General features: G+C 60.1%; 48 protein-coding genes and 1 tRNA gene (1 of these 49 cut by a window edge). 26 read left to right on the forward strand and 23 right to left on the reverse strand.

Annotated elements, in window-relative coordinates:
• The 20 genes from RWL87_RS03505 to RWL87_RS03600 all read left to right on the forward strand — a co-directional run.
• Positions 1 to 1,123: the 3' portion of a GTPase Era gene (locus RWL87_RS03505; protein ID WP_313968932.1), read on the forward strand. 35 nt of this gene lie to the left of the window's left edge; 1,123 of the gene's 1,158 nt are visible here — the last part of the coding sequence; its start codon lies off the left edge, out of view; the stop codon is at positions 1,121 to 1,123.
• Between the two features lie 200 nt (positions 1,124 to 1,323).
• Positions 1,324 to 2,754: an LCP family protein gene (locus RWL87_RS03510; protein ID WP_313968933.1), complete on the forward strand. Its 1,431-nt coding sequence runs from the start codon at positions 1,324 to 1,326 to the stop codon at positions 2,752 to 2,754.
• Between the two features lie 417 nt (positions 2,755 to 3,171).
• Positions 3,172 to 4,920: a 2-isopropylmalate synthase gene (gene leuA, locus RWL87_RS03515; protein WP_313968983.1), complete on the forward strand. Its 1,749-nt coding sequence runs from the start codon at positions 3,172 to 3,174 to the stop codon at positions 4,918 to 4,920.
• A 195-nt stretch (positions 4,921 to 5,115) separates the two neighbouring features.
• Positions 5,116 to 6,018 carry a hypothetical protein gene (locus RWL87_RS03520; protein WP_313968934.1) on the forward strand — a complete coding sequence of 301 codons (903 nt, stop codon included), beginning with the start codon at positions 5,116 to 5,118 and terminating at the stop codon, positions 6,016 to 6,018.
• 176 nt (positions 6,019 to 6,194) lie between these two features.
• Positions 6,195 to 7,043, forward strand: coding sequence for an undecaprenyl-diphosphate phosphatase (locus RWL87_RS03525; RefSeq protein WP_294631019.1), 849 nt, complete (start codon positions 6,195 to 6,197; stop codon positions 7,041 to 7,043).
• Positions 7,044 to 7,201: 158 nt separating this feature from the next.
• Entirely contained in the window at positions 7,202 to 8,518 is a 1,317-nt protein-coding gene (gene mshC, locus RWL87_RS03530) for a cysteine--1-D-myo-inosityl 2-amino-2-deoxy-alpha-D-glucopyranoside ligase (RefSeq protein WP_313968935.1), read from the forward strand.
• Entirely contained in the window at positions 8,519 to 8,641 is a 123-nt protein-coding gene (locus RWL87_RS03535; RefSeq protein ID WP_313968936.1) for a hypothetical protein, read from the forward strand. It begins immediately after the preceding gene.
• A gap of 239 nt (positions 8,642 to 8,880) precedes the next feature.
• Complete coding sequence (locus RWL87_RS03540; RefSeq protein ID WP_313968937.1) at positions 8,881 to 9,954, forward strand: tRNA (adenine-N1)-methyltransferase; 1,074 nt, start codon at positions 8,881 to 8,883, stop codon at positions 9,952 to 9,954.
• A 141-nt stretch (positions 9,955 to 10,095) separates the two neighbouring features.
• The gene (gene arc, locus RWL87_RS03545) at positions 10,096 to 11,922 is read left to right on the forward strand and encodes a proteasome ATPase (RefSeq protein WP_005508671.1); all 1,827 of its coding nucleotides are present in this window, start codon (positions 10,096 to 10,098) and stop codon (positions 11,920 to 11,922) included.
• Positions 11,923 to 12,062: 140 nt separating this feature from the next.
• Positions 12,063 to 13,874, forward strand: coding sequence for a depupylase/deamidase Dop (dop, locus tag RWL87_RS03550; RefSeq protein ID WP_313968938.1), 1,812 nt, complete (start codon positions 12,063 to 12,065; stop codon positions 13,872 to 13,874).
• A gap of 242 nt (positions 13,875 to 14,116) precedes the next feature.
• On the forward strand, positions 14,117 to 14,311 hold the full coding sequence (locus RWL87_RS03555; protein ID WP_070830818.1) for a ubiquitin-like protein Pup: 195 nt from the start codon (positions 14,117 to 14,119) through the stop codon (positions 14,309 to 14,311).
• A gap of 26 nt (positions 14,312 to 14,337) precedes the next feature.
• A complete protein-coding gene (gene pafA, locus RWL87_RS03560; RefSeq protein WP_313968939.1) occupies positions 14,338 to 15,810 on the forward strand; it encodes a Pup--protein ligase in 1,473 nt (490 codons plus the stop codon).
• A gap of 229 nt (positions 15,811 to 16,039) precedes the next feature.
• Entirely contained in the window at positions 16,040 to 17,101 is a 1,062-nt protein-coding gene (locus tag RWL87_RS03565) for an FKBP-type peptidyl-prolyl cis-trans isomerase (protein WP_313968940.1), read from the forward strand.
• A gap of 114 nt (positions 17,102 to 17,215) precedes the next feature.
• A complete protein-coding gene (locus RWL87_RS03570; RefSeq protein ID WP_005508667.1) occupies positions 17,216 to 17,611 on the forward strand; it encodes an FKBP-type peptidyl-prolyl cis-trans isomerase in 396 nt (131 codons plus the stop codon).
• Positions 17,612 to 17,769: 158 nt separating this feature from the next.
• Positions 17,770 to 20,022: a WYL domain-containing protein gene (locus RWL87_RS03575; RefSeq protein WP_313968941.1), complete on the forward strand. Its 2,253-nt coding sequence runs from the start codon at positions 17,770 to 17,772 to the stop codon at positions 20,020 to 20,022.
• Between the two features lie 437 nt (positions 20,023 to 20,459).
• Positions 20,460 to 20,705 carry a Sec-independent protein translocase subunit TatA gene (tatA, locus tag RWL87_RS03580; protein WP_005506024.1) on the forward strand — a complete coding sequence of 82 codons (246 nt, stop codon included), beginning with the start codon at positions 20,460 to 20,462 and terminating at the stop codon, positions 20,703 to 20,705.
• Between the two features lie 133 nt (positions 20,706 to 20,838).
• Positions 20,839 to 21,720, forward strand: a complete 882-nt coding sequence (gene tatC / locus RWL87_RS03585) for a twin-arginine translocase subunit TatC (RefSeq protein ID WP_313968942.1) — start codon at positions 20,839 to 20,841, stop codon at positions 21,718 to 21,720.
• Positions 21,721 to 22,004: 284 nt separating this feature from the next.
• Entirely contained in the window at positions 22,005 to 25,061 is a 3,057-nt protein-coding gene (locus tag RWL87_RS03590; protein ID WP_313968943.1) for a DEAD/DEAH box helicase, read from the forward strand.
• A gap of 211 nt (positions 25,062 to 25,272) precedes the next feature.
• Positions 25,273 to 26,451, forward strand: a complete 1,179-nt coding sequence (locus tag RWL87_RS03595) for an amidohydrolase (RefSeq protein WP_313968944.1) — start codon at positions 25,273 to 25,275, stop codon at positions 26,449 to 26,451.
• A 134-nt stretch (positions 26,452 to 26,585) separates the two neighbouring features.
• Entirely contained in the window at positions 26,586 to 27,320 is a 735-nt protein-coding gene (locus RWL87_RS03600; protein WP_313968945.1) for a polyprenol monophosphomannose synthase, read from the forward strand.
• A 193-nt stretch (positions 27,321 to 27,513) separates the two neighbouring features.
• Here RWL87_RS03600 and RWL87_RS03605 read toward each other — a convergent pair whose 3' ends face one another.
• From RWL87_RS03605 to RWL87_RS03630, 6 genes are all read right to left on the reverse strand, one after another.
• Positions 27,514 to 27,852 (reverse strand): RNA polymerase-binding protein RbpA, encoded by a 339-nt coding sequence (locus RWL87_RS03605; RefSeq protein WP_005506034.1) that lies wholly within the window; start codon positions 27,850 to 27,852, stop codon positions 27,514 to 27,516.
• A gap of 189 nt (positions 27,853 to 28,041) precedes the next feature.
• Entirely contained in the window at positions 28,042 to 29,037 is a 996-nt protein-coding gene (locus RWL87_RS03610) for an SPFH domain-containing protein (protein WP_313968946.1), read from the reverse strand.
• Positions 29,038 to 29,117: 80 nt separating this feature from the next.
• A complete protein-coding gene (locus RWL87_RS03615; RefSeq protein ID WP_313968947.1) occupies positions 29,118 to 29,567 on the reverse strand; it encodes an NfeD family protein in 450 nt (149 codons plus the stop codon).
• 533 nt (positions 29,568 to 30,100) lie between these two features.
• Positions 30,101 to 31,174 carry an anthranilate phosphoribosyltransferase gene (gene trpD / locus RWL87_RS03620; RefSeq protein ID WP_313968948.1) on the reverse strand — a complete coding sequence of 358 codons (1,074 nt, stop codon included), beginning with the start codon at positions 31,172 to 31,174 and terminating at the stop codon, positions 30,101 to 30,103.
• 113 nt (positions 31,175 to 31,287) lie between these two features.
• Positions 31,288 to 31,641: an iron-sulfur cluster assembly accessory protein gene (locus RWL87_RS03625; RefSeq protein ID WP_070738423.1), complete on the reverse strand. Its 354-nt coding sequence runs from the start codon at positions 31,639 to 31,641 to the stop codon at positions 31,288 to 31,290.
• A 301-nt stretch (positions 31,642 to 31,942) separates the two neighbouring features.
• Positions 31,943 to 33,337 (reverse strand): M20/M25/M40 family metallo-hydrolase, encoded by a 1,395-nt coding sequence (locus RWL87_RS03630; protein ID WP_313968949.1) that lies wholly within the window; start codon positions 33,335 to 33,337, stop codon positions 31,943 to 31,945.
• A gap of 115 nt (positions 33,338 to 33,452) precedes the next feature.
• On the opposite strand from RWL87_RS03630, the gene RWL87_RS03635 reads away from it, so the two are divergent.
• The gene (locus RWL87_RS03635; RefSeq protein ID WP_294644656.1) at positions 33,453 to 34,082 is read left to right on the forward strand and encodes a DUF3043 domain-containing protein; all 630 of its coding nucleotides are present in this window, start codon (positions 33,453 to 33,455) and stop codon (positions 34,080 to 34,082) included.
• Between the two features lie 235 nt (positions 34,083 to 34,317).
• Here RWL87_RS03635 and RWL87_RS03640 read toward each other — a convergent pair whose 3' ends face one another.
• The 10 genes from RWL87_RS03640 to RWL87_RS03685 form a co-directional block, all read right to left on the reverse strand.
• The gene (locus tag RWL87_RS03640) at positions 34,318 to 34,971 is read right to left on the reverse strand and encodes a DUF6318 family protein (protein ID WP_313968950.1); all 654 of its coding nucleotides are present in this window, start codon (positions 34,969 to 34,971) and stop codon (positions 34,318 to 34,320) included.
• A gap of 2 nt (positions 34,972 to 34,973) precedes the next feature.
• Positions 34,974 to 35,666 carry a DUF6318 family protein gene (locus RWL87_RS03645; protein WP_313968951.1) on the reverse strand — a complete coding sequence of 231 codons (693 nt, stop codon included), beginning with the start codon at positions 35,664 to 35,666 and terminating at the stop codon, positions 34,974 to 34,976.
• A 29-nt stretch (positions 35,667 to 35,695) separates the two neighbouring features.
• The gene (locus RWL87_RS03650; RefSeq protein ID WP_313968952.1) at positions 35,696 to 36,409 is read right to left on the reverse strand and encodes a DUF6318 family protein; all 714 of its coding nucleotides are present in this window, start codon (positions 36,407 to 36,409) and stop codon (positions 35,696 to 35,698) included.
• Positions 36,410 to 36,411: 2 nt separating this feature from the next.
• The gene (locus RWL87_RS03655) at positions 36,412 to 37,134 is read right to left on the reverse strand and encodes a DUF6318 family protein (RefSeq protein ID WP_313968953.1); all 723 of its coding nucleotides are present in this window, start codon (positions 37,132 to 37,134) and stop codon (positions 36,412 to 36,414) included.
• Positions 37,135 to 37,563: 429 nt separating this feature from the next.
• On the reverse strand, positions 37,564 to 38,652 hold the full coding sequence (locus tag RWL87_RS03660; protein ID WP_313968954.1) for a quinone-dependent dihydroorotate dehydrogenase: 1,089 nt from the start codon (positions 38,650 to 38,652) through the stop codon (positions 37,564 to 37,566).
• A 43-nt stretch (positions 38,653 to 38,695) separates the two neighbouring features.
• Complete coding sequence (locus tag RWL87_RS03665; protein ID WP_049349629.1) at positions 38,696 to 39,487, reverse strand: isoprenyl transferase; 792 nt, start codon at positions 39,485 to 39,487, stop codon at positions 38,696 to 38,698.
• Positions 39,488 to 39,662: 175 nt separating this feature from the next.
• Positions 39,663 to 40,526: a DNA repair protein RecO gene (gene recO, locus RWL87_RS03670; protein ID WP_313968955.1), complete on the reverse strand. Its 864-nt coding sequence runs from the start codon at positions 40,524 to 40,526 to the stop codon at positions 39,663 to 39,665.
• Between the two features lie 182 nt (positions 40,527 to 40,708).
• Positions 40,709 to 40,984, reverse strand: coding sequence for a hypothetical protein (locus RWL87_RS03675; RefSeq protein ID WP_313968956.1), 276 nt, complete (start codon positions 40,982 to 40,984; stop codon positions 40,709 to 40,711).
• A 270-nt stretch (positions 40,985 to 41,254) separates the two neighbouring features.
• A complete protein-coding gene (locus RWL87_RS03680; RefSeq protein WP_294628501.1) occupies positions 41,255 to 42,214 on the reverse strand; it encodes an L-lactate dehydrogenase in 960 nt (319 codons plus the stop codon).
• A 276-nt stretch (positions 42,215 to 42,490) separates the two neighbouring features.
• Positions 42,491 to 44,083, reverse strand: coding sequence for an amidohydrolase (locus tag RWL87_RS03685; protein WP_313968957.1), 1,593 nt, complete (start codon positions 44,081 to 44,083; stop codon positions 42,491 to 42,493).
• Positions 44,084 to 44,422: 339 nt separating this feature from the next.
• Here RWL87_RS03685 and RWL87_RS03690 point away from each other — a divergent pair, with 339 nt between their 5' ends.
• Entirely contained in the window at positions 44,423 to 45,508 is a 1,086-nt protein-coding gene (locus RWL87_RS03690) for a 2,3-butanediol dehydrogenase (RefSeq protein WP_313968958.1), read from the forward strand.
• A 168-nt stretch (positions 45,509 to 45,676) separates the two neighbouring features.
• Here the strand turns inward: RWL87_RS03690 and RWL87_RS03695 are convergent.
• Positions 45,677 to 45,762, reverse strand: a tRNA-Leu gene (locus tag RWL87_RS03695).
• A gap of 219 nt (positions 45,763 to 45,981) precedes the next feature.
• Between RWL87_RS03695 and pepN the strand changes: the two genes are divergently transcribed.
• Positions 45,982 to 48,654, forward strand: coding sequence for an aminopeptidase N (gene pepN, locus RWL87_RS03700; protein WP_313968959.1), 2,673 nt, complete (start codon positions 45,982 to 45,984; stop codon positions 48,652 to 48,654).
• Positions 48,655 to 49,026: 372 nt separating this feature from the next.
• Positions 49,027 to 50,286, forward strand: coding sequence for a hypothetical protein (locus tag RWL87_RS03705; RefSeq protein ID WP_313968960.1), 1,260 nt, complete (start codon positions 49,027 to 49,029; stop codon positions 50,284 to 50,286).
• A gap of 222 nt (positions 50,287 to 50,508) precedes the next feature.
• Here RWL87_RS03705 and RWL87_RS03710 read toward each other — a convergent pair whose 3' ends face one another.
• The 6 genes from RWL87_RS03710 to RWL87_RS03735 form a co-directional block, all read right to left on the reverse strand.
• Positions 50,509 to 51,696: an LCP family protein gene (locus RWL87_RS03710; RefSeq protein WP_313968961.1), complete on the reverse strand. Its 1,188-nt coding sequence runs from the start codon at positions 51,694 to 51,696 to the stop codon at positions 50,509 to 50,511.
• Positions 51,697 to 52,023: 327 nt separating this feature from the next.
• Positions 52,024 to 52,278, reverse strand: a complete 255-nt coding sequence (locus RWL87_RS03715) for a type B 50S ribosomal protein L31 (protein ID WP_005506069.1) — start codon at positions 52,276 to 52,278, stop codon at positions 52,024 to 52,026.
• Positions 52,279 to 52,530: 252 nt separating this feature from the next.
• A complete protein-coding gene (locus RWL87_RS03720; protein WP_070629680.1) occupies positions 52,531 to 53,409 on the reverse strand; it encodes an RNA methyltransferase in 879 nt (292 codons plus the stop codon).
• The gene (locus RWL87_RS03725) at positions 53,406 to 54,194 is read right to left on the reverse strand and encodes an ABC transporter ATP-binding protein (protein ID WP_049327170.1); all 789 of its coding nucleotides are present in this window, start codon (positions 54,192 to 54,194) and stop codon (positions 53,406 to 53,408) included. The genes RWL87_RS03720 and RWL87_RS03725 overlap by 4 nt, the downstream gene beginning before the upstream one ends.
• A gap of 227 nt (positions 54,195 to 54,421) precedes the next feature.
• Positions 54,422 to 55,165 (reverse strand): SDR family oxidoreductase, encoded by a 744-nt coding sequence (locus RWL87_RS03730; RefSeq protein WP_049356976.1) that lies wholly within the window; start codon positions 55,163 to 55,165, stop codon positions 54,422 to 54,424.
• Positions 55,166 to 55,238: 73 nt separating this feature from the next.
• Positions 55,239 to 55,955, reverse strand: coding sequence for a beta-ketoacyl-ACP reductase (locus RWL87_RS03735; RefSeq protein WP_005509097.1), 717 nt, complete (start codon positions 55,953 to 55,955; stop codon positions 55,239 to 55,241).
• A 286-nt stretch (positions 55,956 to 56,241) separates the two neighbouring features.
• Between RWL87_RS03735 and RWL87_RS03740 the strand changes: the two genes are divergently transcribed.
• Together RWL87_RS03740 and RWL87_RS03745 are read left to right on the forward strand one after the other, a co-directional pair.
• Positions 56,242 to 56,469, forward strand: coding sequence for a hypothetical protein (locus tag RWL87_RS03740; protein ID WP_049354629.1), 228 nt, complete (start codon positions 56,242 to 56,244; stop codon positions 56,467 to 56,469).
• Positions 56,470 to 56,655: 186 nt separating this feature from the next.
• Entirely contained in the window at positions 56,656 to 57,384 is a 729-nt protein-coding gene (locus tag RWL87_RS03745; protein WP_049354628.1) for a metal-dependent hydrolase, read from the forward strand.
• The last annotated feature ends 287 nt before the right edge of the window (positions 57,385 to 57,671 follow it).

Consider the following 57,671-nt stretch of genomic DNA (forward strand, 5'->3'; position numbering starts at 1 on the left):
TCTGGACTTGAGCACCCCGTTGCCGACTTACCCGAAGGATTTCCGTTCGGGTTTTGCGTCGCTGGTGGGCCGCCCGAATGCGGGTAAGTCCACTCTGACGAACGCTATGGTTGGCCAGAAGGTGGCTATCACCTCGAACCGTCCGCAGACGACCCGCCACACGATCCGCGGTATTGTGCACAAGGACGAGTACCAGCTGATTCTGGTGGACACCCCCGGTATTCACCGCCCCCGCACTCTGCTGGGTGAGCGTCTGAACGACCTGGTGGCAAGCACCCTTTCGCAGGTGGATGTGCTGGGCTTCTGCATTCCGGCGAATGAGAAGATTGGCCCGGGTGACCGCTACATTGCGTCGCAGCTGGTGGCGTCGAGCAATAAGCCGGTCGTCGCGATTGTGACGAAGGCTGACACCGTGAGCTCTGAGGAGTTGCGTGAGCAGCTGCTGGCTGTTGAGGCACTCGGCGAGGAGGTCATGAGCGCTGAGCGCGCGGCTCGTGCTAAGCGTGCCGCGCATCGTGCGAAGCAGAAGGGTAAGGGCCCCAAGGGTAAGGGCGGCAAGAATGATACTGTGCCTTTCGCGAAGGGTTCGGGCCCTGCGGCTAAGCGCCGTGCGGGTGAGGTTTCTGAGCCGATGCCGGTTGACGGTAAGGGCGGCTGGGCTGCGATTATCCCGGTGTCTGCTGTGAAGCATTTCCAGGTGGATGCGGTCGCTGACCTGCTGGCGCAGTACACTCCGCTGTCGCCGCCGCTGTACCCGGAGGGTGAGCTGACCGATGAGCCGGAGGCAACCCTCATTGCGGAGCTGGTGCGTGAGGCTGCTCTGGAGGGTGCGCGTGAGGAGCTGCCCCACTCGATTGCTGTGACGGTTGAGGAGATGGAGTTCCGTGAGGGCCGCCCGGCGGATAATCCGCTGCTGGATGTGCACGTGAACCTGTTTGTGGAGCGTGAGTCGCAGAAGTACATCATTATCGGTAAGGGTGGCTCGAATCTGCGCAAGATTGGTACGAAGGCTCGTGAGCAGATTGAGGCGATGCTGGGTACCCGCATTTACCTGAATATTCATGTGAAGGTTGCGAAGGAATGGCAGTCTGACGCGCGTGCGTTGAACCGCCTGGGATTCTAGTAGCTTTCCTGAGCGCATCGCCCTGAGAGGCAACCCTGAGCGGTTGCCCTTGGGGGCGGTCGCGCATCCCTAGTTTTCACCCGGTGGCTTGCACTAATGTGTGCTTGCCTCCGGGTGAAACTTTTCACTCTCATTCGGCGCTCATAGGGAAGAGTGTTACTCTGAGAAAGCACTTGCTCACCGGCAGAAAGAGAAAAGGTATGCCCCAGGCACCTCGTTTACGAAGCACTGGTCGTCATATGCGCACGACGGTGCTGACTTCAAACCGCAATAAGTGGATTGCTCTGCTTACCGCGTGCATGCTCGTCATTGTTGTTGGCTTTGGTGGCGTGTTGGCTCTGCGTATGCGCAATAATTTGCATACTCAGGAGCTGAACATCAGCAATTACAAGGATGGCCTGGAGAACGGCGCCTTGGACATTCTCGTGATTGGTTCCGATACCCGTAAGGGTAATAACGGCGCGTACGGTAATGAGGATGACCGCAATTCTGAGGCTCGCGCGGACGTGATGATGCTTCTGCAGATCAGCAAGGACCGCAAGAACGTGAGCGTTCTGTCGTTCCCGCGTGACTTGATGGTTGATGTGCCGCAGTGTACTGACCCTGAGAGCGGCACCGTGTACCCGGCTGAGGAGAACGTTCAGATTAACGAGTCTCTGTCTCGCGGCGGTGCCGGTTGTACTGTGGCGACCATTAGCAAGCTGACCGGCGTGAATATTGACCACTTTATGCTGGTGGACTTTAACGCTGTGAAGGAGCTGTCGAAGGTTGTTGGCGGCGTTCAGGTTTGTGTGGACGCTCCGATTGATGACGAATACAGCGGTCTGAAGCTTCCTGCGGGTACTTCCACTGTTGAGGGTGAGCAGGCTCTTGCATTCTTGCGTAGCCGCCACGGCTTCTCGGATGGCTCCGATATTGGTCGTATTCAGGCTCAGCAGGGCTTCTTGTCTTCGCTGCTGCGTAAGGTGAAGAGCGAGGGTACTCTATCGAATCCGGGCCGTCTGATTAATATTGCTGAGGCGATTACTCAGAACGTGACCGTGGATAAGAACCTGGGTAATATCAGCACTCTGGTGGGTGTTGGTGCGACTCTCGGTGGCGTGGACCTGTCGAATGTTGTGTTTGCGACGGTGCCGACTGAGCCGTGGAGCCAGGATGAGAACCGCCTGCAGGTTTCTGCGGATGCTGCGAATGTGTTCCAGCGTCTGCGTGACGATAAGTCGCTGAAGGAGGAGAAGGCTCCGGCTACTTCTGCCGCTCCGGTTCAGCTGGATCATACGGTTCCGGTGAACGTGTACAACGCGACCGGCCTGGATGGTCGCTCGGCTACGATCGCTTCGGTGATTGAGGGCCTGGGCTACACGAATGTTACTCCGGGTACTTCCGCTAACCCGACGAACTTCACCACTGTGTTCTACTCGTCCGGTTACGAGGCTGAGGCGAAGGAGATCGCCGCGAAGCTGAACGTGACCCGCGTGGTGGCGACCGAAGAGGTTCAGGGCGTGTCGGTAACGATCGGTACTGACTTCCCGTCCGGTGAGGCGATGGAGAAGCAGGAGGCTGCGATTGCGGGTAACGCGACCGGTCAGACTGCTGATCAGAATAAGTGCCAGACTGCTTTCGCCTACTAGGTTGTAGCTAGTAGGGCATAGCGCAGATGCGTGAATAGCGAATGAAGGGGCGTAGCGCCAGGAATGGTGGCTACGCCCCTTCGTCGTTAATTCTCGCCGGTAATTCTTTCCAGATGATGGACGGCGCGCCGTGTGCTGTGCCACCGCCTCCAGCCGCTGTGATAGCGTGGAGGTATGACTATTCACGGTGAGAGCATGCGCGGGTTTACCCGCCAGGCAGCGAACCTGCTGCTTATTCGCCGGAACGGGGCACGCTAGAATCTGCCGCAACCGTTCCGGCTTTTTGACGCGGCATCTCACCTTCGCATCCTTTACGATGCACCGCCTTGAACACGGCAGCCGGGGGACCGATATCCCGGCAGGTACGAGCCCCGAAACTGGGGTAGAGCGAGACGGACCAACCCACAGGAATTCATGATGAAAAACCACCAGAAGCCCAGCCCCATGCCGGTACACAAGTACCGCCCTTTCCACGAGCAGATTGTTGTTGACCTGCCGGACCGCACCTGGCCGGATAAGGTCATTGAGAAGGCTCCGCGCTGGTGCGCAGTGGATCTGCGTGACGGCAACCAGGCGCTGATTGACCCCATGGACACCGACCGTAAGCTTGCGATGTTCAAGCTGCTGGTGAAGATGGGTTACAAGGAAATTGAGGTTGGTTTCCCTTCGGCGTCCCAGACTGACTTTGATTTTGTGCGCACTCTCGTTGAGGACGGCCACATTCCTTCGGACGTGACCATTCAGGTTCTGGTGCAGGCGCGTGAGCACCTGATTGCCCGCACTTTTGAGGCGATTGAGGGCGCACCGCAGGCGATTGTGCACTTCTACAACTCGACCTCCGTGCTGCAGCGTCGCGTGGTGTTCAACCAGGATCAGGAGGGCGTGCTGGACATCGCCCTGCAGGGTGCGCGCCTGTGCCGCAAGTACGAAGAGCAGATGATTTCTGACACTAAGGTTATCTACGAGTACTCGCCCGAGTCTTTCACCGGCACCGAGCTTGAGTACGCGGCTCGCGTGGTGAACGCTGTGGCTGAGGAGCTGGAGGTCGGTCAGAACGGCCGCGAGCTGATTGTGAACCTGCCCGCTACCGTTGAGATGGCTACCCCGAACGTGTACGCCGACTCTGTCGAGTGGATGGACCGCCATCTGAACCACCGCGAGCACATTGTGCTGTCGCTGCACCCGCACAATGACCGCGGTACCGGCGTGGCTGCTGCTGAGCTGGGTTACCTGGCGGGCGCTGACCGTATTGAGGGTTGCCTCTTCGGTAATGGCGAGCGCACCGGTAACGTTGACCTGGTGACTTTGGGTCTGAACATGTACACCCAGGGTATTGATCCGCAGATTGATTTCTCTGATATTGACGGTATCCGTAAGACTGTTGAGTACTGCAACCAGTTGAAGGTGCACGAGCGTTCGCCGTACGGTGGCGACCTGGTGTTCACCGCGTTCTCTGGTTCTCACCAGGACGCTATTAAGAAGGGCTTTGAGGCTCTGGAGCGTACCGCTGCTGAGGCGGGTAAGACCGTGGACGAGGTGTACTGGGAGGTTCCGTACCTGCCGATTGATCCTCGCGACCTGGGTCGTACCTATGAGGCGATTATTCGTGTGAACTCGCAGTCCGGTAAGGGCGGTATGGCGTACCTGCTGAAGCAGGATCACGGTCTGGATCTGCCGCGTCGTGCGCAGGTTGAGTTCTCGAAGATTGTTCAGGCTCGTACTGACGCTGAGGGCGGCGAGATGACCAGCGAGAAGCTGTGGAACATCTTCGCGGATGAGTACCTGCCGGCTCCGGATCCGCAGAACCGTTGGGGTAAGTACCGTATTGAGTCGATTAACATTGATTCGGCTGATACCGGTGCGACCACTCTGCGTGTTGGTCTGAACATTGATGGCCACACCTACACTCGTTCCGCTTCGGGTACCGGTCCGGTGGATGCTCTGCAGAACATCCTGTCGGGCGAGGGTGTGGATATTCGCGTGATGGATTACTCGGAGCACACCATGTCGTCTTCGTCGACTGCTAACGCGGCGTGCTACGTTGAGGCTGCTGTTGGTTCTCGCGTGCTGTGGGGTATTGGTGTGGACAACTCGACGACTCGTGCGGCTTTGAAGGCGATGATTTCGGCTGTGAACCGTGCGCTGCGTGATGAGCGTCAGGCGTAAGCGATAACCGTTGATGCTTCGTGCAGGTTTGCGGGTGACCGGCTGGCTGGTGACCGTTAACCGTGCATGACGCGGGGGCGGGATGCATACTGGGAGTATGTATCCCGCCCTTACGCATTTAATGCGCGCAGGTGATGTGCGCATTGGCGGACTGCGGGACGGATTAGGCGAATAGTCTGCAGAGAAGGAACTCTCATGAAAAGCTACGCGATGGTGTTTAGCCCCGTTGATGCGGCGGGCACCGATTCTTCTGCTCGTGCATGGAATTATGAGTTGAGCGGTGGTGATGATACTGCTCTGCCTGCCGGTTCCCCCGAGGTGTGGGAGGCTGGCTGGGTGGGTTCTACCGGTCCCGGTATTGAGCAGGATCAGTGGCCGCGCAGTACGTTTACTGGTTTGCCGATGCAACACATTTTCACGGTGAAGCTGCCGGGGGAGTACCTGCCGGATGCACAGAAGTATCCGGGCGTGGTAGCTTTCTCTTTCTTTGCCGGTGATGGCCAGTTCGCTGAGGATGATGCGACTGAGGGTGTTGCTAATGCTGCAAGTGATGATCCGTTTGAGGTGCAGTATGCGCAGGCGCGGGTGCATCCGTATCAGTTGTTGTTGCGCGATATTTTGGATGCCGAGTTTGCGGTGCTGTACCTGAATGAGGAGGAGTTCTCTTCCCGTACGGAGCTGCCGCAGGATGTGCGCCGGCCCGGTGAGCATCGTGGTGAGGAGGAGAGCTTCAGCGCCTGGGCTTTGGCGGATCGTCAGCAGCCGCTGGATCGTAAGCCTGCTCTGCTGGGGTGGGTTCCGACGGATGACCCGAATGCCGGTAAGGTCCCCAGTGATGTGTTTGAGAATGTTGACCCGCAGACCGGTTATCTGAGTCCTTTCGATTGGGATGCGGAGGATTCGGCGTGGTTTGAGTGGGCGGAGCCGCTGATTGCGGTGAATACTCACCTGGGTGGCACTCATTTTTATGCGCAGGCTCTGCCGGAGGGCCTGTCGGCTCGTTATATTGAGTTCGATGAGTTTGATGTGCTGAATTTTGGGTGCGGTAGCGCTGTTTTTGATTTTGAGACCGGTGTTTTTGACTGGTCGTGTGGCTAGTACGCTTGTGCCGTTGACGCGCCTTTGACACGCAGCTGAGACGTGAATGCACCGCGGTGTACCGCCCAAAACGGAACCCTGAGCGTTTCACAGTGTGGACGGGCAGGTTTGCGGAAGTTCCACATCACCCTCGGCGAACCGCCCCGGGCGGGTGCGCCTCCTGTATCCTTGAATGCGTGGAATGGATTCAAGCAATTATTTTGGGCTTCGTTCAGGGCCTCACCGAATTTCTGCCGATTTCATCATCGGCGCATCTGAACATTGTTGGCCAGATCCTGCCGGAGAGGGCTGACCCGGGCGCCGCGTTTACCGCAATCACCCAGCTGGGTACTGAGACTGCGGTTCTGATTTTCTTCTGGCGCGATATTGTTCGCATCCTGAAGTCCTGGTTCGGATCCTTGACCGGTCGCGTACCGCGCAACGACCCGGATGCCCGCATGGGTTGGCTGATTATTTTCGGCTCCCTGCCCATCGGCGTTCTGGGCCTGCTGCTGGAAGACTACATTGACACCCAGTTCCGCAGCCTGTGGGTTGTGGCGACCATGCTGATTGTCTTCGCGGTGTTCCTGGGTCTTGCGGACCGTTTCGGCCGTGAGCAGCGTGAGCTGAAGGACCTGACTTTCCGTCACGGTATTCTGTACGGTTTCGCGCAGGCGCTGGCACTGATCCCGGGTGTTTCCCGTTCGGGCGGTACGATTACTGCGGGTCTGTTCATGGGTTACACCCGTGAGGCTGCGGCTCGTTACTCGTTCCTTCTGGCTCTGCCGGCAGTGTTCATGTCTGGTCTGTACAAGACTTTCAAGGTGTTCACTGGTGCTGAGGCGACCGGCTACTACGGTATTCCCTCGACTATCGTGGCTACTCTGGTTGCGTTTGTGGTGGGTTACCTGATGATTGGCTGGTTCTTGAAGTACGTGTCTTCGAAGTCCTACGGCATTTTCATCTGGTACCGCATTGCGCTCGGTATCCTGATTTTCGTTGGTCTGGGCACTGGCGTTCTGAACGCTACTTCTTCGGCGTTCTAAGGCTTTAGCCCTCAGCGTGATATGACATACCCGTCCGTGAGTTTCTCACGGGCGGGTATTCTTATTGGAGTAGATTTTTTGGCACCCGCATGCCTTGAGGTTGGGCGGCGGGTGTGGCGCGTCCACCGGGTGTGGGCGTTTTTACGGAAAGGAAACCCATGCGAGCTTGGGATGCTCCGGCCTCTGTGACTCTGCCCGGTCAGGCTGCGCTGCCGCGTATTTTTGATACTGCGGCTGGTGAGATTGTTCAGGTTCAGGAGGATAAGGCGGCGAGCCTGTACGTTTGCGGTATCACCCCGTACGACGCGACGCATATGGGTCACGCCTCCACCTATGTTGCTTTTGACCTGCTGCACCGCGCCTGGCTGGATGCGGGCGTGCCGGTCACCTATGTGCAGAACGTGACCGATGTGGACGACCCGCTGCTGGAGCGTGCGACCGCTACGAACGTTGATTGGCGTGAGCTGGCTGAGGATCAGACGGAGCTGTTCCGCACCGACATGAAGGCGCTGAACGTGATTCCGCCGGCGCACTATGTGGGTGTGGTGGAGTCCATTGAGTGGCTGTTCCCGCTGATTGAGGACCTGTACCGCCGCGGCCTGGCGTACCGCGTGCCCGGTTTCACCGATGAGCAGGGTGTGGTGCATCCTGACGGTGACGTGTACCTGGATTTGAAGGCTGTGCGTGAGCTGCCCGCGAACGCTGAGGGTTATTCGTGGGCGCCGGGCGAGGTCTGCCATCTGACCCGTGATGAGATGCTGGAGATTTTCGCTGAGCGCGGCGGCGACCCGAACCGTGCAGGTAAGCGTGACGCACTGGATCCGCTGCTGTGGCGTGTGAAGCGTGAGGGCGAGCCGAGCTGGGATGCCGGCGAGCTGGGCGCGGGCCGCCCCGGCTGGCACATCGAGTGCACCATGATTGCCCGCCGTTTCGTGGATGGTTCGCTGACCGTTCAGGCTGGCGGTAACGACCTGACTTTCCCGCACCACGACCTGGGTGCTGGCCATTCGTGGGCTGTGTCTGCACGCCCGCACGCTAAGCATTACGCGCACACCGGCATGGTCGGTTTAGACGGCCACAAGATGAGCAAGTCCCGCGGTAACCTGGTGCTGGTTTCGCGTCTGCGTGCGGCCGGTGAGGATGCGAACGCGGTGCGTCTGGCGATTATGGGTCAGCATTACCGTTCGGATTGGTTCTGGACTGATGAGCTGCTGGAGCACGCGAAGGCTCGCCTGGACACTTACCGTCACGCGGTGTCGGTGGCTGAGGGCCGTGAGGGTTCCGAGGGTGTCACCGATGAAGCGGCGGTTGAGCTGCTGGTTGCTGTGCGTGAGGCACTCGGCGAGGACCTGAACGCTCCGGCGGCGTTGGCGGCTGTGGATGCGTGGGCTGTGAAGGCGCTGGCGGACACCACCGTCGGTGGTGGCGCGCTGGTGCGTGACATCCTGGCGGCACGCCTGGGCGTGGTCCTCTAAATGGCTCCGTCGGTTATGGAGGAGCTGTACGCTCTTCGCCCGTATGACCGTGAGACGGTCGATGCGCTCGCCGCAGAGATGTTAGCTGAGGTACGCGCGTACGAGGCGCAGAAGGAAGCGTAGGGCTTCTGAGAGCAATATGAGCCCAACAAAGGGGTGGGTGACTCTGGAATAGTCCAGGGTCACCCACCCCTTTTGCGTTTAACCGGTTGTAGAATCCGATGACTGGTTATCACGCCCGCGGGGTAATGCGCCAGAGCCGATTTGCAGACTCCGCTAAAATAGAAAAAGACTTTTTCCGTCCACAGTTCGCCGCAACGGCGAACAGCACAGACTGACCCAAACCCGAGGAGAATCACCCCGTGAGCAGCGGCACCCACACCCCCACCGGCGCAATCAACCGCCGCGGCCCCTTCCGCCCCGGCGAGCGCGTCCAAATCACTGACGAACGCGGCCGCATCACCACCATCACCCTCGCAGAAGGCGGAGAATACCACTCCCACAAGGGCTTCCTCAAGCACGACGACCTCATCGGCGCACCCGAAGGCACCGTCATCGCCAACACTCACGGCATCCTCTACCAGGCGCTGCGCCCCCTCTACAAGGACTTCGTGCTCTCCATGCCGCGCGGCGCGGCCGTCGTCTACCCCAAGGACGCCGCCCAGATTATCGTCAAGGCAGACATCTTCCCCGGCGCACGCGTCGTTGAGGCCGGCGTAGGCTCCGGTGCACTGTCCATCGCACTGCTGCGTGCAGTCGGCGACTACGGATGCGTGCACTCCTTCGAACGTCGTGAAGAGTTCGCAGACGTCGCCCGCGGCAACATTGAAACCATGTTCGGCGGTCCCCACCCGGCGTGGAAGCTGAGCATCGGCGACCTGCAGGACACCCTGCCGCAGGTTGAAGAGCCCGGCAGCGTCGACCGCGTCGTACTCGACATGCTCGCACCCTGGGAGTGCCTGGACGCTGTTGCGGAGGCGCTCGCACCCGGCGGCGTGCTCATCTGCTACGTTGCGACCGTGACCCAGATGTCCCGCCTGGTTGAGGGCATGCGCCTGGACGGCCGCTTCACCGAACCCGAGTGCGACGAGACCATTGTTCGCGGCTGGCACGTGGAGGGCCTGGCGGTCCGCCCCGATCACCGCATGGTGGCGCACACCGCGTTCCTGGTGGTGGCTCGTCGCCTGGCTGACGGTGCGGTACGCCTGGCACCGAAGCGTCGCGCATCCAAGACTGACTTCTCTGAAGAGGATATGAACGCGTGGATTCCCATGAACGTGGGTGAGCGCGAGGTGACCGATAAGAAGATTCGCCGCGCAGCCCGCGATGCGAAGAACCTCGCCGCTCACGCCGCACGCGCGAACGAGATTGCGCTCGAACAAAACGGTACCGCGCAAAACGACGCAGCTGCTGCGGCGACTGAGTCCGCCGAATAATTTGAACCACCTTTGACCTGCGGGGGCACGGGCGTTGCCTGGAGCCCCCGCAGTGCACCCACCAGGCTACTCGCCTTGCCCGATGCCCAATACCCGGCACCGGGTAGCCGCCGACAAGGACGAACAGCTAAAGGAGCTACCGTGTCCACCCACGAATCTGCAGATCAGGCAGGAACCCCCCAGTACGGCACCGCCCACAGTGCAGCCAGCGCGGCACCGCACTACTCGGCTGCTTTCGGGTCGACCTCCCTGCCCGGCAGTCAGCCCGTCAGCGCGCAGGAGTATGACGCCGTGCTACGTCGACTCTCCGCGGCGGAGGCAACCCGCGACAATATGAGCCGACAGATTCGTGGTGCGGGGGAGAAGAACCGCAAGCTCGTTGAGGCAATCACCAGCATGCGCTACCAGGTGGAGCGTCTGCGCGCGTCCCTCTCGCAGAATGTTATGCCGCCGCTGAATTCGGCGATTGTGCTGGCGGTGCATGAGGGTCAGACCATGACCTACGAGCAGGTCGCGGACGATAAGACTCCCGCCGAGATTGACACCTACCTGGATGTTCAGGTGAGCGGCCGTATGATGCGTATTCCCGTGTCCCCGCTCATTGACCTGTCCACGCTGACCCCCGGCATGACCGTGTTGCTCAACGACAAGACGGAGGCGGTGCTCGCCCTGGACACCGAGCCCTTCGGCGACGTGGTGACCGTGCGCGAGGTGCTGGATGAGCAGCGCGTGCTGGTTGATACGTCCTCGGGTGCTCAGCAGGTGGCGCGTGTGGCTGGTTCCCTCGACATTGAGCAGCTACGCACCGGTGACGCGGTCACGCTCGACACGCGCACCCGCATGCTGACCTCGCAGGTGCCCGCCTCCCGTTCGCAGGAGCTGGTTCTGGAAGAGATTCCGGACGTCACCTACGAGCAGATTGGTGGCCTGGGCGCGCAGATTGAGCAGATCCGTGACGCGGTGGAGCTGCCGTACCTGCACCCCGAGATTTTTGAGCGCTACCACCTGGCGCCGCCCAAGGGTATTCTGCTGTACGGTCCTCCCGGTAACGGTAAGACTATGATTGCTAAGGCTGTGGCGAACTCCCTGGCGGCTCGTGCGGCTGCGCTGAACCCGGGTTCGGCTACTCGCGGCTACTTCTTGAACATTAAGGGCCCCGAGCTGCTGGATAAGTTCGTCGGTGAGACGGAGCGTCAGATTCGCGATATTTTTGTTGCCGCCCGTGAGAAGGCGGAGGCGGGTCACCCGGTCGTCGTGTTCTTTGACGAGATGGAGTCGCTGTTCCGTATGCGCGGTTCGGGTCGTTCCTCCGATATTGAGACGACCATCGTGCCGCAGCTGCTTGCCGAAATTGATGGCGTGGAGTCGCTGCAGAACGTCATCGTTATTGGTGCAACCAACCGTGAAGACCTCATTGACGCCGCGGTGATGCGCCCGGGCCGACTCGACCTGAAGATTCGCATTAACCGCCCGGACGCCGCCGGTGCGGCTGAGATTTTCGGCCTGTACCTGACCGAGGACCTGCCCCTGGACGCTGCGGAGGTGGCAGCCGCCGGTTCGACCCGCGCCGCCCTGACCGCGATGATTGCGGCGGCGGCAGGTCAGCTGTACGCGCGCACCCCCTCCACGGCGTACGCTGTGGCGACCGTGGATTCTTCCATGGTTGTTGGTTCTGGTGCGAGCGCAAACCTGTCCACTCACACGCTGTACCGCGGCGATTTCGCTTCGGGTGCGGTGATTCGCAATATTGTGGACCGCGCGAAGAAGGCCGCAATTAAGGAGCAGCTGCAGGCGTTGACCGCCGGTGCGGACGCCTCGAGTGTGGGTATTGGTACCCGCCACCTGCTGGAGGCGGTACGCGCCGAGTTTGAGGATCAGGTGGACTTGCCGCCGCTGCCCGATATTGAGGATGCGCTCACCGTTGCCGGTGTGCGTGGCCGCCTGGTGTCGGTGGAGCCGCCGCGCTAAACCGCGCGCCCGCATGAGCCGGGCGGCGAGCGCCCACTCAACCGTGCGCTCAGCCCACACCCCGCGCTTATCCCGCATCAACCCCAGCATTACCGCAGGTCCAAAGCCTTTGGATGGTATAGATTTTTCAGGAGAACCCCATGAACTCCACCCCCAGCTACGGCGTGCACCGCATTATGGGTGCAGAAACCGAGTACGGCGTCATCGCCCCCTCCGCGCCGGGCACCAACCCGACCGTGCTGTCCGCACTGGTGGTCAACACCTACGCCAAACTCGCCTTCCGCCGCGGCGCCGCCTTCCGCGAGCAGCTGCAGCGCCGCGCCCTGGCGGATGAGCTGACCGCCGAGCAGGCACGCCAGGCAGAGAACTACTCAACCGCCACCCCCGAGGGTCAGTGGCTGGGTGAATCCGAGTCGCCGCTACGTGACGCGTTCGGCCAGGTTCAGGACGCCTCCACCGCCCACTCGAGCCAGATGACGCACACCCGCACCGAACTGACCAGCGAAGATATCGCCCTGGAAATTATGCGTGAGGCGGGCGTGCAGGCACCGGGTGAGCCCGCCGAGCCGCGTAGCGCCCTGGATGCGCTCGCCGGTGTACACGGGCGCGATGGTTTCCCGGAGCGTCTGGATTGGGACCGCGTGACCATGAACGCGATTCTGCCCAATGGTGCGCGCCTGTATGTGGATCACGCGCATCCGGAGTATTCCTCGCCGGAGGTTCTGACCCCCGCCGATGCGGTGCTCTATGACGCTGCCGGTGACGCGCTGGCGTACGAGTCGCTGGTGGAGCTGGGCAACCACGCGCAGGATTTGCCGCAGGTGAAGCTGTACAAGAACAACACCGACTCGAAGGGTCAGTCCTACGGCGCCCACGAGAACTACCTAATCAGCCGTGATGTTCCGTTTGAGCAGGTTGCGGATGCGCTCCTGCCGTTCTTTGCGACCCGCGCAATTTTCACGGGCGCGGGCCGTGTGGGTATTGGTACGCACGGTGAGGTTCCGGGCTTCCAGATTAGTTCGCGTGCTGATTTCTTTGAGCGCACGATTGGCCTGGAGACCACGATTCGCCGCCCGATTGTGAACACGCGCGATGAGCCGCACGCGGACGAGTCGAAGTACCGCCGCCTGCACGTGATTCCGGCGGATGCGAACCTCTCACACTACTCGAACCTGTTGAAGTTCGGTACGGCGGCGCTGGTGATGAACCTGATTGAGTCGCACAGCGAGCAGCACCCGGTGCTACCGGGTGTGCGCCTGTCCGACCCGGTGGCGGCGATGCACGCGGTCAGCCACGACCTGTCGCTGTCGGTTCAGCTGCCGCTGGCGCCGTCTTCGGCGACCCTGCCGAACCCGGTGTCCACGAGCGGTTCGGCGAGCGCCCTGCAGATTCAGCGCGCCTACTACGAGGCGTCCCGCGCGCACGAGGAGTCGAACCCGGCGGGTGTGGATGCTGCGACCGCGCAGATTCTCGACCTGTGGGGCGAGGTCCTGGATGCCCTGGAAACCAACCCGCTTTCGCTGGCGGATCGTCTGGATTGGGTGGCGAAGTATGCGCTGGTGCGCGGTTATGTCGCTCAGGGCGTAGATTATGCGAATCCGAAGTTGAAGGCTCTGGATTTGCAGTACGCTGATATTGACCCGTCGAAGAGCCTGTATCACCGCCTGGTGGCGCGCGGCCGTATGCGTACGCTGTTCTCTGCGGAGCAGGTGGAGCGTGCGACGACCGAGCCGCCGCGTGAGACGCGCGCGTTTTTGCGTGGCACTTTGATGGCGCGTTGGCCCGAGGAGATTCTGGGCATTAACTGGGATACGGTCTCGTGCCGCGGCAGGTATTCGAAGGATTTGACTCGTTTTACGATGATGGAGCCGACCCGCTACGGTGCCGCTGAGGTGGAGCCGTTGCTGGACGAAGTAAACCATTCGGATGAGCTGCTGAACCGCTTGCGCTAGTAGCGCCTCACAGCCGCAAACCCACATAAACTCATATTCTTCCCCGGGGTGGATACCCCCATTCGGAAGAGCAAAAACCACATAACCCACAGGTAGGGTGCAGTAGCCAGTATCCGGTATTCGGGTCGCGACAATCGGCGCGCCGCCTCCAGCAACGCATCTAAGCACCCCGCCTGACCCCATCACTTGACGTTCAGACCGCCCCCTAACCGGTCTGAACAAAACCCTTGAAGGAGAGAACCATGAGCCGCGAACGCATCAGCGCACAGCAGACCGAAACCACCGCAGCCGAGCAGGAGCAGGAACTAAGCCTCGCCGCCTCCCACGTGGTTTCTGACGTGAGCGAGGTCGACGACCTGCTCGACGAAATCGACGGCCTGCTCGCTGAGAACGCTGAAGACTTCGTCACCGGCTTCGTCCAGAAGGGCGGCGAGTAACCGGCACGCTGCGCCGGGTCAGCATCATGGAACACCGTATTTTCGGCATTGAAAGCGAATTCGGGCTCAGCTACGTCCCGCACGGAATCGGTCGGCTGAGCATCGAAGAATCCGCCGCCGCCCTTTTCAAACCCGTCCTGGATCAGTGGCGTTCAACGAACGTCTTCCTGCCCAACGGCGGTAGGCTCTACCTTGACGTGGGTTCGCACCCCGAGTACGCCTCCGCCGAATGCGGCAGCATTGACGAGTTGCTCGCGCAGGAACGCGCCGGTGAGCTGCTTTTCGCTGACCTGGCGCGTACCGCCCGCAAGCGTCTGCTCGCAGGTTCGGAGGGCCGCCCCCTCGACGGTGAACTGTACCTGTTCAAGAACAACGTGGATTCGGCGGGCAACTCTTACGGCAGCCACGAGAACTACCTGATCAGCCGCAAACTGCAGTTCAACGACCTGATTGCCCAGCTCGTGCCGTTCCTGGTGACCCGCCAGATTCTGGTTGGTGCCGGTAAGACCCACCCGAACGGTGGCCCGGTGCCCGGTTCGACCGACCCGGCGTCCAGCACGGGTGTGCCGTCGTATTCGTTCTCGCAGCGTGCCGACCATATTTGGGAGGCGGCATCCACCTCAACCTCGCGCGCTCGCCCGCTCATTAACACCCGCGACGAGCCGCACGCGGACGCGTCGAAGTTCCGCCGCATGCACGTCATTAACGGCGATTCGAACATGGCGGAGCCGACGACCCTGCTGAAGATTGCCAGCACCGACCTGGTGCTGCGCATGCTGGAGGACCGCTTCCCGGTCACGAGCCTGGATATTGTGTCTGTTCCGGCGGCTCTGCGCGCTATCAGCCACGACCTGACCGGCACCGCAACCTTCGAAACCACGGACGGTAAGCACTACACGGCGTTGAGCGTTCAGCGTCACTACCTGGATGCGGCACGCCAGTACGTGCAGCAGTACGGCGCGCACCACCATCACGTGGAATACGCCCTGGACCTGTGGCAACGCACCCTGGACGCTATCGAGTCCGGCGACTACAGCAGCATTGACACAGAGATTGACTGGGCGATTAAGAAGAAGCTTCTGGATGCGTATATTGCCCGCGCCCGCGCGGCTGGCCAGCCCGCCGATTATGCGAGCGCCCGCATCCGTCAGCTGGATTTGGCGTACCACGACATCGACCCGGAGCGTAGCGTCTTCCACGCGCTGGTTCGTCGCGGTGCGGTCAAGCGCATCTTGCCCGAGGGTGCTGCGGAGGCGGCGAAGACTCAGCCGCCGAACACTCGCGCTCTGCAGCGTTCGCGTTTCATTAACGCGGCGATTGCGGCGGGGGAGCAGTTCACCGTGGATTGGGTGCACTTGAAGCTCAACGCGTACCCGCAGCACACGCTGGTGTGTAAGGACCCGTTTGCTACTGGCAGCGATGAGCTGGAGGAGGTGCTGAGCCTGTTGGCGTCTAAGGCGCATCAGCATCAGGAGGCGGCATTCCCGCCGCCCTGCTAAACAGCACTGCTAGACGGCACCCCTAAACAGCGCTACTAGAAACGCCCTGATCAGGGGAAACCCGCCAGCGGTCGGGGTTCTCGGGCCTTCGGGAACACCCCGGCCGCTACACAGCCTGAACACAGCTACGTGCCGTAACATAAAACAGCTAAACCTATACCTGTAAACTGTTCTGTGGCACACGGGCACCCACACGCCCCACTCTCACAGAAAACCCCAGAGGATAACCATGACCAAACGCTCTAAGCTCACTATCTTTGGTGCCAGCGCGGCAGCTCTTGCGCTCGCACTGTCCGCATGTGGCGCACAGTCCAGCAACGGCGATCTGTCCAAGGTGCAGTACACCTTGAAGAACGCGACCGCTGAGCCTGAGGCGTCCTTCGCGACTCCCTTCGCCGCTTCTAGCCCTTCCGCGTACGTGATTGAGGAAGGTAACGGCGAGTCCATCAACGATGGTGACTACGTGCTCGTTGAGGCTGCCGTGTTCAACGGCACCGACGGCAAGCTTAACGGTTCCACTTACTCCAGCGAGCCGATTCTGCTGCCGATTAACGACCAGTTGAAGCAGGCTGCACCGCAGGTGTACGAAACCTTGAAGAAGATTAAGGTTGGCGGTTCTTTCTCGTACACCACCAACGTTCTGCAGCAGCGCAGCACCGCGGGCGTGACCACCACGACCGCTTCGCCCGGCGCCGCAACTAACGTTGAGGTGTACACCGTGAAGACGAAGCTGCCCAAGTACGCAACCGGTAAGGCTGTTGAGGCTGACCCGTCGCTGCCGTCCTTCACCCTGGATGAGTCCACCGGCAAGGCTGAAATTAAGCTGCCCGATAACAAGCCGGAGGTCACCGAGCTGACCGCTAAGACCCTCATCGAGGGCGAGGGCGCCGAGGTCAAGGAAACCGACACCGTGTACGTGCGCTACATTGGCGTGCAGTACTCCGACGGTAAGGTCGTTGACGGCAACTACGACGCCGCCACCCCGATGGGTATCTCCCTGCAGGGCGTTATCAAGGGCTGGACTCAGGGCCTGAAGGGCAAGAAGGTCGGCTCCCGCGTTGAGCTGGTCATCCCGGCGGATCTGGCGTACGGTAACGACACCGGCGGCTCCAAGCCTTCGGGTCCCCTCGTGTTCGTGGTTGATATTCTGGGCGCGGAGGAGAACCCGCAGACTCTGCAGCGTGCTCAGGCTGCTTCTAGCGCGGCTGCTGCGGAGGCGTCCGCTTCGGCAACCGCTGATGCTTCTGCGACCGCAACCCCGGCGGCTACTGCTTCGGCTACTGCACAGTAGTCCGGCACCCACGTTTTTATATAGTGTTTTATACAGCGCTCGCCGCTTATCCTGTATGGGCGGCGGGCGCACCCACTATTTCGATTCATTTCGAACCAATCAAAGGAGACACCCATGTCTTTCGGTCAGCGTAACCTCGACCGCGAAAAGCCCGAAATCGATTTCCCCGAGGGCGACGCCCCCACCGAGCTGGTCATCACCGACCTGATCGAGGGTGCAGGCGCTGAGGTTGTTCCCGGCTCCCGCGTGCTCACCCACTACGTTGGTGTGGCTTTCTCCACCGGTGAAGAGTTCGACGCTTCTTGGAACCGTGGCGAGCCGCTGCCGTTCCAGGTGGGCGTTGGCCAGGTTATCCGCGGCTGGGATGAGGGCCTGCTCGGCATGAAGGTCGGCGGTCGTCGTCGCCTGGAGATTCCCGCCGACATGGCGTACGGTGACCGCGGCGCAGGCTCGGTCATTAAGCCCGGCGAGTCCCTGATTTTCGTGGTGGACCTGCTGGACGTCCGCTAAGGATTTATCCGATAAGGTTTCCGCGCATCTCGCGTAAGAGAAACTTAGCCCGGTGCCTTCTCCCGTTTGGGGGAGGGGCGCCGGGCTTTTGTGTACCGGGCTTTTGCGTACCCACATGCTGAGTAAGTGCCGCGGAACACACACGGTATGATGGAATCATGTCCACCGCAGCTCAGCTTTACATGACTCTTCACCGCCTCGCCACCGCCGCCGAGGCGCCCGATACCGCAACCCGCAAACAGGGCATCAGCCGCAACGAGCTACTGACCCTGCTCGGTGTGAAGACCCGCGCGAACGGCTCCCTCAGCGAGTCGCAGGAACGTGCCTTTGAGCGAGCCAAGCAGACCCTGCGCGATGCCGGCGCGCGCATCACCCACGTGACTACGGATCTGGGGGAGCGCTACCGCCTCGAACCCAGCGACGCCGCAAAGCTTCCCGCATGGAACCCCACTGCTGAGGAGTTCCGCCTCATCAACACCATCCTGCGAGGGTGGGAAGGCACCGAACTGCAGGATGACGCCTACCGCATCCTGCGTAAGATTGCGCTGACCAGCGAGAACCTCACCGATGAGGCGCTTGCCGCCGCAAAAATCCTGGACCCGAAGACCGGCAAGCGTCAGCGTGCGAAGAACCTGTACAGCTACCGTGAGCCCCTTCAGCGCATTTACTTTAGCGATAACCCGCACCTGAACGAGCTGTTCACCGCCTATGCGGAGCGTAAAACGGTCACGTTCACCTACCAAACGGCTGCCGGCGCGACCCGCACCCAGGAGAAGGTGAGTGTTGCCGGTATTGGTTACCGTTACGGCACCTGGTATTTCGTCGGCTATTACACGCAGAGCGCGGAACGTAAGGAGTACACCTTCCGCGCCAGCCGCATTCAGAAGCTCACGATGCTTTCGCGTATCGATTCGACGCCCATTAACGCGACGTTCAACGCCAAGAACTGGCTTGAAGACATTCAGGGATACGAAGAGTACCTGTCCGTCATGGAGGTCAACGCCGATTCCACGCTGTCGGCGCCCTTCACCGTGCCCTCGTACGGCACGATTGATAGCGCCGTGGCGGCAACGAGCTACAGTTGCGTTATCGAGCCGCCCGAGGAATCTGAGGACGCGCCCACCCGCCAGCGTGATAGCTACGCCGCCCAGCAGCAGCTGTTGCGCACCCTCACCGATCTGCACAGCGGCGAGGTCGAGGACCCCGGCACCTGGAGCAAAATCGATCAGCGTAACCGCAATAATGTCCTCGATGCCCTCGTCGACCTGATTCTGGGTCTGCACCGCGCCGACCGTTGGGCGAGCGCCCACGATGAGGCGCCCATGCCGTTGAACCAGCTCAACGCTCTCTACAGCGTGGATACCGACAAAAACCGCGACCTCGGCAAGACCATCATTCCCGAGATTTTCGCACAGGTAGACACCGTACCCTTCGACGCCGACCCCAAGGACCCGGACGCGCTCAAGCCCAGCTACATTAACCTGCTACCGGACTTTGGCGGCGCAACCCCGCACACCCTACTGGACTACGCCCGCCTCACCGATACCGAGCTCGCCATTCTTGTCTTCACCCTCTCCGCCGCAGATATTCTGCACCCGGCGGACGCGCGCCTGGGCAGCATCCGTGAGGCGCTCGCCGCCGCGTACCCGAACGCGCCCGTGTACGCGCAGCACCTGTGCTTCGCGCCGGAGGAGCCTCTGCTACAGGAGGCGACCGCCGCCTTGAGCAGCGGTAACGCCGTGACCATTGGTTACGGTACCTCTGAGCGTGCCGCTGACCGCCTGGTCGACCCGTATGCGCTGGTGTTGCACCGCGATCACATGTACCTGCATGCGTGGTGCCGTACCGCTGAGGAGCGCTACTATGCCGCGCGCGGTGAGCAAGTCCCCGAGTATGTACCCGAAGCTTTTGCTCACGCAGAAGCAGACAGCGAGGCAGAGGAGAAGGAACCCAACTTCTGGCGTAACTTCCGCCTCACCCGCATCAACCACATCCACGAGGCGGGTGCCGGTCGCGCTCACCCGGTCACCGGTGACACCGTGCCGCATTGGCACGCTAAGCAGCACAGCACCCAGACCAATCCCTTTGCTGAGTTGCGCATTCACCCGACCGAGCACATTCCCAGCGGCGAACCGCTCGATACTCTCACCGCAACGTACATGCGCCGTAGCACCCACCACGTGAAGCAGGCTTCACGCACCCAGTACGTGCGCATCCACTACTACAACAACGCCCACGGCGCCGGGGATAAGAACATCCTCGATACCGTCATCGCGCACCGAGGTGCCCTCGAACTCGTCGGTCCCGCGCACCTGCGTGCGGCGCTGCTTGAGCAGTTGCGCATCCTCAACGCGAGTAGCCGCAGGGGTGCGTCTGTAGATGTGCCTACAGGTGTGCCCGCAGAAAAATAGCACTTCACCCACAAGCAAAAACGCCCTAAAAACCCGTCCAAGGGGCCAAAACATTAACCTAAAACTTGTATAATGGTGCTCATGTCTTGGTGGTTCTGGATTTTGCTATGGGGCGCGCTCATCATCTGCTCGCTCCTCTATTTGGCATGGTTCACCTACAAAGCACTCACTCGCGGTTTCACACTCCTTGACGAAACCGTAACCTGGGTCGAGTCAATCGAGGGACAATTCGACGCAGCGCAAGCGAACGCAAGCCGAAAACTCCCACGAGACACCACCCTCGGGGTATTCACACCCATCACCGAGGCATACAATAACTACGAACAAGGTAAGCAGACACGCAGGTCTGAGCGGATCAAGCGACGGGTCTCCCGACGAGATCGACTCGGCCAACCTCAAAACATCGGAGACCTGCTCTAACAGAAAGGCACACCACCATGGGCCAGATTTTCAGCCACCCCGCGACCATCATCGTCGTTATCCTCCTCATCGTCCTGCTCTTCGGCGCACCCAAGCTGCCCGGCATGGCACGCAGCCTCGGCCAGTCCATGCGCATCTTCAAGACCGAAGTTGAGGGTCTGAAGAACGACTCCAAGAAGGACCCCCGCGAGAAGGACGGCGAAGAGGTCGTCACCGCTGAGGTCGTAGACAACGGCAAGGACGGCAAGACCGAAACCAAGTAACGGTCCCGCCACCGATGCACCAAACCCGTGCCAGCCCACCGGCCGGCACGGGTTTTGCGGCACCACCCCATAAACACCCCACCAGACCCCCTCAGCCGAATCACACACGGCACCGACACCCAGAGGACACCACGTGGCAACACCCGACCAGGACGTGCGCAACCGCAAAATCAATCCTGAAGCACGCATGGAACTCAAGGAACACCTGCGCGAATTCCGCGACCGCCTCATCAAAGCGGCTATCGCAACCGTCATCGCAGCCATCATCGGTACGGTCTTCCTCTACCAGCCTTTCATCGAAATGATCTCTGTGCCCCTGCAGCAGATCAACGCAGAAACCGGCCGCAACGCAAACCTGAACTACGGTAGCGTCGCATCTCCTTTCGACCAGCTGCTTAAGGTCGGTATGTACATCGGCTTGGTGATCGCCTCTCCCGTCTGGCTCTACCAGGCGCTGCGATTCCTGCTGCCGGCACTTCACACCAAGGAGAAGAGGTATCTCTTCGGCTTCCTCACCGCATCTATTTTCGCGTTTGCCTGCGGTGTCGCCATTTCGTACTTCACCCTCCCCGGCGTGGTCTACGCACTGCTGAAGTTCACCCCCCTCAACGACAGTAACTACATTGACGCGGGCGTGTACATCTCCTTCATCCTGAAGTTCGTTGTGACGTTCTCCTGCGCCTTCATCATCCCTGTGATTCTGGTCGGCATTAACATGCTGGGCATGATTCGCGGTAAGACCATCCTGAAGTCTTGGCGTTGGGTTGTTGTGCTCGTTGCGGTTATCGCAGCGCTGACTGCACCCGGTAGCGACATCATGATGATGTTCGTGCTCATGGCGCCGCTGCTGATTTTCTTCTTCGCAGCAATCCTCATCTGCATGATTAACGACAAGCGCCGCGACCGCAAGCTTGCCAAGCTGGCGCAGGGTTCGGATGAAGCAAGCCTGAACACCGCAACCAGCAGTGAAGACCTGGCGAAGATGGGTTACTTCGAGGAAGAGAAGACTTCCTAAATTGAATAGCTCGCTTTGAGCAACCTAGCCGAAAGGGGCGGGGCACAGAATCTCTGTACCCCGCCCCTTTCGCATGCCCCCAAAAAGCGGCTCGAGGCGCACAGACGAAGACGCGCACAGACGAATTTTTACAACGCCCGCCGGTACATCCCGGCAGAAACTGAGCATAAATTGCGCCGAAACCGCGCAGCCGATGCGCTCGCTGTTCGCCCATACCGGATTAGTGCCCGTGCAGGGTGCTTTCTGAAGGCTCGCGGCGGGTGAACCGTTACACTGGACATACTATGAGCAAGCACCACGCACAGCACACATCCGACGCACACACTTCTAACGCTTCTAACGCACAGCCCCCGGCGGAGCGCACCGACTACGCTGCCGCCTACGCCGCATCCCGAGAACGCGCCGCATACGCGAAGACCGCCCTCGGGGCTTTTGAGGCGTCCCTTGATTTTCCGCTGGATGATTTTCAGCGTCAGGCGTGTGCCGCCGTGGAGGCGGACCGCTCCGTCCTCGTTGCCGCGCCTACGGGTGCCGGTAAGACCATCGTGGGTGAGTTCGGTATCTACCTGGCGTTGCGCCGCGGCATGAAGGCGTTCTACACGACCCCCATTAAGGCGCTGAGCAACCAGAAGTACCACGATTTTGTGCGCGCGTACGGTGAGGATTATGTGGGTCTGCTGACCGGCGATACGAGCATTAACACGGAAGCACCCGTGGTCGTGATGACCACCGAGGTGCTGCGCAACATGCTCTACGCCAACTCGACTACGCTGACCGGTCTGGGCTACGTGGTGATGGATGAGGTGCACTACCTGGCGGATCGTTTCCGCGGCGCGGTGTGGGAAGAGGCGATTATTCACCTTCCCGAGCATGTGAACGTTATTTCCCTGTCGGCGACGGTGTCGAACGTTGAGGAGTTCGGCGCGTGGCTGGATACAGTGCGTGGCGGCACGGACATCATTGTTTCTGAGCACCGCCCGGTGCCCCTGTGGCAGCATATGATGGTTGGTCACCGTGTGGTGGACCTGTTCGTACCCGAAGACAACTCCGCGAAGGGCAACGCACACGGCAAGAAGCAGGAGCCGGAGGAGAAGCTCTCCCGCAAGCAGGCGAAGAAGGCACAGAAAGCTAAGCAGCGCGGCGCATCCGTGGAGGCGGGCGCTAACCCGCTGCTTGCCGGTCTGCGTCTGAACCCGCAGCTGAAGGCGCTGCGCCCCGGCTTCCGTTCGAGCCCGGGTCGCGGCCGTTACGGCGGCAAGCGTGAGCGTTTCCGTCACCGCCGTGAGGGCTGGCTGAACGAGACGTTCAGCAGCGGTGAGCGCGGCGGCTCGAACCGTCGTGATCGTTTCAGTAACGACCGGGAGTTTGATGCGCGCGGCGAGCAGGCGCCTCTGCGTCCGCAGCGTATTACTCGCCCGGAGATGGTGCGCGCCCTGGACAAGCAGGGCCTGCTGCCCGCTATCTGCTTCATCTTCTCGCGTGCCGGTTGTGACGGTGCGGTCAGCCAGTGCGTGGCGGCAGATATTACGCTGACCACCCCCGAACAGCAGCAGACCATCCGCGCCTACATTGCGGAGGCGACCGCTCACCTGGACACCCGCGACCTGAACACCCTCGGCTACTACGAGTGGCGTGACGGCCTCATTCGCGGTATCGCGGCGCACCACGCGGGCCTGCTGCCCCTGTTCAAGGAGGTTGTGGAAACCCTCTTCGCGCAGGGCCTGATTAAGCTGGTCTTCGCCACCGAAACCCTTGCCCTGGGCATCAACATGCCCGCACGCACCGTGATTCTGGAGAAGCTCACCAAGTACAACGGCGAATCCCACGTGGACATCACCGCCGGCGAGTACACCCAGCTGACTGGACGCGCAGGCCGCCGCGGCATCGACATCGAGGGCCACGCGGTCGTCATGTGGCGCCCCGGCATGTCCCCGGAACACGTGGCAACCCTCGCCTCAACCCGCACCTACCCGCTGAACTCCTCGTTCCGCCCCACCTACAACATGGCGGCGAACCTCATTGCCTCCTACGGCGCTGAGCGCACCCGCAAGATTCTGGAGTCCTCGTTCGCGCAGTTCCAGGCGGATAAGTCGGTCGTGGGCATCGCATCGCGTGTGCGCAAGAACGAGAACGCCCTGGAAGGCTACCGTGAAGCCATGGCATGCCACCTGGGCGACTTCACCGAATACGTACAGCTCAGCCGCCAGATTGCCGAGCTGGAGAAGAAGGCGTCCAAGAGCAACGAACGCCACGCACGCGCGCAGGCACACCACAGCATCCAGCAGCTTCTGCCCGGCGACATCATCTACATTCCGCACGGCCGTTCCCGCGGCTACGCAGTCGTCATCACCCGCTCCGATTCGCACGCCGACCCGCGCATCGGCATCGTCACCGAGGACGCGCACCAGCGCACCGCCTCAACCCGCGATTTCGAAGGCGCCGTCGAACCGGTCTCACGCATTAAAATCCCCAAGCGCCTGAGCCTCAAAACCGCCAAGGAACGCCGCGACACCGCAAGCCGCATGCGCCAGGCACTCTACGACGGCCGCGCCCCGCGTGCGCTCGCACAGCAGAACATCCCTGCTCGTCAGAACAGCATTGACGCGCAGCTGGAGGCTCTGCAGGCTCAGCTGCGTAACCACCCGTGCCACGGCTGCTCCGACCGTGCAAACCACATGCGTTGGGCTGAGCGCTGGCAGAAGCTCAACTCCGAAACCGAAGGGTTGCGCCGTCAGATTGCCCGCCGCACCAACACGATTGCGCAGGTCTTCAACCGCATTGCGCGTCTGTTGGAGAGCTACGGCTACGTGGAACGCACCGAGGATAACGAACTGTCGCTAACCACCGGCGGCCAGGCTCTACGCCGCATCTACGGCGAGCGCGACCTGCTGACCGCCCTGTGCTTGGACGCGCACTTCCTCGACGGGCTGGAGCCCGCCGCCATCGCGGCAACCGTCGCCGCACTAACCTACCAGGGTAAGCGCGACGCCGTGGAATACCTGGCTCACTACCCGCACCCGTCCCTGCGCGCACCCATCGCGACGATTACGCAGCGCCTTGCCGACCTGAACGCCGCCGAGGAGCAGTTCAAGGTCAACCCGACCCCGGCGTGCGACTTCGGTCTGGTCGAACCCATGTATGCCTGGGCGAACGGCGCGCACCTCGCAAAGGCCATCGAGGACACCGGCCTTGCCGCCGGCGACTTCGTGCGCTGGGCAAAGCAGGTACTGGACGCCCTGGACCAGATCGCGCACATCCGCTCACTGGACCCGGTGATTCGCTCCCGCTGTGAAGAAGCGATTGAGGCGGTACGCCGCGGCGTGGTCGCACTCGACGTCTAACCCGCGCCTAGCGCTACATCCCGCCCGACCGGCTCGGGCTACCACCCCCGCACCTGTGCGTCGTTCCACGTCATCTAAGGACGAACGAACTACCACAGGCAGCGGGGGTGCTTCTATACTCGAAAGAGACGCTCAGCTGAGCTACGCGAGCACAATCGAAGTGCCCGCCCCCGTGTGCGCTCCGGCGCGCCTCAATGGTGAAAGGATTCTAATGTCTACCCGAATTTTTGTAGATGGTAGCGTGTACAGCCCTGTCGACCCGTACGCAACCGCGATGCTGGTCGAGGACGGCTTCGTCCGCTGGGTTGGTTCCGACTCCGGGGCACGTTCCATTGCTGACGAGTCCGCCACCATCACCGAACTTGACGGCGCCCTGCTGACCCCCGCCTTTGCGCGCGCCCTCGCACCGGTCACAGACAAGGAAGCACCCGAAATCCTCGACTACCTGCAGGCATACCGCGCAGCCGGCTACCACACCCACACCGTACTCGCCGGCATGGAGGATGTACCCGACCTCGTCTCCGCACTCAGCTACTACAGCGCCGAGCACGGCACCCCCGACATCCGTCTCATTCTCAACGCCACCGGCGTTGAAACCGACGAACTCATCAGCGCCATCAAGGCACTGCGCCCCCTCACCGAAGGCGAACGCGCCGTCAAGGGCCTGCAGCTGGTCGGCATCTCTGTCGCACCCGACGAGGCACCCGCAGCAGCACAGGTAGCCGAAGACGCCGCACTCCTGCTCTCCATCGACGCATCCGCCGGCTTCACCACCGCCGCCGACGCCGCGCTCGCCGTACGCGAAACCCACCCCTGGCTGCCCATCCGCCTCGACGCAGCAATCAGCACCCCGCAAGACCCCATCACCGACGAATACCTCACCAAACTGGCAGAAGCACGCATCAACCTCGGCCTCAGCGTCTGCGAACCCGAAGAAGACGAAACCGCCAACGACACCGTCCAGGCACTCCTCGCACACGCCGGGGGAGAGGCACGCGAATCTGTGGCATCCGTGGCCCGCCGCGCAAACGCAGCCGGCACCTCCATTGCACTGGGTTCTGATGCTCAGCTGTACGCACCCGGCGCATGGTCCCTCATCCGCGAACTCGTCAACGACGAACACGGCATCTCCGCACGCAGCGCCTTCGCCGCCCTCACCCGCGGCGTATACCGCCTCGCCCACGAAGAAAACCCCTTCACCGGCCAGCTCACCCCCGACACCCCCGCATACGTAGCACAATGGCGCGTCGAAGCCCTCATGGTCCAAGCACCCGACTCCCGCGTCGCGTCGTGGAGCACCGACCCCCGCGCTCGCATTCCGTTGCTTCCGGTGCTGGATGAGGATTCGCCTCTGCCCATCCTGGAATCTATTTACACTGAAAGTAACTAATTTTTTAGCTTATCAGCACCTTTTTAGGCAGTTTAGGGGCAGTGGAAGCCCCCGCTGGTTCAGTTGCCCACATGTTTACCCGGTATACTGGATATCTACACTGCCTGTTTTATATGCACCTGTGAGGGAGTAATATGCGCGTTCTAACTGTCATCCCGACGTATAACGAGAAGGAGAACCTGCCCGTCGTGGTAGAGCGTCTTCGCAAGGCAGCTCCCGAGGTGGACATTCTCGTGGTGGATGATAACAGCCCCGACGGCACCGGTCAGATTGCTGATGAGCTGTCGGCTAAGGATTCCCAGATTCACGTTCTGCACCGCACCGTTAAGGACGGTCTGGGTGGCGCGTACCTCGCTGGTTTCGATTGGGGCCTCGAGGCAGGCTACGACGTTCTGATTGAGATGGATGCTGACTGCTCGCACCAGCCTGAGCAGCTTCCTTCCCTGGTTCGTGCTGTGGAGGCGGGCGCTGACCTGGCTATTGGTTCGCGTTACGTTCCCGGCGGCAAGACCAAGAACTGGCCGGCTCACCGCCAGATTCTCTCTCGCGGCGCTAACCTGTACACCCGCCTGATTCTCGGCACCTCCATCAAGGACATTACCGCTGGTTTCCGTGCGTACCGTCGTGACGCTCTGCAGCGCCTGAACCTTGACGGTATTGACTCGAAGGGCTACGTGTTCCAGGTGGATTTGGCGTGGCGTTCTGAGCAGGCTGGTCTGAATATTGTTGAGGTTCCGATTACTTTCGTTGAGCGTGAGATTGGCGCTTCGAAGATGGACGGCAACATTATCTTCGATTCCATGTCTAAGGTGACTCGCTGGGGTCTGACCAACCGTGTTCAGAAGCTGAAGAAGGCTCTGGGCAAGTAACTCGTTCTGAGACTTATACGAAAGGCCGGGGCGGATACATAACGTATCCGCCCCGGCCTTTTTCTGTTTTCTCTGGCACTCTTTCCTGGCTCACGTATCGACGAAGCCACCACCAAAAGAAGAAAGCCCGCTCAGAGCGCAAATGGCTCTTAGCGGGCTTCTACAGCCTTTCTACGGCGTGTCTACAGCGCTTTTAGAGCGCGTAGTGCTTGCGGTAGTATTCCAGGCGGTCTTCCAGAGTCTTTTCCAGCTCTTCGATGCTGCGGCGTTCCATGAGCATGTCCCAGTGGGTACGTGCGGGCTTCTCTTCTTCGGCGTCTGCGGTGGAGTCGCCGTTGACGAGGTATGCTTCCTTGCCGGACTTTGCGGTCCAGACCGAGGGGATTTCTGCTTCTGCCGCGAAGGTCACGAAAACGCGGTCACCGTCTGCGGTACGGTATTCGACGCGCTGGCGGGGCGCGGGCTGTACGTTCGATTCGGTTTCCATCGACTGGGAACCCAGGCGCATACCGCGCAGGCTACGATCGCTCATTTTTCCTCCAGTGTCGTCGGGTGCGCCTTGTGGCGCTTTAGGCATAACGTTGGGCGGGGGAGAGCTATTCCCTCGAACGTTTACAAAACATCCATTATATCGGTAATAGTCTCCACCCGCCCAGCGTGGTGGTGTTTATTCGGCGTGATTTTTGGTGATTCGCGCCTTTTTATGCGTTAGATTCCGCTTTTAGGCGTTGATGCCGTAGCTTCCGGGTGCCTGCGGTGCGCTCTTGGGAGCCGCTGCTGCGGGCTTCTTCGGCGCGTCCGCAAGGTCGGATGCGGGCAGGGTGCCGAATGCGTTGCCCAGGCCGCGCAGTGCATCGCCCAGTTCGGTCGGGATGAACCAGAGCTTGTTGGCGTCGCCTTCGGCGAGCTTGGGCAGGGTCTGCAGGTACTGGTAGGTGAGCAGCTGCTGGCTGGGGTTAGATTCGTGGATTGCCGCGAAGACCTTCTGCACGGCTTCTGCTTCACCGTTTGCGCGCAGGATTGCGGACTGTGCGTCACCTTCTGCACGAAGGATCTGTGCCTGCTTTTCACCCTCTGCACGCAGGATGGCTGCGCGGGATTCACCTTCTGCGGTCAGAATGTCGGACTGCTTCTGGCCTTCTGCGGTGAGGATTGCGGCGCGGCGGTCACGCTCTGCACGCATCTGCTTCTCCATGGAGTCCTGGATGGATACCGGGGGCTGGATTTCCTTGATGTCCACGCGGGAGACGCGCAGGCCCCAGCGGCCGGTGGTTGAGTCGAGTACGCCTCGCAGCTCCGCGTTAATCTGGTCGCGAGAGGTGAGGGTCTGCTCCAGGTTCAGGCCACCGACGACGTTACGCAGGGTTGCGCTGGTCAGCTCGTCCACGGCGCGAATGTAGTTGGTGATTTCGTAGGTTGCCGAGCGGGGGTCGGTGACCTGGAAGTACACGACGGTGTCGATGCCGACCACGAGGTTGTCTTCGGTAATCACGGACTGCGAGGGGAAGGAAACGACCTGTTCGCGCAGGTCGATGAGGGGCAGCACGCGGTCAACTACGGGGATGACGATATGCAGGCCGGGGTTGAGAACGGCGTGGAACTTACCCAGTCGTTCGACGATGCCGGCTCGTCCCTGCGGGATGACGCGCACGGTCTTGGCGAGCATCGTCAGCACGAAGAGGATGAGTAGGACCGTCAGAATAAGGCTGATAGGCATTATTTCTCCTTATCGGTGAGTTATATGGTGTGTTTTTTGGGTATCTGAACCTGCTTTTGAAGCCGGTATTCAGATGGGTCTTAGGTGTGGGGGAGAGGCTCTACGATTGCGGTAGCGCCCTCAATGGCTCGTACCCTCGCGTGTGATCCTGCAGGGAGCGTTTCGGAGGCGGTGCGCGCCGTCCAGGTGTCGCCAGCTAGTACCACCAAACCGGTTTCACTAGTCACATCTTGAGTGACGCGCACCTCAGCGCCAACGAGTGCTTCAGCGTTAGTGACAGCTCCGGTAGCTGATTTATTGAGCTTTTTCAGCAGCGGCGGGCGCAGGCCAAGAACCAGAATCAGGCAGATTACCACGAAAATTACGGTTCGAATCAGCATGTTATCGACGAAGGGCGATATTGCTGCGGTGATGCCTGCGCTAATCGCCAGCATGAGAAAGAACAGGTCGAGGCTGAGCATTTCTATGACGGCGAAAACGAGGGCGAGTGCAACCCAGAGTGTCCAGGGTGTCTCAAAGAGCCAATCCACGAGTTTTCTCCTTTGGTGTACATCAACCGGCGTGGTTGACGTTGAATCTGCATACGAGGCGACGACACCTTCGTGATGCGGGGTATATCCATTATTTCAGGTGGATTGAGTACAGGCGACAGTTCTGGTGACCGGGTGAGGTTAATACATGAACTGTTAAGACTTTATTTAGATAGGGGGAATCTTGGGTTCATTCTAGACCTCCCTAAAAAGCCGATAATATACATTATGTAAAGTAGAGCTATTTTTCACTACCCCACCGACTGCTCACCGGTGCCTTTGACGCTCTGGCTGGCACGCTCTGACCGATGCAGGTCGAGCCTGCGCCCCTTGTGGTGCGACTACGCTGTTCTCGCCCGCCACTCTGAACTCCGCGCGCCTCAGCTTCCTCAACCCGCAACTACGCGCTCAATTGCTCCGGACCTTTGAGCTCCTCAATGCGTTCCGTTAAACGACAAACACCCGAGACCCCAGCTCCACACCTTTCGGCGCGCTCTGTTCGTCTCGGGTGTCTGTCATTGATTTCTAGAGCTCTACGCTTCTGCGTGCTTTTCGCTGAACTCTACCCACGCATTGAGCACTCGCTCCGCTGCACCGGATGCAATGGATTCGCGTGCATCAGCCAGGGCCTGAGTGAAGCGGGTCTCAAAGCTCTCGCCGTTGGTCGGGCGGTACGCCACAAGACCTGCGGCTGCGTTGATGAGCACGGCGTCGTGAATGGCGCGCAGCGGGCTCTTCGGGGACTCCCCCTCCCCCGCCAAAATGGCGCGGAACACACCCGCGTTGTACTCGGCGTCGCCGCCTCGCAACTGCTCCAGCGGTGCGTTCTGCAGACCGTACTCGGTCGGGTCGAAACGGTACTCGGTCAGCTTGCCGTCGACAGCCTCCCACAGGCGGCTCGTGGTCGCAATGGTCAGCTCATCCAGGCCGTCATCACCGCGGAAAATCAGGGCGTGGTCGCCGCGTTCAGCGAAGACGTGAGCCATCTTCTCGGCCATGACCGGGTTTGCCACGCCGATTGCCGAGGACTTCACGCGAGCCGGGTTGGTCATGGGGCCCAGGTAGTTGAACGCGGTCGGAATACCCAGCATGCGGCGGGTCGGGCCCACGTGGCGCATTGCCGGGTGGAAGGTCATCGCAAACAGGAAGGTGATGCCGGTCTCGCGAGCGCACTCGGCGACTGCGGGAATGGGCATGTCGAGGCGGATTCCGAGGGCTTCGAGGACGTCTGCGGAGCCGGATTTGGAGGTGGAGGCGCGGTTGCCGTGCTTGACGACGGTTGCGCCGGTGCCTGCGATGACGAGGGCTGCCATGGTGGAGATGTTGACGGTGTTTTGCTGGTCGCCGCCGGTGCCGACGATGTCTACGGCGTGGGGGTCGATGTCGACGGTTTCGGCTTTGGCGATCATGCCGGCTGCGAGTGCGCCGAGTTCTTCGGGGGTTTCGCCTTTGGAGTGTAGCGCGGTGAGGAAGGATGCAAGAATCGGCTGTTCGGTTTGGCCGGTCATGATCTGGTCCATTGCCCAGGCGACTTCGGTGTCGCTGAGGTTCTGGTGCTTGACGAGCTGGTTGAGGATGTATTTCCAGGTAATTTCGTGCGTAGTCATGTGTTAAGTGTAAAACCCCCGTCTCGTATCTGCATGGTTGGGTGCAGTATGCGAGACGGGGGTTTATTAGGCGTGTTGCACCTTGGTGGTGCTTAGCGCTGGGGTGCTTCGGTTTAGTGGAAGGAGTCACCGCATGCGCAGGAGCCTGCTGCGTTGGGGTTGTCGATGGAGAAGCCCTGCTTTTCGATGGTGTCTTCGAAGTCGATGGTGGAGCCGTCGAGGTAGGGTGCACTCATCTTGTCAACGATGACCTCTACGCCGTCGAAGTTGCGGACTGCGTCGCCGTCGAGGACGCGCTCGTCGAAGTAGAGCTGGTAGATGAGACCGGAGCAGCCGCCGGGCTGGACTGCGATGCGCAGGCGCAGGTCGGTGCGGCCTTCCTGTTCGAGGAGGGCGCGGACCTTGGTCTGTGCTACTTCGGTGAGGTTGACGCCGTGGGTCGGCAGTTCGGTGGTGGTTTCACTCATGAGTGTTGTCCTTTGTTTCGTTGGTTGCCCGGGTGCGCCGCGTGTGGGTGCGTGTGGGCGTTTTAGCCTTCACGATACGCGCCGGGGAGAGCTGAGCACAACCTAGGGTGTGCATAGTTCGCCGGGGGCGTGAGTGTTTGAGTGGGGGCTTTATAAGTAATTCTGCTTCTAGGATACCGAAAAAGTGGGGGTTGGGGTTTGGTGGCCCCTCTCCCCCACTTTTTGCGGGTTGATTTAGCGAGCGCATTCTGCGCGGCTATTTCTGGCGAGCTCGGGTATCTCTAGCGTCTCTAGCGAACGACTAACGAGTTCCGAGTGCGCTGAGCAGCAGCGCCTCCGCGAGGATTGCGTTCTTGAAGTCCGGGATGTAGAGGGACTCGTTGGCGCTGTGTGCGCGGGTGTCGGGGTCTTCTACGCCGGTGACGAGGATTTGTGCCTGCGGGAAGAGGTCCTTGAGGTCGGAGATGAACGGGATGGAGCCGCCCATGCCGGTCTGTACGGGTTCGACGTCCCAGGCGGTGCGCATTGCGTCGAGGGCGGTCTGTGCGCCGTCTGCATCAACTTCGGTGGCGAAGGGCATGCCGGAGTCGACGGCGGTGTAGTTGACCTGCGCACCGTGGGGTGCGTGTGCCTTGATGTGTTCGGCGAGTGCGCGGTGTGCGTTTTCGGGGTTGTCGCCGGGTGCCAGGCGGGTGCTGATGCGTGCGCGGGATACGACGGCGAGGGTGTTGGAGGAGGTTGCGATGCTGGGGATGTCCATGCCGATGACGGAGATTGCCGGCTGGGTCCACAGGCGGGATGCAACGGATCCGGTGCCTGCCAGGGGTACGGAGTCGAGGATGCCGGAGTCGTTGCGGAAGTCCGCTTCGGCGTATTCGAGTTCGGGTTCGGGGGCGCGGTGCAGGCCTTCGACGGCTACGGCGCCGGTGGCGTCGTGCAGGGTTGCGAGGAGCTGCGCCATGAGGGTGTGGGCGTCGAGCATGGGGCCGCCGAACATGCCGGAGTGGATGGCGTGGCTGCCCACGCGCACCTCGATGTCGCCGGATGCGACGCCGCGCAGGCTGGTGGTCAGGGCGGGTACGCCGGCACGCCAGTTGGCGGAGTCTGCCACGACAATGTAGTCGGCGGACAGTTCCTCACGGTAGGTGTTGAGGAAGGAGACGAAGGAGGGCGATCCTGCCTCCTCTTCGCCCTCGATGAAGAGCTTCACGCCGAGCTTGAAGTCCTCGCCGAGGGTTTCGTTGAGGGCTGCGAGCGCGGCGAGGTGCACGAGGATGCCTGCCTTGTCATCTGCTGCGCCGCGGCCGTAGAGGCGGTCGCCCTTGCGGGTTGCGACGAAGGGTTCGGTGTCCCACAGGTCGAGGTTGCCGGCGGGCTGTACGTCGTGGTGGGCGTAGAGCAGGATGGTCGGGTAGCCTTCTGCGGCGGGTCGCTGGGCGATAACGGCGGGCATGCCCTGCTTTTCGGTGCCGTCTGCGGTGGTATAGGTGGCGCGTTCGATGCGTACGTTGTCGAAGCCTGCCTTGGTTGCGAGCGCGGCGACTGCCTCGGCGCTGCGGTCTACCTGGGTGAGGTCGTGCGATTCCCAGGCGATGGAGGGAATAGCGACGAGCTCGGTGAGGGTCTGCAGGGTTGCTTCGAAGTTTTTGGTGACGGCGTCGCGTAGGGCGCTGTGGTGGGTGAATTCAGTAGTCATGTTTCTACCTTACCCCCACCTTACCCACCGCCGCCGGGCGGTTGGGTTCGTTTCAGTTGCTGGTGTGCGCTTGTGGGGGCGGGTTTGGTGTGTGCCGTTCGGGTATGATGGGAGGGTGTTTGGTCGTAAGAAAGAGAAGGCTGAAGCGGAAGCTGTTCAGCCGCAGGTTGTAGAGGAGCCTCAGGCTCCGGTTAATCCGAAGTTCACCCCGAAGAAGGGCCGTCCTACTCCTTCGCGTAAGGAGCAGCAGGCGGCTCGTCGTCAGCCTCTGGTTGTTAATGACCGTAAGGAGGCGAAGGCTCGTGAACGTGAGGCGATGGCGAAGGCTCGTGAGCGTCAGAATGATGCGTTGATGGGTGGCGATCAGCGTTACCTGCCCGCCGTGGACCGTGGTTCGCAGCGCCGTTATATCCGTGATTATGTGGATGCGCGTCGTAACCTTGGCGATTTCATGCTGGCTATTCTGCTGGTTCTGCTCATTGGTGGCTGGATTGCTCAGGGCGTGGCTGGTACGTCTAGCGTTGGTGCAACGATTTATTACGGTTCCGTGTACGCAATGTATGCGCTGATGATTCTGTGGGTTGTTGACTACTTCATTCTGTGGCGTGGCCTGAAGAAGAAGCTGATTGCGAAGTTCGACGAGGTTCAGCGTGGTTCTGGCATGTATGCGTTTAACCGTGTGATGATGATTCGTCGTATGCGCCGCCCGGTTCCGATGGTGAAGTACGGCGAGTACCCGCACTAAGTCGTTTGTGCCCTGCGGTGTGGCTCCCTAGTTGCTCTGTGGCTCTGTGGGGGTTGCGCTTGTTGGGTGTGGGGAGAGGTCTTGAAGGTTCAGGCCTCTCCCCTATTTTTATGCCCGCTAATTCTTACCCTCTTACGCGAGAAGCCACATGTGTTTCGAGAAGCCACTTCTTTGGTGGCTTTTCGAAACACATGTGGCTTCTGGACATATATGTCGGGGCTAGGCTCCGGTACGATTAGGCTTCGATTCGGGAGTAGAGGATCTGCCATTTGCCGTCGCGGTGTTCGAGGGCGAACGTGTAGATTTCTTCTTCCTTGTCGCTGCTCCAGGTTTCTTGGCGGCCGTCGGGTTCTACCTCGGTGTGTTTGTCCCATTCATGGTTGGTTTCCAGGTAGTAGGTTTGATGGTCGTCGGTTCTGGGTATGCCGGCGGGTTTGAAGTATTCGAGGCCGTCGATGACCCATCCGCCGCGCTGGTAGAGTGCTTCTATTTCCTTGTAGATTTTGAGTTCTCCGTCGTTTGATGAGGAGAGGAATTCACGTGCTTTGCTGTAGTCGCCGGTTTGGACGCCATAGTTGATCCACTGGTTCCAGGCGTCCATGGTTTTGAGGAGACCGTCGGGGGTCTTTGCGCGGTAGCCGTCTTCGGGGGCGTTGGGTTTGGGGACGTTTTGGGCGGGGCCTTTGGCATCTGCTTTGCGGTATTCGCCGCTACCGGAGTTGTTGCCGGCTCCACTGCTTGAGCTGCTGTTGGTGGCTGCACCGGAGGCGGTGGATCCGTCTCCTGCAGTTGTGATGTCGTGCGGCACGCAGGCGGCGAGTAGGGTGCTGAGGCTGATGAGTGTGCCTCCGGTCAGCATTGAGCGGCGGTTCAGCGTGTTGGGGTTCATGGTTAGCCCTCCACGTGTTCGTAGTTCATGATCTCCCACTTATTACCATTATGCTTCAGCTCAAATTTAAAAGTGTTCTTAGTCTTGTCCTTATTTTCCCAACGGCGCCAGCTACCGTCAGACTCAACGTAGGTCTCGTAGTCCCACTCGCGGTACACCTTCCAGAAGTAGGTTTCACCATCTTCTGACCATGGGGCGCCTTCAGTTAGGAAATGGTCGACACCGCCGATGACCCATCCACCGCTTTTGTAAAGATCCTCAATGTCTGCGTAGGCGTTGAGCTCATTCTCGAAGGTTGGAGATACGAATTGGCGTGCCATGGTGAAATCACCAGTTTGAGTACCGTAGTTAGCCCATTGAGTCCAGGCATCCAGTGTCTTGCGCATGCCTTCAGGGGACTTTTCGTTGTAGCCGTCTTCAGGCACGTTGGGTTTAGGTACATTCTGGGCGTTACCGTGCTTGTCAGCTTTGCGATACTCGCCTTCGGGGGCCTTCGAACCGCCCGAATAGCCGCGAACAGTAGACGGGGTTGCGCTCGCCGAAGGTGACTCAGATGCCGCAGCAGAAGCCGACTCGCTCGGCGCCGCGCTTGAAGAGGCGCTCACCTCGTTACTAGCCTGCTGGCCACACGCCGCCAGCAGAGCGGACGCACCAAGGGACACGGCGCCAGCCAACAATGCACGGCGATTCAACACAACAGAATCCTTCAAAAATTTCTCCACGATTAATCATCCACGCCTTTGTAACCCATAATTTCCCATTTCTGGCCGTTGTGTTTCAGCTCGAAAATGAAGGTGTCGTTAGTTTTATCTTCATTAGTCCAAGAACGCCAACTACCATCAGCCGCAACATAAATCTCCTTTTCCCAGACATGGTAAGCCTTCCAAAAATAAGTCTCCCCGTCCTCAGACCACGGCGCACCATCAGCAGTCAAGCTTTCAATACCATCAATCACCCAACCACCATGCTGGTAAAGCCTCTCGACACCCTCATAAGCCTCCAACTCGCTCTTAAAAGTCGGCGACACAAACTGACGAGCCATCGAATAATCACCAGTCTGCACGCCATAATTACCCCATTTGACCCAGGCATCCAAAGTCTTACGCATACCTTCAACAGACTTCTCACGATACCCGTCTTCAGGCTCAGCAGGCTTGGGCACATTCTGTGCCGGACCGTACTTATCAGCAGGGCGATACTCCCCATCGGGGGCCTTCGAACCGCCCGAGTAGCCGCGAGCACTGGACGGAGTGGCTGATGCAGCAGTAACTTCAGATGCCGAAGGCGATTCACTCGGCGCCGCGGTTGCGGTGGCTGCCGCCTCGTTATTCGCCTGCTGGCCGCACGCCGCAAGCAAGGCGCCCAGCCCCACAAGAGCGCCGCCGCCCAACAATGCACGGCGATTCAACACAACAGAATCCTTCAAAAATTTCTCCATGATTAATCATCTACGCCTTCGTAGCCTATAATTTCCCACTTTGTTCCGTTATGCTTCAATTCATATTTAAACGTATCATTGCTTTTATCATCATTATTCCATCCATGCCAGCTACCATCATATTCAACATATATCTCGCGGTTCCATTCTCGGTATACCTTCCAGAAATAAGTCTCTCCATCTTCTGACCAAGGCGGTTCATTAGCAACCATGTTTTCTATTCCATCAATTACCCAACCTCCACGTCGATAAAGTTCTTCAATATGATTGTATTCGTTTAGTTCACGTTCAAAAGTCGGTGATATAAACTGACGAGCCATTGAATAGTCACCGGTCTGCACACCATAATTACCCCATTTAATCCATGCATCCATTGTCTTACGTATGCCTTCGGGGGACTTTTCGTTGTAGCCATCTTCGGGCGCGTTGGGTTTCGGCACGTTCTGAGCGTTACCGTGCTTATCAGCCGGGCGATACTCACCATCCGGTGCCTTCGAACCGCCCGAGTAGCCACGGACAGTAGACGGGGTTGCGCTCGCCGAGGGTGACTCAGATGCCGCTGCAGAAGCCGTCTCGCTCGACGCGGCAGTAGAAGAAGCTGCCGCCTCATTATTTGCCTGCTGGCCACACGCCGCAAGCAGGGCGCCAAAGCCCACAAGTGCGCCGCTACCCAGCAGGGTACGGCGATGAATTTGGGTACGGTAAAGGAAGGTACGAGGCTCCAAGACGGTGCGCTCCTATCGTCGGTGATGGTGTGTATGCACTTATCAGGCTGGTAAAAATGGTCATTATTGACCGCCGGAAGAACCCAGCCGCGCAGCGTACCCAGCAGACGCAACAATGCGCCGCGGGAGGCTACATATAAAACCCTACCGCATGTATGCAGTCGTTTGCTTTGCAATGAGTGTAATAGCGACGAATCGCCACCATTCGAACAATTCAATGCTTTATACGTCAAATAACTATGCGTGCCCAGAAGCCACATGTGTTTCGAAAAGCTACTTCTTTAGTGGCTTTTCGAAACACATGTGGCTTTTCGGCGGAATAGGGAATAGAGGGTACAAAAAAGGGGCACCGCCTCCACCCCCAACGGGTAGAGAACGGTGCCCCTTTTCAGCACGCCGGGGAGCATACAGCTCCCGCCTGTAAGCCTTTTAGCGGCGAGCGCGGCGCAACTTCACCAGGCCACGGTTAATGTGTGCCGCCCAGAGCGGACCCTCATACAGGAACGCGGTGTAGCCCTGCACCAGGTCGGCGCCAGCATCCAGGCGCTCCTGCACATCCTCAGCGGTGGTCACGCCGCCAACCGAGATAATCGCGAGGTCGTCACCAATTTCGCACTTGAGCAGGCGCAGCACCTCAAGGGAGCGGGGCTTCAGCGGCGCACCGGAGAGGCCGCCGGCACCAATTTCCTTGACCTTAGTCATATCGCTGGTCAGGCCCAGACCCTCACGGGCGATGGTGGTGTTAGTGGCGATAATACCGTCCAGCTTCAGCTCCTTAGCAAGGGCTGCCACCTCGATAACGTCCTCATCGACCAGGTCCGGCGCGATCTTCACGGTCAGGGGCACGTGGCGGTTGGGGCATACGCGGTCTGCCTCTTCACGCACTGCGGCAAGCAGCGGGCGCAGCGACTCGATAGCCTGCAGGGTGCGCAGACCCGGAGTGTTCGGGGAAGAAACGTTGACGACCAGGTAGTCTGCCTGCGGTGCCAGGGTGCGGGTGGAGATCAGGTAGTCCTCGATAGCGTTCTCAAGCTCGACGACCTTGGTCTTGCCGATGTTCACGCCGATGACCGGGCGTACGGCGCCGCGGTATTCGGTTTCGAGGTCTGCGCGGGCGGCAGCAACACGCGGACCTGCCGCTGCGGCACCGTCATTGTTGAAGCCCATACGGTTGATAACCGCCTTATCTTCCACGAGGCGGAAGAGGCGCGGCTGCGGGTTACCGGGCTGCGCCTGACCGGTAATAGTACCAATCTCGACGTGGCCGAAGCCGATACCAGCCAGCGCGGCAATACCCTTACCGCCCTTATCGAAGCCAGCAGCCAGACCGAACGGCGAAGGGAAAGTAATACCCATGACAGTGGTTGCCAGTTCCGGTGCAGGCTGGAAGTACTTGCGCAGCGCGCGGGTGATGCCGACGTTGCGCAGGGTCTGAACGCCCCAGAAGCCGACGTGGTGTGCCTTCTCAGGATCCATGCCCTTGAAGAAGATGTTGAAGAAGGTCGGGTAGATGCGCATTTGTTCTCCCTAAGGTTGGAGGGTGTGGGTGGTTTATGGGGCGTTACTTGTCGTTCGCCACAGCGTCGACTGCGCCACCGTAGCGGCGGTCGCGGCGTGCGTACTCTTCGACAGCCTCCCAGAGGGTGCGGCGGTCAACGTCGGGCCAGAGCACGTTCATGAAAATCATCTCGGCGTAGGCGCTCTGCCAAAGCAGGAAGTTCGAGATGCGCTGCTCACCGGAGGAACGCAGGAACAGGTCAACGTCGGGCAGGTCGGGCTCGTCCAGGTACTTCTGGATGGTCTTTTCGGTAATGTTGCCGGGCTTGAGCTTGCCCGCCACTGCGTCCGCTGCGATAGCTGCCGCCGCGTCAGCGATTTCTGCGCGGCCGCCATAGTTCACGCACATGGTGAGGGTACAGACGGTGTTATCGATGGTTTCGCGCTCGCAGTGTTCAAGCTCTTCGATGACGTTCTTCCACAGCTTGGGTCGGCGACCAGCCCAGCGGATGCGCACGCCCCAGGTCTTGAGGGTTTCCAGCTGGCGCTGCAGCACCTCGGTGGAGAAACGCATAATGAACGCAACTTCGCTGGGTGAGCGCTTCCAGTTTTCGGTGGAGAACGCGTAGGCGGTCACGTACGGGATGCCCATTTCGATAGCGCCCGCAACGACGTCCAGCAGTGCCGCCTCACCGGCGCGGTGGCCCTCGGTGCGGGGCAGGCCGCGTTCGTTCGCCCAGCGTCCGTTACCGTCCATGACGACGGCGACGTGCTGCGGAATAAACTTCTTCGGGATCGGCGGCGGGGTTGCCCCGGTGGGGTGTGCGGGCGGGGGTACGGGCTGGGTGCGTGCCATGTGTGCCTTTCTTCCCTGGCGGGTTCTCCCCCGGGGTCGTTTGCCTAGATATGCGCCAGATATAAACCTGGCGTGCTGTTAGCTATTTTACCGTGACACAGCGCGCATGGGTGGGTGCTTCGGGGGTTATTTTGCGTCCTGGTTGACGCATGTTTGAAGCACCGGCGTGTATCTTTTACGATGCAGGAATTTCTGCTTCGAGGGCGCTCACCGTTTTCAGGGGGTGTTCGAGCAGGTTCTGGGTGGTCTTCAGGTAGAGTCCCAGAATTTTGGAGGCGACCGGCACCGGCGCTGCGTCAATAGTCGCCCAGGCGCGTGGATCCGCCGATGCGGTGGCGAGCGCATAGCCGAGCTCTTCGGCACGCAGGCCGGTCAGGGGCGTGTCGACGGCGGGTGCGCATTGGGGGCAGAGCACGGTGTGGTGCCCGTAGGTGTGGGCGGTGTGGAAGGCAATGTACCTTCCGCTTCCACCTGCAGTGTTGGGGGCGTTGTCTGCACCAGCATTACCTGCGCTGTCCGCACCCTGGCTCTCTGCGTTCACGAGCGGGTTGCCACATCGGGTGCAATTCTCACCGATGAGCGGCCAACCGGCGGCGTTCATGCTACGCGCCAGGTAGCGGGTCAGAATCCTCTGCGGCACATGCTGCCCGTGCGCGAGCGCGGCAAGCGCTCCGTGAGTCAGGGTGTAAATATCGGCGGTGTTGTCGGTGTCATTGGTGAGTGCTTCCGCCAGTTCAGCGATGGTGGAGGCGCAGGTGTACGCATCGTAGTTCGCCATAATCGGCGCGGTGTAGGCGTGCAGGGTCGCCGCCTGGGTGATAGTGTGCAGGTTCGTTCTGCCGCGGCTGAAGGACAGGTCGGTGTGCATGAACGGTTCGAGTCGCCCACCGAACTTGGAGGTGGGTTTGCGTACGGCCTTGGCGACGGCGTGGGTGATTCCACCGTCGCGGGTGAGCATGATGATGATGCGGTCGGTTTCGCCGAGTTTTTGGGTGCGGAGGATGAGGGCGGCATCGCGCCAGGTGCGGGGTTCGCTCACGGGTGTCTCCGTTCTCGGTATATGCTCGGCGGGTATTTGGTGGGTATGTTTTCTGCGGCCGCTCAGTGGAGCTCAAACAAGAGCCGCGCGGGTGTTGCGGGTACGGTTCGACCCCTGCCGTATTACCCCGCATAGGGGGTACCGGTCAGGGGTCGGTCCGTAACGTATGGGCGAGACGCTATTTAGTCCTCGTACTCAATATCGTCGTCGATGTCGTCTTCATCGTCGAGGATTTCTTCAAGGTCATCCTCGTCTTCATCGCCGTAGACGCTCAGGGGGGTGACCTCATTGTGAGCCTCGAAGAGGGCATCTTCGTAGGCTTCAAAGGCGTTGGCGATTTCTACGTATGCCTCATCGACGGCAGGGTCGTGCTCGCCGCTTCGGTTAACAACGGCGGTCAGGTGCGCCTCCAGCGCGTCAAGGAGGCGGGTGAGTTCAGTGCGAGGATCATTGCTCATGCCATTTATTCTACTACCTGCGCGCCTATGGTGTGCGCCGGGCGGTCATACGGCGGTTTAAACGCAGAACTATGAACGGGCGGGTGTATAAAATGCCGCATAAAAAACACCTCACAGGCACAGCGAACCCGCCGTTCCCAGTCCCCCACTCCTCAAAGGGGCGGGTGCCGGGTGCGGCGGGTTCTTCTGTCGGTTAGCTCAGCTTGACGCTGCGCCTACTGAATGGTTGCTTCTTACGGGTTATGAGCCCGTGAGAATTAGAAGCCGGGATTAGAAGCCCAGGGAAGCTGCGGATGCGCGGATTGCCTCAGCGGATGCCTTCAGCTGTGCCAGCTCAGCCTCGTTCATGGGGACCTCGAGCACGCGCTGGATGCCCTCGCGGTTCACGATGGTGGGCAGGGACAGTGCAACGTCCTTGAAGCCGTACAGCTCGCCTGCAATGGTGGTGGAGACGGGCAGCACTGCGTTCTGGCCGCCGAGGAATGCCTCAGCGATACGTGCACCGGAGATACCGATTGCGTAGTTGGTGGAACCCTTGCCCTCGATGACCTTGTATGCTGCGCGCATAGCTTCGGTTGCCAGCTCGGCGCGGACCTCTTCGGTGAACAGAGGCTTGCCGTCCTGCTCCCACTCGGTCAGGGGAACCATACCGATGTTTGCTGCGGACCAGACGGGGAACTCGGAGTCGCCGTGCTCACCAACAACGTTTGCGTGAACGCTCTTGATGGAGACGCCAGCCTTGTTAGCGATTAGCCAACGCAGGCGGGAGGAGTCCAGAACGGTACCGGAGGACAGCACGCGGTTTGCGGGCAGGCCGGTAATCTTCTGAGCCACGATGGTGAGAACGTCACAGGGGTTGGTGACGAGCATGATAATCGCGTTGGGTGCTACGGACAGGATGTTCGGCAGCAGCTTCTCGAGGATTGCGACGTTTGCGCCTGCCAGTTCGAGGCGGGGCTGGCCGGGCTTCTGGCGAGCACCAGCGGTGATGATGACCATGTCGCAGTCGCGCAGCAGTTCGATGTCGTCGCCACCGGTTACGGTTGCTTCGTGTGCGAACATTGCGCCGTGTGCGATGTCCAGTGCTTCAGCGTGTGCGCGCTTGCCGTCGATGTCGTACAGGACGATCTCGTCTGCGGAGCCGCGGACCATAGCTGCGTATGCGGTTGCGCTACCGACGCCGCCTGCACCGATGACGCCGAGCTTGGTGGGGTTGTTGACACCGTTCATTGCTGTATGCCCTCTTTTCGTGAGAGTTATCCGTGTGGTGCGAGAGGATTCTCGCGGGGTTTATTAGGAAGCGGGTGTGTGCCTCGGAGTCGGCTTCCCTGGTGTGGGCGTTCTCCCCCGGTGGGCTCGCTTCGTTACTTTCTATTATGCCGCAGATTCTGCGTTTTGTGTTGGGTTATTTTGCTTTTTTCGATGGGTGCTGGTGACTTTATAGGCTATGAGGGGTGTTTTTCACTCACAAAACCAAATAATGACGTTCTGACCTTTTGAGCAAGGTCACATGTCGCTAAAGTAGCCCTCCACATCTACCGCGCCTCCGGAAGCCTCAAAATCGGCACGGACCGCCTGAGCCAATTCGTCATCAACCAGGAAGTCCAAAGCCACAGATGCCAACCCGAATGCCGCATCCAGGGCAGCATCAACCGCCGCCGGAGTGTCCGCACAGTGCGCGAACTCCACCGTATGCATACCGGTACCCTCAGGCGCAATCTGAATGAGCGGATGAATACCGGGCACACGCAGGCTCACATTACCGAAATCGGTCGAAGCCGCCAGCGTGTCACTGACCGTACCGGGCGGGTACGGGTGACGGCCCACCGAACGCTGAGCCGAAACCCAACGCTTGAGCAGCGGGCGGTTCGTGCGCACCGGCATGGTCATCGGCGAAGAATCCCACGTCACCTCCGCACTCACACCAGCCATGAGCGCCGCACCGCGCAGCACCTCCTCAACCCGTCGCGAGAGCGCACGCAGAGTTGGCGCGTGCTTGGAACGGATATTAATGTGCAGGCTCGCGGAGGCAGGAATCAGGTTCGGGGCGTCACCGCCGTGGTCGATAATCGCGTGAATACGGTCAGAACCGGGAATCTGCTGACGCAACAAACCCAACCCCTGATACGCCATGTTCGCCGCATCCAGGGCGTTACGACCCATAAACGGGTGGGAGGAAGCGTGCGCACTCACGCCCGTGTAGGTCACGCGACATTCACGGCGACCCAACCACGCCTGATCAGCCACATCAATAAAGTAGGGGTGCACCATAATGGCAGCATCCACCTGCTCAAACGCGCCGGCACGCGCCATCAGCTCCTTACCGGCATCGGACTCTTCGGCGGGCGTGCCGTAGTAGAGGACCCTGCCGCTGAACGCCTCGGGGCCGGTGGCGAGCGCATCCGCCAGGGCAAGGAAAGCGCCCAGCCCGGATACCGCGATGACGTTGTGGCCGCAGCCGTGACCGATGCCCGGCAGCGCGTCGTATTCGGAGAGAATCGCGATGGTGCGGTGCTTGGCGGGGTCGTAGTCGGCGCTGGTGAGCTCCACTTTAAAAGCGGTATCCAGCCCGAAGGCGGGGTACTCGACACTAAGGTTCGGGTGGGCTTCGCGAACCGTATCAACGAGCGTGCGGGAGGCAAAATACTCCTCGTAGGCAGTCTCGGGATGTGCGTGAATAGCCTTGAGAATTTCGGTCAGAGAATCCGCGCGCGTGGCGATGGATTCGGCGAGGTCGCGGCGAATATGCGCCAGCCCGCTGTCTTCATCGAGGCGGTGCCCGTGATGCTTGCCGTGCTCGTGGTGCTCGCCATGACCGTGGTGCTCGCCATGACCGTGGCGCTCGCCGTGACTACGTTCCTGCTCGGGATGCGCATGCTCGAAGCTCTTATGCCCGCGCTTGCGGCGGTGCTCAGCGGCACGCTTACGCTGCTCCGTTTCGAGGGCAAGAATCTCGGAATACTCGCTACCGCGCACGCAATCAGCGTCGGGTGCCTCGTATCGGCGGGTTATTGCGGCGGGTCGGGTCGGCGCCTTTCGCTCAGACGGTGATTCGGGCTGGGTGTGGGCGGCGATGCCCTGTGCGTTCGCGTCAGTCATGCTTCTAAGCTACCGTCTGTGCTCGCCGGGCGCTAGAGGGTCGGGCGTGATGGAGTCGAAAACACCCAAAAAGAAATTTGTGTCACATAAAAGAAATTTTGTATATATCCTAGGAATCTTTGATTCATTGGAGTAGCGTTAAGCACATGGGAGCGACAATCCAGCCGCACCCATCACCATCCGGCGCTAGCGATGCGAATGCCGGCAGGACAGTTCACAACCGGCCCAAACCATGTCGTTTGGACCTCTGTCAACACCGTGACAGACCCATGGACGCGAACCGTACCGGCAAGCACACACCGCTGTGAGCGCCACAACCACGCTAAGGAGCTCCATCCCATGAAGGCAGCACGCTTCTACGACCGCCACGACATCCGCATTGAAGACATCCCCGCACCCGAAGCCGCTGCGGGCGAGGTTCTGGTCAAGGTCGCCTGGTGCGGTATTTGCGGTACCGACCTGCACGAATACCTCGACGGCCCCATCTTCTGCCCCCAGCACGGTCACCCCCACCCCATTTCTGGTGAGGACTCCCCCGTCACCCTCGGTCACGAATTCTCCGGTGTTGTTGAGGCACTGGGCGAAGGCGTAGACGACCTGCAGGTTGGCGACCACGTTGTTGTTGAGCCCTACATCATTCGTGATGACGTCTACACCGGCCCCGACTCCAAGGACTACCACCTGTCCAAGGACATGAACTTCATCGGCCTGGCAGGTCGCGGTGGCGGTCTGTCCGAGAAGGTTGCCGTCAAGCGCCGCTGGGTTCACAAGATCCCCAACACCATTCCCCTGGACGAGGCTGCACTGATTGAGCCCCTGAGCGTTGGCTACCACGCTGTTGAGCGTGCAGGCGAGTTCGAAGAGGGCGCATTCGCACTGGTGACCGGTGCTGGCCCCATCGGTCTGCTGACCTCCGCAGTTCTGAAGGCTAAGGGTGCTAAGGTCATCATCTCCGAGCTGTCCCCGCTGCGCCGCCAGAAGGCTCTGGACTCCGGTGTTGCTGACTACGCTTTCTCCCCCGCAGAGACTGACGTTCTGGCTGAGATTCACAAGCTGACCGACGGCCGCGGCGCTGACATCGCATTCGAGTGCACCTCCGTTCAGCCCGCACTGGACCTGATTCTGGATGCCCTCAAGCCCACCGGTAAGGTCGTCATCGTCTCCATTTGGGGCAAGCCCGCTTCCCTGGACGTTCAGAAGGTTGTGCTCAAGGAGCTCGATATCCGCGGCACCATCGCATACGTGAACTCCCACCCGGAGACCATTAAGCTCGTTGAGTCCGGCAAGATTGACCTGAAGCCCTTCATCACCGGCAAGATCGCTGTGGAAGACCTGATTGACAAGGGCTTCGACACCCTGATTCACCACAACGAGACCGCTGTGAAGATTCTGGTCACCACCGACCCGGAGCGTCTGGCTGAGTAATTCAGTTTCAGCTGATGTAGCTGCTCTTCTAGCTTCCTTAGCGTAGCTAGTGTGGGGTGAGGTTCCTATCAAGGAGCCTCACCCCACTACTTTTTTGTGTGCTTTTTACTGGGCATACAAAACCGGGCATACAAAAATCCCCGGTTCCGAAGAACCGGGGATTATCTGTGCGCGAGGGGGGACTTGAACCCCCACCCTCTAATACGAGGACTAGCACCTCAAGCTAGCGCGTCTGCCTATTCCGCCACCCGCGCAGGTGACTTTCGAACGTTTTCCTTTCGGCGCCGTTCGAAGCAACACGTAATACTATACGGGCTTTCTGGACACTCCGCAAATCGAAAGAGTATGTTCTGTGTCACATATTGAGTATCGTTTATCCCAAACCATGCCGTTACCCCTCACTTCTCAACTAATATGACGAGCACGCCCGTTCAACTGCCATATTTCCGGTCATACCGACTAGAATAAAGAGCATGAATAATGAGAACCTCTCCCGCGAAGAAGCCGCAGAACGTTCGGCTCTCATCAGTGTCGACACCTACGACGTGCATGTCGACCTGACCAACGCCAAGGACCCCGAATTCGAGTCCTACCCCACCGTCACCACCGTCCGATTCTCCTGCAACACCCCCGGTGCAGAAACCTTCATCGACTACATCCACCACAGCGTCGACTCCGTTAAGCTCAACGGCACCGAGCTGAACCTGGCAGATGTCGTCAACGGCGCACGCATCACCCTGCCCAACCTGCAGGCAGAAAACGTGCTCACCATCCACGGTCGCTCCTACTACTCCCGCTCCGGCGAAGGTATGCACCGCTACTTCGACCCCTCCGACGGTCGCGTCTACCTGTACACCCAGTACGAGCCCTCCGACTGCCGCCGAGTCTTCCCGAACTTCGAGCAGCCCGACCTGAAGGCAGTCTTCAACTTCCGCATCACCGCACCCAAGGACTGGGTTGTCAGCTCCAACGGCGTACTCGAATCCCAGGTAACTGACCCCACCGACGACTCCATCACCAAGCGAGTCTTCTCCCCCACCGCAAAGATCTCCACCTACATCACCGCAATCGTTGCCGGCGAATACTTCACCGCAACCACCACCTACAAGCCCAAGAGCAAGGTCAACAGCGGTGACATTCCCCTGGTCGTCTACTGCCGCCAGTCCCTCAAGCCGCACTTCGACTACGACCACATCTTCAAGGTCACCGAAAACGGCCTGGACTTCTTCCAGGACCTCTTCGACTACCCCTACCCGTACCCCAAGTACGAGCAGGCATTCGTACCCGAATACAACATCGGCGCAATGGAGAACCCCGGCCTGGTCACCTTCACCGAAGACTACATCTTCGTCTCCGGCGCAACCGAGGACGACCTCGAAGGCCGCACCAACACCATCTGCCACGAAATGGCACACATGTGGTTCGGCGACCTCGTCACCATGAAGTGGTGGGACGACCTGTGGCTCAAGGAATCCTTCGCAGACTTCATGGGCACCCTCGGCGCTAAGGAAGCCAACAACTTCAACGACGCATGGGTCACCTTCGCGAACAACCGCAAGGCATGGGCATACATGCAGGACCAGCTGCCCACCACCCACCCCATCGTCGCTGACATCCCCCACCTGGAAGCAGCATCGCAGAACTTCGACGGCATCACCTACGCAAAGGGCGCATCCGTGCTCAAGCAGCTGGTAGCCTACGTCGGCTTCGACACCTTCATCGAAGCAGCACGCGTGTACTTCAAGCGCTTCGAGTGGGGCAACACCTCCCTGAACGACTTCCTGCAGGTACTCAACGAGGTCTCCGGCCGCGACATGCAGGCATGGGCTAACGCATGGCTGCAGACCTCCGGCGTGTCCGCACTGGGCACCAAGCGCGTCTACGGCGAAGACGGCCAGCTCACCGATCTGATTCTCACCCAGGAACTGCCCGCACAGCAGCCCGCAGGTCTGGGCCGCCCGCACGTGGCAAAGCTGGAAACCTTCGCGCTGACCGACGGCAAGCTCGTCTCCACCGGCCTGCTCTCCCTCGAGTACCCGGCAGAGCCTGTCTCCGAGTACCGCGTAGAGCTCACCGACGAGCAGAAGAAGCTCGTTGGCGAAGCAGACCTGCTCATGCTCAACGCAGAGGACCACACCTACGCCAAGGTTGCCCTGACCGACGAAGACGGCCTGCAGGCAGCTATCGAAGGTGTCTCCACCCTCGAGTCCGCACTCTCCCGCGGCCTCATCTGGGGCTCCCTCTGGGAGAACGTGCGCGATGTACGCCTGCCCGTCACCACCTACGTCGACGCAGTCGTCCGCAACGTCTCCAAGGAGCCGAGCGCATCCCTGCTGGGCACCATGGTCAACAACGCACAGGTCGCTATCGCAACCTTCTCCGCACCCACCGGCCGCGAGCGCCTCTACGACGCTCTCTATGACGCATTCGCAGCCGCACTGGCACAGGCTAAGCCCGGCTCCGATGAGCAGCTGATCCTGCTGCGCGGCCTGATTTCGGTCTCTACCAACGCGACCAAGGGTGAAGAGCTCTGCCGTGACATTGCCCGCGGTGCGTTCGAAGACACCACCGGCGATATTGCTGACGCAACCGGCATTCCTTACGACCAGAACCTGGGTTGGAGTGCGCTGGGTGCGCTCGCAAGCCGTGACCTGGTGACCGTTGAGGATCTGGACCGTGCGGCTAAGTACAGCCCCTCCTCGATTTCTTCGAATGGTTACGCATACGCGATTGCTGCCCTGCCCTCTGCTGAGCGTAAGGCTGCCGCATACAAGACCATCATGGAAGACGAGTCGCTGTCGAACGACGCCCTGGCTTCGACCATTAACGGTTTTGCTCGCGGTCCGGTTGAGCTGCGTGAGTCCTACTACGACTCCTACTTTGAGGCTCTGCTGCCTCTGTGGGCGTCCCGTTCGATTGGTATGGCAACCCGCATTGTGCGTGGCCTGTACCCGAAGGCTCCGTACAACACCGGCTCCACCGAGGGTCTGGGTGTTGAGGGCAACCCCTCCGTGGCGCTGGCTCAGCGTTGGCTGGAGGCGAACCCCGACGCTCCGTCGGCTCTGCGCCGTCTGGTTCTGGAGGCTCAGGATCACGGCCGCCGTTCGATTGTGGCTCAGAAGTTCAACGCTTCCCTGCTGGGCTAAGCTGCACGGTTTGAGCAGCTGAGGCGGGGTGTGGACCGGTGCCTAGACTAGGTTCCGCTCTCCCCCGCCAGGTTCTCAATCCGCTGTGAGAGACTGCCGTTCGGCACGCTCCCGGTAACGGGACGCGCCGGGCGGTGGTCTTTTTCTGCCTTATTTTCACGTTCTAGAGTGATTTGCGGGCCGCCTAATTTTTTCTCTCCCGCATTGACGTGGGTGCTCATTGCGGGTGAGGTTTCACCGAGCCAGCAGAGTATGTGCATCGGGTGCTAAAAGACGGATAAATGTCACCTCTTTTTGTGGGCTGTCCGCTCTGAAAGCATGAGAGAATAGACTAGGTATCCGCTCGCTTAGACATATCAGAAGGAGTTTTCAGTGGTCGATTACGCACTCGGTGACCGCGGTAGCGTTGACATTGTCACCGATGATTACTACGAAGCAGAAACCCTCCAAATTTTTGAGGAACTGCACATCGACCGTGAACGTATCTGGTACGGTGAAGCGCGCCTCGTTCCCGAACCGGATAACCCCTACGAACCCAATAGCATTGCCGTCTACATTGACGAGTTCAAGGTGGGCCGCATGAGCGTGGAGGACTCCGCCGCGTACTGGGATTCCATTACCCGCGTGGTTGCCTCCGGTTATGAGCCGATTGCGCACCTGCAGCTTTCTGCTGTTGCTGTGCGCGCAGAAGGCGGCGGCATGCACGTGAAGAGCACCGGCGTGCTCTCGCTGTCCGCACCCGGCTCGCTCTTCCCCCTCAATGACGCACCGACCCGCGCGACCCTGCTCCCCCAGGGCCCGTCCATGAAGGTGCTGGATGAGAAGGAGCACTCCGAATACCTGCACAGCATCCTGCCGCCCAGCGGTGAGGGTCGCGTGATCCTGACCCTGGAAGCAAACCAGCTAAAGACCTCCGACGGCCGCGTGGTTGACAGCGTGGAGGTGCGCCACGACCGCAAGCTCGTCGGTCGCCTGAGCACCCAGATGTCTGAGCAGCTCGCGCCCGTGATTCGTTACGCATTCGAGAACGACCGCCTCACCAGCGCATGGGGTACGATTCGCGGTAATACCCTTGAGCTGTCCCTGACCGTTCAGGCTGCACGCCCCGCCGACATTCCGCAGGAATGGTACGAGACTCTGCCCAACAACGTTCCGGCGCTTCTGCCCGTTGGTGAAGACTACGAGGTGCCCCCGGCATTCGTGCCCACCGAAGGTGAACGCCACTACCTGGAGTCTTCCGCACAACAGGCTCCGAAGAAGCGTCGCGGTTTCATGAGCTCCCTGACCGGTGGCTCCTCCGCACCCGAGCCGACCCGCAACGAACCCGCCGCAGAGAAGCCGGTTATCGAGTACAGCATTGAGGAAGAGGAATACTACGAGCCCTCTGAGCGTGAGCGTCTTCTGAACCTGATTAAGGGTGCCGGTCTTGCCGTTCTGGTCGCCGGCCTGATTTCAATGCTGTGGACCCCGATGCTCGGCATGCTCATCGCGATTCTGGGCGGCGCTGTTGCGGCAGTTGCCTTCTACTTTGGTCGTCAGCCCTACTACGATGACTACGAAGCCTACGACGAGTACGAGGAAGAATACGAAGAGACCGACGAAGAAGCTGAAGAAACCGATTCGAAGGCATAAACTCCTTCCCAACAGGACGTAAAAATACGGAAGGGGCGGCTACCCCACCATCACGGTGAGGTAGCCGCCCCCTTTGTGCGCCTCGTGTGCCCTCCAGTCTGAGCCTCTTTATCCTGCACCCCTCCCTCTATCCTGAGCGCCGTGAGCTACGCGTGGAGAGCCGATTAAAACCAGCGGGGGTGAAAGCTCAATCAAGCTTTCACCCCCGCAAGGAGCTATATCTTAGTCCTGACCGTAAGTCGCCATGAACTGATCCATGCTGTCATGCTGCAAAGCATAGGACAGGTTAGCGTTCGCAGCCTGGTTCACGATAACAATTGACTGACCGTCGTAAGACCAACCCGGGCCCGCGTTCGGCAGGGTGGTCATACGCATCGTGGTGTCACCACTGGTCAGCACCGGAGCCGCAATCTGAGCAATCTGTGCCGCATCCAGACCGGAGTCCACACGCATGTAACCAGCGATGGACTCAACAGCAGACTGGAACGAACCCACACTGCTCAGCGCACCCTTAGCCTTCATCGTGCTGTACAGACCGCGCAGGAACGCACGCTGGTTACGAACACGCTGGTAGTCACCGTCAGCAAACTGGTAGCGAGCACGCACGAACGCAAGTGCCGCGCCGCCGTCCATGTGCTGCATACCCTGCTTAAAGGACCAAGCGTTGATGTCGAAGTTGAAGGGAACCTGAACGTCCACGCCACCAACAGAGTTCACCAGAGCCTTGAAACCCTCGAACTCAATCTCAGCCACGTGGTCGATCTTGACGCCCACCAAGTTCTCGATGGTAGCAACCTGCAGGGAAACACCGCCATAGTTCAGTGCTGCGTTCACCTTAGCCGTACCATATCCGGGAATATCAACCCAGGTATCTCGCATAATCGAGATGATGTACACGCCCTTGCCGTCAGCCGGGATGTGCATGAGCATAATGGTGTCTGCACGGGAACCGCTCACCAGAGCTGCATCAGCGCCGGTACGAGTATCGCTACCGAGCAGCAGGATATTCTTGCCGGGGCCCTTGATAACGCCGTAATTATAGCCGTTATCCAGGATACCGTCGCCGTCCTTATCGTGCTCGCTGGCGTTCGCTGCAAGAGCCGCGGCAGCATCGGAGCCGTTAGCGTTAGTGCCGTTCTTGCCAGTATCCGAGTTAGTCACGGTCGGAGCCTTCAGCTCCGTCACGTTGAGCTTCTTAGCCTCGCCAAGCTGCTCCTTAATTTTGCTGAGGTCTTCATCCACCTTAGTGATGGAGTCGAACTTCTCGGTCTTGCTATCCCAGGTGTGGCCAGCACGCCAGATGAAGAAACCAATACCGAGAGTAATAACCAGCAGAAGAATCAGCAGGATCAGCAGAATACGCTTGACCCATTTCTTCTTCTGCGACGGTTCAGAGTGAGCGTCGCTCATTAAGTTGTCCTTTGTTTGAGGTGGTGATACGCGAGGTGCGCGGCGCATCCAGCGAAGTCTCTAGAGTGCAGAGAGCCGGAAAATAACCCGCCGATGTGGGGCGGTGCTGGAGGGCACAGAAAATGCACAGCTCGCAAAATACTTTCCCATTGTAACGCCGTCAGCGAGTCTACGCACCAGTGAACGAAAGGTTTTACATTACAACTTTCCTCACGTTCGCGCGAGCTATTCTGCGATGATTTGCAGAACGCACAATGCCCCGCCTCCCTGAAAACCAAGGAGAACGGGGCATTGATTTCGCTAAAAAGCAAAACCTGGAAAGAAGATTTACTTCTTGCCGAAGTTGCCGAAGCGTGCGTTGAAGCGCTCGACGCGACCTGCGGAGTCCATGATGCGCTGCTTACCGGTGTAGAACGGGTGCGACTCGGACGAGATTTCAACCTCGACGATCGGGTACTCGTTGCCGTCTTCCCACTTCTCGGTCTTGTCCGAGGTCATGGTGGAACGGGTCAGGAAGACCTTGCCGGATGCGAGGTCGCGGAACAGAACCAGGTTGTAGTCCGGGTGGATTTCTGCCTTCATTGATTACCTTCTTCTGCTACTGGATTTTGCCAGTAGCCCTTATATAGATGGAGTAGGTTTTTCGATGTGCAGCTATCGAGAAAATCTCAGAGCGCATCACCATTGTGCCCGCATAGGGCGCGCACAACCCATTAAGGGTACCACCTTCACGGATTAAATCCCAGTACGTTCCCTCGCAGGCGCCAACCCGCACACCGCAAGGGCACCCCCAGAAGGCACTCACGCGGGTTAAGAATCAGGTGAGAACTCAGGTTATGAACGCGGGCGGGTCTCCCAGAACGCCACGGCACTCGCCGCCGCAACATTCAAAGAATCCACGCCGTGCGACATCGGAATCATCACCGTATCGTCACACGCAGCCAGGGTGCGGGGCGACAGTCCGTGCCCCTCCGTGCCCAGAATCAGCGCAAGCTTCTCATCCCGGCGGGCAGACAGCTCCTCCAGGGTCAGCGAGTCCTCTTCCAGTGCGAGCGCTGCGCTCTTAAAGCCCAGCTCGTGCAGGGCCTGCAGGTCTGCAGGCCACGACTCTAGGCGAGCCCACGGCACCTGAAAAACGGTACCCATCGACACGCGAATCGAGCGGCGATACAGCGGATCAGCGCACCGCGGAGTCACCAGTACAGCATCCACGTTCAGCGCGGCAGCCGAACGGAAAATAGCTCCCACATTCGTGTGGTCCACAATATCTTCCAGGATTGCCACGCGAGAGGCACCCTGCAGCAACTGCTCCAGAAGCTGCGGCGCAGGACGAGCCATCGCCGCCAACGCACCACGATGCAGATGAAAACCGGTCACCTGCTCCAGCTGCTCCTCACTACCCACATACGCGGGAGTGTCAGGATGGGCGCGCAAAACATCCGCCAAATCATCAGCCCACTTCTCACTCATCAGGAAAGAAACGGGCTGATGACCGGCAGCGAGCGCACGACGAATCACTTTGGAAGACTCCGCAATGTAAATACCCCACTGCGATTCCATGGCGCTACGGAGCTTCACATCGGTCAGCTGCGTGTAGTAGCGCAAAGCCTGCTCGGGTGCCTGCGCCAGAGCAGTGACCGACTCGATGGCGTAGACACGCTCGGCACGCTCAGCGATCTGTTCGGCGCTCAGCTGCTTCGGGGCACGGCTCATGCGCGCTTGAACGCGGAGTAACGACCCGCGGAGGTGACGGTCAGAGCCAGGTCCATGTCGTAGGTTGCTGCGAGGTTCGCCTCGGTAATGGTGGACAGGATCGGGCCGGCGGCGACCACGCCACCGTCACGGACCAGCAGGGCGTGGGTGAAGCCCGCCGGGATTTCCTCGAGGTGGTGGGTGATGAGCACGGTAGCCGGTGCGTAGGGGTCGGCGGCAAGTGCGGTCAGACGCTCGACCAGGTCCTCACGGCCGGAGATGTCCATGCCTGCGCCGGGCTCGTCCAGCAGCAGCAGTTCGGGGTCGGTCATGAGGGCGCGGGCAATCAGTGCACGCTTACGCTCGCCGTCGGAGAGGGAGCCGAAGGTGCGGTCAGCGAGGGTGTCGACACCCCATTCAGCCAGCAGCTCGGTGGCGCGCTCGTCGTCCATGACGTCGTATTCTTCCTTCCAGCGGCCGGACACAGCGTACGCTGCGGTCACGACAACGTCGGAAACCTTCTCGTTGGCGGGAATCTGGTTTGCCGAAGCACCGGAGGACAGACCAATGCGCGGGCGCAGGTCGAACACGTCAACAGCGCCGAGGGTCTCGTCAAGGATTTCAACCTCGCCGCTGGTCGGGTGCAGGCGGGCTGCCGCAACCGACAGCAGAGTGGACTTACCGGCGCCGTTGGGGCCCAGAACAACCCAGCGTTCACCTTCGTTCACAGTCCAGGAAACGTCGTTGAGAATCTTGCGGCCGCCGCGAATCACGGAGACATTCTGAAGGTTGAGTACGGTGCTCATGGTTCTTCTTCCAGTGAGTTAGATGGATGGGATGCGCCCCCACCCCGCAACCCGTGCCGGGTTATCGGAGCGGTTGGCGCATAGTGCGCGGGTACCCCACATTGGGTTCCTCGCGCGAAGCCTTATGGGCTATAGGTGCCGCCGCGTCAGGGGCGGCGCGCCTGATCAAATGTACCTTGTCAGAGGGGCGGGCGCATCCGCAACGGCACCTATAGCAGCTGAAGTTATTAGTCGATGAAGCCGCGTGCGCCACCGACCAGCTCAACGTGGCCGGTCTCAACGTCTGCGGTGACCATCTTCGCGATTTCCTGCGCGAACTCGTTGACGGTGTAGAGCTTGCCGGCGGTCTCGCGGCGCTGCTCAATAGCGCCGGGGTGCAGGCGGTTCAGCAGGGTTGCGGTGACGGTGCCTTCAATCATGTCAGCGGACACGACGACCAGGGAGATACCCTTCTCGGAAAGTGCGGGAATCTCGGCAATCAGTGCGTCTTCGCCTGCGCGCTTGGACTCTGCGACGGGCTTGTACTCGTCCATGGTCTCAACCTCGCGGATGAAGTGCGCCTGGTGGCTGGTCACGAACACGATGCGTGCGCCTTCGGGCATCTTTTCTGCAGCCAGGCGTGCCAGGTTCAGCTGTGCGTCACGGTTCAGGCGCATTGCGTAGTCTTCGCCCATGCCGGTTTCCATGCCACCCGAAGCGTTCAGAATCAGGTAGTCCAGGGAACCGAAGGTCTCCACGGCGGTGTTGACGAGGTTCTGCAGGTCATCATTGTTGGTCACGTCAGCCTGCACTGCAATTGCCTTGCCGCCAGCCTCTTCAATAGCCTTGACGATCTTGTTCGCGCGCGGTGCCTTGGAGCGGTAGTTCACCACAATGTTCGCGCCCTCAGCGGCGAGAATCTGTGCGGTGTCTGCGCCAACGCCGCGGGAGGAGCCGGTAATGATGATGGTCTTGCCGGTCAGCTGTGCCATAGTTTTATGTCCTTAAAGTCTAGAAAGGGTGCGCCCACGTTCGGGCGCTTCGTGCAGTCCGTACGGGGTGGGGTTAGTGACCCATGCCCAGGCCGCCATCAACGGGGATGACAGCGCCAGAAATGTAGCTAGCCTCATCGGATGCGAGCCAGCGAATCACGCGAGCGACCTCTTCCGCCTCCGCGAAACGACCAGCGGGGATGGACGCCAGGTAGTTCTTCTTGGTTTCCTCGGGCAGAACCTCGGTCATTGCGGTGTTAATGAAGCCCGGTGCCACCACGTTAGCGGTGATGTTACGGCCGCCCAGCTCACGGGTGATGGAGCGTGCCATACCGACCAGTGCAGCCTTAGATGCGGAGTAGTTGACCTGGCCGGGGGAACCGTACAGACCCACCACGGAGGAAACCAGGATGATGCGGCCGCGCTTGAGCTTCAGCATGCCCTTGATGGCGCGCTGAACCACACGGAAAGAACCGGTGAGGTTGGTGTCGACCACGTCGGTGAAGTCGGATTCCTTCATGCGCATCAGCAGCATGTCGCGGGTGATACCTGCGTTGGCGACCAGCACCTCCACGGGGCCGAACTCTGCTTCAATTTCCTTGAATGCTTCGTTAATGCTGTCGGCATCGCGTACATCTGCCTTGACGGCGAAAAATTCTTCGGGGGCTTCACCGCTACGGTAGGTGATGCAGACGTTGTGTCCTGCTGCCTGGAATTCCTTGGCAATTTCGTAGCCGATGCCTCGGTTGCCGCCGGTGACCAGCACGGTCTTGGGAGTGTTCTCGCTCATGAGCTTCCTTGATGAGTCGACCCCTCACGATCAGAGCCGATGCAGCGGCTACGCGGTTGGGGTGTGGACGGATGGACAGACAAACCCTATTTTACCGCGTTTTAGCGCAAAGGTGCCGCAGGCTACACTCCACTCTTGAACACTGAACACCCGCTCCCCTTCTTTTGCATGCCTCATCGGGCGCGTACACTAGCTGAAGCGGAACAGCCCGCACCCCTTTTCTGCCCGGTCGCGCGGGCACGGAATAACACCGCACGTCGAGGCGCAATAGTAAGGATAAGAAGACATGGATCTGCTCGGTTCACTTTCTCAGGATGCACAGCCCGAGTACGCCAAGTGCTCCCGCAAGGGCTGCCAGCAGGCGGCAGAATTTCAGTTGCTCTGGAACAACCCGAAGGTGCACACCCCCGAGCGCCGCAAGATCTGGTTGGCGTGCTCCGAGCACGTTGGTTGGCTGGAGAATTACCTGCGCGAGCGTGAGTTCTGGAAGCAGACTCTGCCCTTTAAGGGGTAGTGCCACTTGAGAGGTGATGCCGGTTGAGGTGGCTCTGGTTGAGGGATAACCCCGCTTATCGAAAGTAATTTCGATATATGCTATATTTGTTCTAATTAGTTCGAGTGAACATCCCGACACCCAGGCAACCACACTCGCAGGGCAATCACACTCGCTGAGCAATCGCATTCAAGGAGGCACCTCCCCATGATGGGCTATTCGCACACCGTCAGCGCCGCAGCTGGCTGGCTAGTGCTCGTCGAGACGGGAGTGGTGCAGGTTCCCGATACCCCCACCCTCATCGTGACCACCCTGGCGTGCGCCGGTGCGGGCATGCTGCCGGATATTGACCACCACAACGGCAGTATCGCCAACTCCATTCCGCCCATTTCACGCTGGGTAGCACGCATTGTCGGGGCAGTCAGCGGCGGGCACCGCAAGGGAACGCACTCCATTTTGGGTCTGGTAGCTTTCTGGGCAATTGCCTATTTCAGCGCCAACCTGAGCTACAACGGAATACCCTGGGCTTCGCTACTTCTTGCCGCATTCTCGGGCGGTCTGGCATTGCGCGTGCTCGGCGCACCGGGTGGATGGATCGGTGCCGTCGCCCTCGGGTACGCCGCCTACACGACTGATTCGCTGGCACTGCTCCCCTGGGCTATTTCGGTCGGCGCGACCATTCACCTGATTGGCGACCTGCTGACAACCCGCGGACTGCTGCCCCTCTACCCCATCGTCATCAAGCCCCTGGTGGCGTCCCCCCTATGGAAAAAGAGCGGCTACATGGCACTGCCGATTCTGGGTGATGCTGGCAGCGTACGTGAGAAGGCACTCGTTCTAGCACTGACCGGGTACGTCGCCTGGTACGCGGCAGCCATGATGGGCTTTACCGAATACCCTCTGCAAATGTTCGGACTGGGTATTCATGCCGCATAACGTGCCGCATAACTAAATTCTCACTGAGGACAGCAAAGCGCCCCGTCACTTCCCTACGGAAGCAGCGGGGCGCTTTTCTAATCCTTATCCCGACCTATCGGGGTGAGAGATTAAGCGTCCTGGATGGGCCAGAAGACGTCAACCTCAACGTTCTCTTCACCGGAGGTGGGGTACTTCTCGAACTCAGTGTTGTGCATTGGTAGTTCTCCTTCGTGAGCGGGCGGGAATCTCTTCTCCCCCGCGTTAGCTCACCATCGGTAGTGAGCCCTAATGTTTCGCATTTGCGT

Source organism: uncultured Rothia sp. (genome assembly GCF_963555405.1).
Classification (GTDB): Bacteria; Actinomycetota; Actinomycetes; order Actinomycetales; family Micrococcaceae; genus Rothia.

What these genes read in the sequence shown, in the direction of transcription:
- RWL87_RS03510 (WP_313968933.1), top strand. Translation starts at nt 1,324, where the DNA reads ATGCCCCAGGCACCTCGTTTACGAAGCACTGGTCGTCATATGCGCACG.
- leuA (WP_313968983.1), top strand. Translation starts at nt 3,172, where the DNA reads ATGAAAAACCACCAGAAGCCCAGCCCCATGCCGGTACACAAGTACCGC.
- RWL87_RS03520 (WP_313968934.1), top strand. Translation starts at nt 5,116, where the DNA reads ATGAAAAGCTACGCGATGGTGTTTAGCCCCGTTGATGCGGCGGGCACC.
- mshC (WP_313968935.1), top strand. Translation starts at nt 7,202, where the DNA reads ATGCGAGCTTGGGATGCTCCGGCCTCTGTGACTCTGCCCGGTCAGGCT.
- RWL87_RS03535 (WP_313968936.1), top strand. Translation starts at nt 8,519, where the DNA reads ATGGCTCCGTCGGTTATGGAGGAGCTGTACGCTCTTCGCCCGTATGAC.
- dop (WP_313968938.1), top strand. Translation starts at nt 12,063, where the DNA reads ATGAACTCCACCCCCAGCTACGGCGTGCACCGCATTATGGGTGCAGAA.
- RWL87_RS03555 (WP_070830818.1), top strand. Translation starts at nt 14,117, where the DNA reads ATGAGCCGCGAACGCATCAGCGCACAGCAGACCGAAACCACCGCAGCC.
- pafA (WP_313968939.1), top strand. Translation starts at nt 14,338, where the DNA reads ATGGAACACCGTATTTTCGGCATTGAAAGCGAATTCGGGCTCAGCTAC.
- RWL87_RS03565 (WP_313968940.1), top strand. Translation starts at nt 16,040, where the DNA reads ATGACCAAACGCTCTAAGCTCACTATCTTTGGTGCCAGCGCGGCAGCT.
- RWL87_RS03570 (WP_005508667.1), top strand. Translation starts at nt 17,216, where the DNA reads ATGTCTTTCGGTCAGCGTAACCTCGACCGCGAAAAGCCCGAAATCGAT.
- RWL87_RS03575 (WP_313968941.1), top strand. Translation starts at nt 17,770, where the DNA reads ATGTCCACCGCAGCTCAGCTTTACATGACTCTTCACCGCCTCGCCACC.
- tatA (WP_005506024.1), top strand. Translation starts at nt 20,460, where the DNA reads ATGGGCCAGATTTTCAGCCACCCCGCGACCATCATCGTCGTTATCCTC.
- RWL87_RS03590 (WP_313968943.1), top strand. Translation starts at nt 22,005, where the DNA reads ATGAGCAAGCACCACGCACAGCACACATCCGACGCACACACTTCTAAC.
- RWL87_RS03595 (WP_313968944.1), top strand. Translation starts at nt 25,273, where the DNA reads ATGTCTACCCGAATTTTTGTAGATGGTAGCGTGTACAGCCCTGTCGAC.
- RWL87_RS03600 (WP_313968945.1), top strand. Translation starts at nt 26,586, where the DNA reads ATGCGCGTTCTAACTGTCATCCCGACGTATAACGAGAAGGAGAACCTG.
- RWL87_RS03605 (WP_005506034.1), bottom strand. Translation starts at nt 27,852, where the DNA reads ATGAGCGATCGTAGCCTGCGCGGTATGCGCCTGGGTTCCCAGTCGATG.
- RWL87_RS03610 (WP_313968946.1), bottom strand. Translation starts at nt 29,037, where the DNA reads ATGCCTATCAGCCTTATTCTGACGGTCCTACTCATCCTCTTCGTGCTG.
- trpD (WP_313968948.1), bottom strand. Translation starts at nt 31,174, where the DNA reads ATGACTACGCACGAAATTACCTGGAAATACATCCTCAACCAGCTCGTC.
- RWL87_RS03625 (WP_070738423.1), bottom strand. Translation starts at nt 31,641, where the DNA reads ATGAGTGAAACCACCACCGAACTGCCGACCCACGGCGTCAACCTCACC.
- RWL87_RS03630 (WP_313968949.1), bottom strand. Translation starts at nt 33,337, where the DNA reads ATGACTACTGAATTCACCCACCACAGCGCCCTACGCGACGCCGTCACC.
- RWL87_RS03640 (WP_313968950.1), bottom strand. Translation starts at nt 34,971, where the DNA reads ATGAACCCCAACACGCTGAACCGCCGCTCAATGCTGACCGGAGGCACA.
- RWL87_RS03650 (WP_313968952.1), bottom strand. Translation starts at nt 36,409, where the DNA reads ATGGAGAAATTTTTGAAGGATTCTGTTGTGTTGAATCGCCGTGCATTG.
- RWL87_RS03660 (WP_313968954.1), bottom strand. Translation starts at nt 38,652, where the DNA reads ATGCGCATCTACCCGACCTTCTTCAACATCTTCTTCAAGGGCATGGAT.
- RWL87_RS03665 (WP_049349629.1), bottom strand. Translation starts at nt 39,487, where the DNA reads ATGGCACGCACCCAGCCCGTACCCCCGCCCGCACACCCCACCGGGGCA.
- RWL87_RS03675 (WP_313968956.1), bottom strand. Translation starts at nt 40,984, where the DNA reads ATGAGCAATGATCCTCGCACTGAACTCACCCGCCTCCTTGACGCGCTG.
- RWL87_RS03680 (WP_294628501.1), bottom strand. Translation starts at nt 42,214, where the DNA reads ATGAACGGTGTCAACAACCCCACCAAGCTCGGCGTCATCGGTGCAGGC.
- RWL87_RS03685 (WP_313968957.1), bottom strand. Translation starts at nt 44,083, where the DNA reads ATGACTGACGCGAACGCACAGGGCATCGCCGCCCACACCCAGCCCGAA.
- RWL87_RS03690 (WP_313968958.1), top strand. Translation starts at nt 44,423, where the DNA reads ATGAAGGCAGCACGCTTCTACGACCGCCACGACATCCGCATTGAAGAC.
- pepN (WP_313968959.1), top strand. Translation starts at nt 45,982, where the DNA reads ATGAATAATGAGAACCTCTCCCGCGAAGAAGCCGCAGAACGTTCGGCT.
- RWL87_RS03710 (WP_313968961.1), bottom strand. Translation starts at nt 51,696, where the DNA reads ATGAGCGACGCTCACTCTGAACCGTCGCAGAAGAAGAAATGGGTCAAG.
- RWL87_RS03715 (WP_005506069.1), bottom strand. Translation starts at nt 52,278, where the DNA reads ATGAAGGCAGAAATCCACCCGGACTACAACCTGGTTCTGTTCCGCGAC.
- RWL87_RS03720 (WP_070629680.1), bottom strand. Translation starts at nt 53,409, where the DNA reads ATGAGCCGTGCCCCGAAGCAGCTGAGCGCCGAACAGATCGCTGAGCGT.
- RWL87_RS03725 (WP_049327170.1), bottom strand. Translation starts at nt 54,194, where the DNA reads ATGAGCACCGTACTCAACCTTCAGAATGTCTCCGTGATTCGCGGCGGC.
- RWL87_RS03730 (WP_049356976.1), bottom strand. Translation starts at nt 55,165, where the DNA reads ATGGCACAGCTGACCGGCAAGACCATCATCATTACCGGCTCCTCCCGC.
- RWL87_RS03735 (WP_005509097.1), bottom strand. Translation starts at nt 55,955, where the DNA reads ATGAGCGAGAACACTCCCAAGACCGTGCTGGTCACCGGCGGCAACCGA.
- RWL87_RS03740 (WP_049354629.1), top strand. Translation starts at nt 56,242, where the DNA reads ATGGATCTGCTCGGTTCACTTTCTCAGGATGCACAGCCCGAGTACGCC.
- RWL87_RS03745 (WP_049354628.1), top strand. Translation starts at nt 56,656, where the DNA reads ATGATGGGCTATTCGCACACCGTCAGCGCCGCAGCTGGCTGGCTAGTG.